Genomic DNA, 57,671 nt, shown 5'->3' with positions numbered 1-57,671 from the left:
TGACCGCGGTGCGGCTGCCGGCGAGATGCCGGGGCACGATCCCCGCGTGCTCGAACGTTTCCCACGCCACCTCGAGAAGCAGGCGCTGCTGCGGGTCCATCGTTTCCGCCTCGCGAGCGCTGATGCCGAAGAATTCCGCATCGAACTGATCGACCTGGTCCAGCAATCCCGTGGTCGGCAGGCCGCCGGCGCGTGCGTTCGACGCGCCGACCGCGTCATGGCCCTCCAGCAGGCGCTGCCAGAATGCGTCGGGATGACTGGCGCCGGGGAAGCGGCATCCCATGCCGACGATGGCGATATCCGCGCGTGTGGCGGCAACGGGCGTGTCGTCCGACGCCGCATGCCCGGCGCCGCAGAAATGGCGCGCCAGCAGGGCAATGCTCGGGAAATCGTAGACGACCGTAGGAGAAACCGGCTGCCCGAGCCAGTCCTGCAACTCGCCCGAGAGCAGGATCGCGTCTTTCGAATCGAGCCCAAAGGTGCTGAACGGCGCGTCGGGGTCGAGCTTGCCGGGCGCGATGCCCGACAGATGCGCGACCCGCTCGATGCACCATTGCACCAGTTCCCGCGTGCCGCGCACCGCGGTGGCCGGGCGTGCGGCCTCCCGGGAGAGCGAACGCCGCCATTCGCCCGCGATCGCGAGCCCCTGTTCATCGAGGAAGGCTTGCCGGATTCGGCTGCGCTGGATTTTTCCACTGGACGTGCGCAGGATCGTCGCGGGTTTCAACAGAATCGCCGCATACAGATCGACATCGTGCACTTCGGCGAGCTGGCGCCGGATCGCCGTGGCGACGGCTTCGGCGTTCAGCGTGTTGAGCGCTTCTCGGCGCACTTCAGCGGCGACGACGACCCGCTCCACGTTATCGACGTTGATCGAGAACGCCGCTGACGCGGCGGGCGCCAGCGCGGGGTGGCTTGCCTCGGCCGATTGCTCGAGATCCTGCGGGTAGTGATTGCGGCCCGCGACGATGATCAGGTCTTTCAGGCGGCCGGTGACGAAGAGGTGCTCGCCATCGACGAAGCCGAGATCGCCCGTGCGCAGGTAGCGCGCGTCATCGCCGTCCAGCCTCGCGCGGAAGGTGCGCTCCGTTTCCTCGGCGCGGTTCCAGTAGCCGACGCCGACGCTCGGGCCCGTCAACCAGATTTCTCCGATTCGGCCGGGCGGGCAGCGCTGACCGGTTTCCGGGTTCACGATCTGCAGGCGATGCCCCGCCCAGGCGCGGCCGCATGAGACCAGCGCGTGGCGCTTGCCGTGCGCGCTTCTCGTCGCCACGCCTTGCGCAAGATCGTCGGCGTCGAAGTCGGCCACGAGCGGCTGCGAGCGCGCCGGCTGGCCGGAGATGAACAAGGTCGCCTCGGCCATGCCGTAAACCGGGCGCATGGTTTCCGCGTGGAAGCCGCGCGATGCAAATGCACGCGAAAAACGCGCCACCGATTCCGCGCGCACCGGTTCCGCGCCGTTGAATGCCACCCGCCAGCTGCTCAGATCCAGCTGTTCGCCGGCTTCGTCCGAAATCTTGCGTGCGCACAGGTCATACGCGAAATCCGGTGCCGCGCAATGCGTGCCGCGATACTTCGTGATGGCTTTCAGCCAGCGGTGCGGCTTCTGCACGAACGCCGCCGGCGCCATCAAAACCGACAGCACGCCGAGATAGATCGGCAACAGCACCTTCCCGAAGAAACCCATGTCGTGAAACACCGGGAGCCAGCTGACGAACACGGCCGACGCATCGGCATCGCTGGCTTCGGCGATGACCGCCATGTTGCTCAGAATGTTCGCATGACTGATCATCACGCCTTTTGGCGTACCGGTGGAGCCCGACGTGTACTGCAGCAGCGCCAGCGTCTGCGGTGTGATGTGCGGCGCGCGCCATTGCCCGGCCGGTGCGTCGAAGCCCTGATCGGTCGCCAGGATCCGCAGTTCCAGCGTGTCGGAATAGCCGTCCGCGCGATGCGCGATGCCGCCGAGCGTGGCTGCGTCGGTCAGCGCGACAACCGGCGCGGCGTCGGCCACGATCGACTTGAGGCGATCGGCGGGGCGATTCCTGCGCGGCGGATAGGCAGGCACGCCGATCAGGCCGGCGTACAGGCATCCCACCCACGCGCAGATGAATTCCAGTCCGGGCGGATAGACCAGCAGGACACGATCGCCCGGTTGCGCAATCTCTTGCAGGCTGGCGGCGATGCCGCGCGCGCGTTTGTCCAGGTCGCCGTACGTGAGTCGAGACAGTTCCGATTCGCCGTTATCGAGAAAAATGAACGCTGTCTTCTCCGGTTCGATCTTGCCGCGAAACTGCAGTATTTCTGTAACAGTCCTGAATTTTGTATCGGGAAGCATACTCAACCTTCGTTGTCTGCCAAACGTTGATCTGAATGCACGTCACTTGTGAATCCGTGCGTTCATTCTGACGGGCAAAGACAGTCCGTCATGCAAGCCCTGTGCCGGGCGCATACCGGGCTCACTGTCGCGTCGCGTGACCTCAGGACCAGTCGCGGCGCGCCCGCCAGCCTTGCTTCTTGAATCGGGTTATATTGAGATTAGAGCATCGCGCCAAACCGGCGTCTGCCCCGTAATTCAAGGACACGGCGGTTCGTGTGCGTATTCAATCGGGCCGGTCATTCATTCGCGCGGTCATGGTTTGCCGACTACCTGGCCGACGGCATTCCCGTGTCGGGGGAGTAGGGGTCCAGCAGCGACACGATCACCTTGCGCTCGCCTTCGAACGGGTTGCGCCCATGCGCGAATCGCATGTTGTCGACGAGCAGGACGTCGCCGCGCTGCCAGGGAAACTGGATCGCGCATTCGCGGTACGCATTGCGGATCTGCTCGATGTCGTCGAGATCGAATGGACTCCCGTCGCCATAGAACGCGTTGCGCGGAACGCGATCCTCGCCGAACAGGCTGACGATCGAACTGGCGAGCGATGCTTCCAGGTTCGAGAGGTGGAACAGGTGGGCCTGGTTGAAGAAAACCCTGTCACGGGTGACCGGATGGTAGGCCACGCCCTGGTTGATCTGTGCGGTGCATAACGTGTCGTCGTCGAGCCATTCGTGCTCGATGCCGTTGTCTGCGCAGAAGGCCGCGACCTGGCTGCGGTCGGTGGTCTGAAAGACGGTTTCCCACGGAATGTCGACGTGCCGCCGGTAGTGCCTGACATAGCGGACCTGCTTCGCCTCGAAGTTCCCCAGGATGCGTGCTCCGATCCGGCGGCTCACCTCCCGCATGTCGGCGATCGGCGTTTCGCCGCCGGCCGTGGGCGCGCAAAGGCAGCAGAATGCGACGCGCAGCGGCCAGCTGCGTTGATACGCGTTTTCGCAATGAAGCGCGATCGTCTCGCTCGGCGGATATTCGGTGGCGGTGAAGATGCCGTTGCCGATCGAGGTGCGCGGCGTGGAACGATAGACGTAGTCGGACTGATGAGCCGACACCGCGTTCGAAAACGCCTCGAATTCGACGACCGATGACACGTCGAAACCGCGAAACAGGAGCGCGCCATGTTCCAGAAGCCGCGATTCGAGTTCAACTCGATTGTCGTTGACCGCCAGCACGAGATCGTGCCCGTTCACTCGCCCGCTCGATGCCGGCTCCAGCAGCAACGGCGAGGCCCCGTCGGCAAGCAGCTTGCGTTCCGTCATGCCCAGCATGGTCAACTATTCCTTATCTAAATGTGGATCGCGACGCACCGCGGACCGACCGGTCTTCACGGTTACGCTGCAGTGTGCCTATGAGCGGCAGGCCGTTTCCACCGCTTGTTCGAAGCGGTTGAGAATCTCGTGGATGTCCGCTTCCGAGACGATCAACGGCGGCAGGAACCTGAGTACCGCGCCATGACGGCCGCCGGTTTCGATCACGAGTCCGTTGCGCAGGCAACTCAGCTTGATGGCTTTCGCGAGCGCCGCATGGGTCGGGCCGGGTTGGCCATCGCGGCCGGGCAGCACGACTTCGACGCCGATCATCAGGCCGCGGCCGCGGATCTGGCCCAGACTGGGGAAGCGTTCGGCAATACGTTCGAGGCCGGCGACCAGCAGCTTGCCGACCGCGTCCGCGTGCGCCGACAGCCCGTCTCGATCGACGATGCGCATGGTCGACAAACCAGCCACCATCGCGATCTGGTTGCCGCGGAAGGTGCCCGCGTGCGAGCCTGGCGGCCAGGTGTCCAGGCGCTTGTCATAGACCACCACCGACAGCGGATAGCCGCCGCCGAACGCCTTCGACAACACCAGGACGTCCGGCCGGATGCCGGAATGCTCGATGGCGAACAGCGCGCCGGTTCGGCCGAGGCCGGTCTGCACTTCATCGACGATCAGCGGGATTTCATGCCGCAGCGTCAGCTCGCGCAACTCGATCAGCCAGGCGTCGGAAGCGGGGATGCAGCCGCCTTCGCCTTGCACGACTTCGACGATGACGGCCGCGGGTTTCGTGATCCCGCTCTCGGGATCGGACAGGACCGTCCGGATATAGTTGATGCTGAGTTGATCGGTTGCCGAGCCGTCGGTGCCGAACGGGCAGCGAAAGGCATAGGGGTAGGGCAGGAAATGAACGTCGCGCCCGTTGCTGCCGGCCGATTTCGGCGTGAGATTGCCCGATGCGGCGAGTGCGCCGGCCGTCATGCCATGGTAGGCGCCGTGAAACGCCATGATCGTCGGGCGGCCCGTATGATGCCGGGCCAGCTTGATCGCCGCTTCGACGCCATCCGCTCCGCTCGGACTACAGAACTGGATCTTGCCGGTATCAGCGATCGCGTTCGGCAGCATCGAGAACAGCTGTTCGACGAACGCGTGCTTGGCCGGCGTCGCCAGGTCGAGCGCCTGTTGCAGTTGACCGGAGGACAGGAACCGCATGACGGCTTCGTTGACTTCCGGGTGATTGTGCCCGAGTGCGAGCGTTCCGGCATTGGACAGGCAGTCGATGTATTCCTGCCCGTCGGAATCGCGCATGCGTACGCCTTCGGCATGGGTAAACAGCCGTGGAAACGACGTCGCGTAGGTTCGCGCATTCGATTCGACATGCTTGAGATAATCGAGTTTTTCCATGCTTGGGGATCCGGCTTGCAGCGCGGATGATGGACACTGGCGAATCAGCATCGCTTCGTGTCGGCCAATGGTGCAACGGCAAGGGTGCAGCGGTACGGCTGATTGAAGCATGGTCTCCGTATTGCGTCTGCCACGGGAAAGCGGGACACCGGCGTGGCGTCAGGCAGGCACGGTCGAGCGGAAATAGTCGATGGTTCGACGCAGCCCCACTTCGAGCCCGATCGTCGGCTTCCAGTCGAGGTGGGTGCGTGCGAGGTTGATATCCGGACAACGTTGCGTCGGATCGTCCTTCGGCAGCGGCCGGAATACGATTCGCGACTTCGAGCCCGTCAGGCGCAAGATGATCTGCGCGAGTTCACTGACCGCGATCTCATGCGGATTGCCGAGATTGATCGGGCCGGTGACGTCCGCGGGCGTGCCCATCATCCGGATCAGGCCGCCGACCATGTCGTCGACATAGCAGAACGCGCGGGTCTGGCTGCCGTCGCCATACAGCGTGATGTCCTCGCCGCGCAGCGCCTGCACGATGAAGTTGGACACGACGCGACCGTCGTTGGGATGCATGCGCGGCCCGTACGTGTTGAAGATCCGTACCACCTTGATTTGCACGTTTTGCTGGCGGTGATAGTCGAAGAACAGGGTCTCCGCGCACCGCTTTCCTTCGTCATAGCACGCACGCGGCCCGAGCGGGTTGACGTTGCCCCGGTACGTCTCCGGTTGCGGATGCACGTCGGGGTCGCCGTATACTTCGCTCGTGGAAGTTTGCAGCACGCGTGCGTGCGTGCGCTTCGCGAGCCCCAGCATGTTGATCGCGCCCATCACGCTGGTCTTGGTGGTCTGCACGGGATCGAACTGATAGTGGATCGGCGATGCCGGACAGGCGAGGTTGTAGATCTCGTCCACCTCCACGTACAGCGGAAAGGTCACGTCGTGGCGCAGCGCCTCGAAGCTCGGGTTGCCGAGCAGCGCAGCCACGTTCTGCTTGGTGCCGGTGAAATAGTTGTCGACGCACAAGACGTCATGACCGAGTTCGACCAGGCGCTCGCACAGATGCGAACCGAGGAAACCCGCGCCACCGGTCACAAGGATCCGCTTTCGATTACGTTGCACAATTGCACTCCAGGTTTGACGCGTAGGTAAGTGGCGATCTGCCCCCGGGCACGTTCGCCGGGACCGCGAGGCGCTTCACTTCGACGATCACGGCACGGCACGCCGATCGCGCGATGCGGATCCCGACGTGTGCGATGCCCGTCATGCTTGCAGGGCGTTCGGTGCAACGTGATCCGCGCGCCGCAGGCGCGTCGCAATGATGTCGGCCATCGCCCGCATTTCGCTCCGGATAAAGAAGTGATCGCCGTTGATGACATGAAATTCGCAGCGCCCGGTCGTCGCGGCATCCCAGCCTGAAACGGAATCGGCAGGGACCTGTTCATCCGCCACGCCCGCGAACGCGGTGATGTCGACTGCCAGCCTGCGTCCGGGCACGGCCCGGTAGTTTTCGATCATCGTGAAATCCGCACGCAGCGCCGGCATCATCAACGCCATCATTTCGCGGTTGTCCAGCACCGCCTTCGGTGTACCGCCCATCTCGTGCAGCGCGTCGATGAACGCACGGTCGTCCAGCGCCTGCATCCGTCGAACGGGGCGCTCCTTGCCCGGTGCAGCGCGCGCGCTCACGAACAGATGCCGGAGGTTCGGTCGCGCATGGGCGGGAAGCCGCAGCGCCAGCTCGACGGCAATCGCCGCGCCCATGCTGTGGCCGAGCAGTGCGAAGGGACGATCGAAGCAACTGCCCAGGTCGTCCAGCAACGCGTCGATCAGCGTTGCCATATCCCGCACGGCTGGCTCCGACAGGCGGCTGCCTCGGCCGGCAAGCTCATGACGGTGCACCTCGATCCCGGGCAATAGCGGTTGCAGGCCACGATAGACGGCGGCCGAGCCGCCCGCGTAAGGAAAACAGATCAGACGCATGTGTGCGGGTACTCGATCGGCGCACTTGCTGCCGGGCTGCCGGAGATCGCGCTGCAGGCATTCACGGGTTCGGCGTTGTTCACGACTAAAGGTCCGGTCATTGTTTTCATGGTGATGCGTCGGCCATCTTCACCTGACGGGAATCGGGCTTGAACACCCGGCGCGGCTTCGCGATGCGCCAGGCGACAGGCCGCTTCCATAGCCGGTTCGTTAGCGCTGTACGCAGGCTGCGAGGCCGCACGCGAGAAGTCGCGGAAGCGTTGATTCGCCTCATGGAAATTCATGGTGCCGCCAGGATTCGGAATGCACCCGACCCGGCTGGGCATGAGTTAAACATGAGGCCGCGTGGATGTATGTCGTAGAAAAACGGGACGTGTGCAGTTCACGCATCGTCATGCGCGCTGCAGAGAAAGGCGGGGTGACCTGCCTGATTTCCTCAGGCCATTTCAAGCTTGGGGAACGGCCTCGGTTGCTTCAGTTGAACAATACTGCTGCTTGAACTCGTCGGGCGTCAGGTATGCCAGACTCGAATGCGGTCGGATAGCATTGTAGTGACGTCGCCACTGCTCGATCACAACCTTCGCTTCCGGGCGCGTTCGAAACCACTCAAGGCTCAGGCATTCGTCCCGGAATTTGCCGTTGAAGCTTTCGTCTGCGCCGTTCTGCCAAGGCTTGCCGGGATCGTTGAGCGCCATCTCCATGCTGTTCTGCGCGGCCCACTTCAGGATGGCCCGCGACACGAACTCCGGGCCATTGTCCGAACGCAAATAGCGCGGCGCGCCATGAACGCTGACCAGGTGGGACAGGACTTCGATGACGCGTCCCGAGCGAATCGATCCAGCCACATCGATCGCCAGACATTCACGCGTGTATTCATCGATCACCGTCAGACACTTCAACTGCTGGCCGTTGGCACATGCATCGAAGACGAAGTCGTACGCCCAGACGTGCCGTGCCGCCGTCGCCGGCTGAGGCCGGGGACGGCGAACCGCCACACGCCTGCGAGGTCGCTTGCGCGGGACCTGCAAGCCGGCAAGACGCCATAGCCGCCACGCCCGGTCCGCGCTCATCGGGTGACCCTGCCGCTCCAGAAAAATCTGGATTCGACGGTAGCCGTAGCGGGGATACTGCGCCGACAGAATGCTCATCGCCGCAAGTACCGGTGCGTCTCGCACGGCGAGCTTCGATTCGTAATGCAATGCAGATCGCGCCACCGACATCAGCGCGCACGCACGTCGCTCCGACAGGCCCCGCACTTTCGCGTACGTGACCTGCTGGCGTCGGGCGAGCGCGCTCACCACTTTTTTGCGTTGATCTCTTTCCTCACGTCCAGTTCGAGATCACGCTCCGCCAGCATCTTCTTCAGTCGCGCGTTCTCCTGCTCGAGCTGCCTGAGCCGCTTCACGTCGGCAGCCTCCAGGCCGCCGAAATGCTGCCGCCAGTTGTAGATCGTCTGTTCGCTAATCCCGTGCTGCTTCGCGACCTCGGCGACCGGCGCCTTTTCCGCCTCACGCAGGATCGTCACCATCTGCTCGTCGGTAAACCGGCTCTTCTTCATGACTTCCTTTCTCCGGCGACAGCGAACGCTACGAAAAAACCTATATCCCGAGTATCGACAGAAAATTTCCGCAGGCATCTCCGAGCAGGTCAATATCTGGCCGAATTCAGAAGACGGACGCTCTGCGAATCAGTTATTGCCTTTCTCTTGCGGGTGATTTTTCGCCTGCATTTGGTTTGTACTCTGATGTTAAATAAAAAGTAGACTCGCCTGACATTGTCGACACTTTTTCTCAATACGCGGACTCTCTCCAGTTCGTAGTCGCAATGCTCGATCGTGAGGTTGATCGAATCTATTTATTTGCGACAGACTATTCCGCAGCGGAAAGAGGGAATGGCTGCCGCCAGTGTGGTATACGTCGGCTCAGGGAGCACACTGGGATATCAGCCGTCACCTGATGCACCGGTACAACTGGATGCGGCCGCATCAGTTCGCCGATGGGCTGGCGCCGGCTGTTGAGGAAGAAAAACTTAACACAGTGTCCGGGATTGGTTGACCACTAAACTGCCAGACTGGTTCATAGATCCTGACAGATCTTGCGCGTGATCTCACGTGGTCCTCACGGAGTTCCACAAGCTCTCACATCATGCGGCCACGCGCGCGAATATGGAAATGAGCGCGTCGAGTCGCGGATTTGATGCAATTTCAACAAATTTATATTTTCAAAAATCACGTGCGTCACGTACTCATCTGATAATCCGCCAAAAAATTCGAGAAATTACTGCAAAGGATAGGGTGAAAATTTCATATTCTCGAAACAGATGTCGAGATTATTTACGAAAATTCCGCTTAAGCCCGAATTCTTTCATCAATATGATGATTTGCTTTCAGTTTACTTGCATTAAAAATTATGTCGCGTAGAATTTGGCCTGTGGTACCCGCTACAAGCATTAATGTCCAATTCTCTGGAGGATATTCATGACTTCAATGTACATTACCGCTGCGCCGATCGGGGCCGTTCCGAAATGGATCAATCCATTGGAGCCAACCTTTATTCCGTCCTATTTGCTCCAATTGATCGATGGTTCGGAGTCGGCCCGCATTCTTGCGCAATTGCAGGCTGATGGCTGGGAGGCTGTTCCGCACGGAGGGATGCTGCTTACACGCGGACACGACAGTTTCATCGCAGATAGTTGGCTCGAGCAACATGCCGATGCGGGCACTGCCAGACAGACGTTGGAATCGGAAGGATGGCTGCGTCGGGATCAAGCGTGGCATGCTCCGCAGACTTCCGCTGCCGAAGCAACGACGTTGCCACGCGAATGGCTGATGGATGTTAAGTCGATGCCATTGGTGCGACAAATCGTTTTGCAATTGACCACGTATGGCTGGGTGGTCTCAGAACGAGGCGATCTCATTTGGGAGCATGCAAAGCTTCATAGCTATTTCCCTCCTGCTTTAATCGATTCAATCCGCGAAAATTGTCAGCCCTTGTTGAGAAAAATGGAGGGATGTGGCTGGCAGGTCTGCGGGGCCGGATACTGGCAACCGGGTAAGGCGCGTTCGCCATTTCTGCCAATTTCTCCGATGGATATTGTTAAGGAATCCATACGATCGTTGGAAGAAGGTGCGGCAGTCGTTCACCTGCATACACGCGAACTCGCTGACCGTCGACAAATCGAGATTCCCGGACTCGGCCAGATCACGGTGGGTTCGCAACGCAATCAGATCGTGCTGGAGCATTACGACCAAATCGTGCCTGCAGTCAAGGCGCGTGACGCATCGGCAATTTTGAATTTGTCAACGAGTGTACGCGGTGATCGCCAAAGTGCTCGCAGTGATTTGCGCCGCGCACATTTGAAATCGTACGGCGACGCGGATGTTCCGGAAATGGCGTCGCTCAGCCCAGCGGCGGTTATCTTTCAGGGTGGTGGTGGTTACGATAATGCGCCAGATTTCCTGGCCGCACAGTTCACGCATTTTTGGCGTACCGGTACCCGCCCGGAAGTTGAGGTATTCAACCACACGATCGTTGACAACGCGACGACATTGTACCGAGAGCACCTCGATGCCGCGGGCAAGCCGGTCCTATTCATGCTGGTGGCAGGCGTGGATCAGTACCGTCGCGACCCCATTACCGGAGAAGTGGAGGACGACTCGCTGATCGAGCCTGCCTGCCGCCAAGAAATCGGCAAACTCTTGTCGATCGGCGACCTCGCCCACAGGGAGCGGGCCGTTTCGATCGCGGCCGAACAGTTGCAACCGGTAGTCGAGAGACTTAGAAATATTTTCCCGACGGGCAAGATTTCAATCCTCTTGCCCGGGCCGATGCAGGTGATGCTGGCCGATGTGGCACTCAGCTTGGGGCTCGATGGGGTTCGAGTTGGGCTCGAGGACGGCTTGAACGTATATGACAGCCGCGCCCCAGGTGGCGTACGGAAAGCTCGAGGCACGTGGGAACAGGTCCGAATGTTGCGCGAGGCGCTCCATGCAAAGGGCATTGCTGTACAAACCTCCGCGCAGGTACGGGATATGCTGAGCATGCCGATCGGTGCGGTGGGGTCGCAGAAGCTGGCTCACCAATGACGTGTTGAGGACGAAATGGCCATCTATCGACTCAGCGATCGCACACCCACGATTCACGACAGTGTATTTGTCGCGGACACGGCAGCGGTCATCGGCAATGTCCACTTGGCAGCCCATTCGAGCGTGTGGTTCGGTGCTGTACTGCGCGGCGATACCGAGCCGCTCAGCATCGGAGAAGGGTGCAACATCCAAGACGGCGCCGTGCTACACACCGAGAAGGGATTCCCGTTGGAGCTTGATTCGCACATCACGGTCGGACATCAAGCCGTACTGCATGGTTGCTCAATCGGTGGAGGCTCTCTGATTGGCATCCAGGCCGTAGTCCTAGACGGAGCCAGGATTGGACGTCAGTCTCTGGTTGGTGCGGGCGCAATCGTGACATCTGGCAAGGAATTTCCGGATCGTGCGCTGATTCTCGGTTCGCCCGCTAAGGTGGTGCGAATGTTGTCGGACGAAGAAGTGATCAAGCTGCAGACGAATATATACTTCTACGCTGAGCAACGACGCCCGCACTTCCGGGAAAAGCTCCTAAGGATCGACTAACTTTGGGGCGTCAATAGGCAGCTCGGGCATTCTGGCTTGTTCGTCAATTTGTAGGCAAGGCATACCATCAGAGCAGAACTCGTGGCTATGCCGATAAATCGACAGCGGAGGGTAGTACTGCAGGCGGCGGTCACGAATGCCGCTGCCTGCTTTATCTCCGAAATATTTTAGAAGCTGTTCCGTCTCTGTTGATTTCCACCGAATCGTGACCCACCGTATTCATCTAAATCTGACCCACCCCGAGACAGCGTAGTACATCTATTCCGATGTGGATGGCTCCTCACTGCCTGTTGCTTTTGCTGCTCTCTTTCTCGTTGCCTTCGCCTTGGCAGAACTGGACTTGAAGCGCCAGGATTCATTGCCCGTTTCGACGATGTGGCAGTGATGGGTGACGCGGTCCAGCAGCGCCGTCGTCATCTTTGCGTCCCCGAACACGGTCGCCCACTCGCCGAAGCTGAGGTTGGTGGTGATCGCGACACTCGTGTGTTCATACAGCTTCGAGAGCAAGTGGAACAGCAATGCGCCACCGGTCTGGCTGAACGGCAGGTAGCCCAGTTCGTCGAGGATCACCAGGTCGACGTACATCAGCTTATGGGCGATCTGGCCTTGTTTGCCGGTGGACTTCTCCTGCTCCAGTGCGTTGGTCAGCTCGACGGTCGAGAGATGGCCTCACTCGTTCGGACAGTTTTCTGAGATTTTTAAGTGGAGCGGCCGAGGCAATCATGCTGCCGATTTGATCGCAGGCAGTGTCGCGAAGTATGCCTCATCCGGCGTCTGATCCGCCAGGCTCGAATGGGGCCTTTTCCGGTTGTACAACTCGATGTAGTCGCCGATGGAGCGCCGGGCATGGCTGACCGACTCGTAGGCCCGCAGGTAAATCTCTTCGTACTTGATGCTGCGCCATACGCGCTCGACGAACACGTTGTCACGCCAAGCCCCTTTGCCGTCCATCGACAGCCGCACGCCTCGACCCAGTACGGCCTCGGTGAACGCGCCCGCCGTGAACTGGCTGCCTTGATCGGTGTTCACGATGTCGGGCAGCCCGTAGCGGGAGAACGCTTCTTCCAGTGCCTCGACGGCATGCGTGGCTTCCAGCGTGATGGCAACCCGGTGCGCGAGAATCTTGCGGCTCGCCCAGTCCACCACCGCCGTCAGGTACACGAAGCCTCGCGCCATCGGAATGTAGGTCGTGTCGAGGGCGAACACCTGGTCGGCCCGCGCGATCTTCATGCCGCGCAGCAAGTACGGCCAGATCTTGTGCTGCACGTTGCGGCGGCTTGTGTTCGGCTTGCAGTACAGCGCCTCCACGCCCATGCGCTTCATCAACGTGTGTACGCGACGGCGGCCGACTTCATGGCCCTCCCGACGCAACAGGCGCGCCAGCATCCGTGCCCCGGCAAACGGGAACTCCATGTGCAGTTCGTCGATTCGCCGCATCAACAACAAATCGGTTTCGCTGACCGGCTGCGGCCGGTAATACGCACTCGATCTCGCGATGCCGACCAGTCGCGTCTGTTGCGAAGCCGGCAGCGCATGCGTACGGTCGATCATCGTTTTGCGCTCAGCAATCCCGCCTTGGTGAGCGCACCTTCTAAAAAATCATTCTCCAGTGTCAGCTGGCCGATCTTGGCGTGCAACGCCTTCAGGTCCACCGGCGGCTCGCTCGACGGCATGCCTGCCGCGCCAAACACGTCCGCCGCACGCTCCTGCGATTGCCGCTTCCATTCGGTAATCTGGTTCGGGTGCACATCGAACTGCTGCGCCAGCTCGGCCAGCGTGCGCTCGCCCTTGACCGCTGCCAGCGCCACCTTCGCATTGAACGCCGCTGAGTGCGTGCGTCGGGTTCTCTTCGTCATTTCCTCGGTTCCTTTGCCAGCATTATCGCTGGCTCAGGCCCCGGCCGATCCACTTATCTGGCTGTCCGAATTTGCGAGGCCACCTCTATCCTCGATGGCGCAGAAACGCAATGAACCCGTTGGGCCCGCCAAATTTGTCGCATCAGCGCCGGATCGTTTCGCAGCTCACCACGACACCGCGCTCGAACAGCAATTCTTCGACATCGCGCAGGCTGAGCTGGAAGCGGAAATACCACCGCACGGCCTGAGCAACGGTGGCCGCAGGAAACCGGCGTCCACGATAGAGCGAGGTCGTTTTCATGTCGTTATCCTACGCAAACGTGACAATGCCGGTGCGTCGTTAAAGGACCGCGTACCTTGAGCGAGGGATTGGGCACGCGGACCGGCATGCTGGACTCCAGCTAAAAATGCCTTGCTAGCATTAACGCTTCGGCGCCACCCCGGTGGGCTTGGTGGCGGCGGTGGCGCTGCGCAACTCGCCCATGGTGGACAGCAGTGAGCCTTGCATATCGTCGCCATCCAATGACCAACTGAACACGCCGCCCAGTTGCTGGGCTTTGACATAGCCCAGCTTGGTGCGGATCACATCCGGTGTGTCATAACTCCAGAACTGCGTGCCGTCATAGCTCCACAGCTGCTTGGTGACGGGATGCACATAACGCGCGCCTGCGCGGCCCCCCAGCACACGATAGTCCTCGTAACCCGCCTCGTAAGTGCCGGGCGCGGGGCCGGTGGCGCTTTGATACAGGCCATTGCCATAAGGGCCGGCGGCCACGCCGGTCCAGCCGCGGCCATAGAAGGGGATGCCCACATTGATGCGGTTGCGGGCCAGTCCAGCACTGACCAGGGCATTCACCGCGTCGTCGATATCATAGAACTTGGCGTCGTTCTGGGCCGGATTGGCCGGATCCGGGTAGAGGTTGGACTGGAAGTTGGTGGGGCCTTGCGCTTCCCAGCCGCCATGGAAGTCATAAGACATCACATTGGCCCAGTCCAGGTAAGCGCCGTAGTTGCTCGGTTCGGTATTGCGGATTTTGTCCACTCCGGCGCCCAGCGCGACGGAAAGGTAATAGCGACGCTTGTTCTGCTGGCCCAACGCATCCAGCTGACGGCGGAACTCCGCCAGCAGCAGGGTGAAGTTTTGCTTGTCCGCCGCGCTGTAATGATTGGTGGGCAGGCCACCGGCCACCGGGTATTCCCAGTCGATGTCAAAGCCGTCAAACACGCCCAGCGCCACACCCTGTCCCCCAGCGTTTTCTTGTTGCGGCAGGTTGCCCTTGATGTAGAGGTTGATGCAGGAGGAAACCAGCGCCTGGCGGCTGGCGTCGTTGGCGGCTACGGTGGAGAAGTTCTTGGACCAGGTCCAGCCGCCCAGGGAGATCAGCACCTTGAGCTGCGGATTTGTCAGTTTCAGCTTACGCAGTTGGTTGAAGTTGCCGCGTAGTGGGGTGTCCCAGCTGTCTGCCTGGCCGTCCACGGACTCCGCCGCGGAGACGGCGCGCTGGTAATCCGCCCAGGCGTCGCCGCCATCGCCATTGCCGCTTTCCGCCACCGTGACCATGCCGCACTGGCCGTTGGCGTAGACATTGCCAAAAGCGTAGTTGAGCACGGTGAGTTTTTTATCGCCTCCGCTGGCCATCAGGTTTTTCACAAAGTACTGGCGCTGATAAATGCCCCATTGGGTGAAATAAGAGCCCACGTTGTAGCCCACGGTGGGCGTGGGTTCCGGCGGCACGCCGCTGCCTGAGCTGCCGCCGCTGATAGGCGCGCATGAGTTGGCGGCGCGCTGCTGCCAAACGGCCCCTTGGCTGGCTGTAGGCGTTTCCCCTCGCGTCCACCATTGCGCTTGCCAGGTTTGGCCGTTGTACAAGGCGTAATCGCCCGCGTTATAGATCTGGCTGGATTGCCAGGCGCTGCAGCTGGGCAGGGCATGGGCCGCAGAGCTGGCCACGATAAGGCTGCTCGCGCCGATCAGGGGCAGGCACAGGCGGTAAATCGAACGTTGCATTACATTCTCCTTTGCTTTATGGCGGATGCCGGTGATAAAGCCTGGTTTACTTTGGTATGTATTTGGTACTAAAGTGGTATCAGTATTGGCCAGGATTTGGGAAATGCAAGGAGAATTTCGGGGCGCTTCAGAAAATCTATGGTCACCCCATTTTTTGCAAGACTGATTTCGATGTCGTTGTTGGCTTGCGTAAATCTATTCGGCGTCGTTTAGGGGAATGACTCCCCGCGCCACGACGAGATTCGCGCCTGGCGGTCCTAAAAACGGAAGCAGTCTGGCATAGGTGCTTGGAAAACGATTATTTCGAAAAATCCATCTTGATCGGCTGCAGATGTCACGGATAATCGATATCCCGAAAAACCGGCGATGACAATGTGATAACTGTTAAGTCAACCTTAATACGCTGTTGAAGCGCATCGTATTCTTGAACATCGGCACGGATATGCATTTAAATACGTAACAATGTCCACGGCGGGGCCCTGCGCGAGATCCGCGCTCGCATCGCTCTCCATACCCGAAGCAGGGCGCGGAGGGCTGCGAGTCTCGTTGAGACGTCACAGCCCGAGCACGCGCTCAAGGGCTGGTTCGACCCCAGCTCATTGTGCGGCTCACGGCCGCCGACGTCGCTACGTGTGCCGATCTGCTCACACTGATTCGCAAGCGGCGTCAGCGCTGGTATCGCGCGGCGCTGTACTTCGGCCCGCCCGGCGCGCACCTGGCAAACCACGGTCCGTGACGGCGTTACGAGGATGGAGTAGGAGGCACCACGGGCATCACCCAGCAATGAGTATCAGCCTCCCGAGCGAGATGGCCGACGGCGTGCGGCAGCAGGTCGCCAGCGGCACCTATGCCACGTCAGAAGTAATGAATCCGCAACGCGCTGCGCTGCGCGGGCTCGCCGGCCACAAGCCGAAGTGACCGACCGCCATTCGATTCGGTCGCGCCGTGGCACACGTCGCGCTCACCGAGCTCGGCGCGCGTCGCGTCGAGGAAGTGCTGTGGAAGCTCTTCTACGGGCTTCCGGCATGAAGTTGTACCGCATCGCCGACACGCGGCACACGATCTGGAGCGGCACCGGCGCGATGCTGGTCGGCGGACGCGTCAACAGCCCGGGCCGTCCGGTCATTTATGCGGCGCTGACGTTCGCGGGCGCCATGCTCGAGGTGCTCGTCCATGCGCGTATCGGCAGGGTGCCAAAGACGCACGCATGCGTCGAGTCGACCGTGTCCGATGACGTGAGCATCGAACGACACACCGCCGAATCGTTGCCCGAAGGGTGGGACGCCCCGGCGCAGCAGATCGCCCGTCGATTCGGTGACGCATGGCTGACGGAAGCGCGCAGCGCGATCCTGGTAGTGCCGTCGGTCGTCGCGCGCGCGGAATACAACGCGCTGGTGAATCCCGCACACCCGGACGCCGTACGGATTGTAGTTGCGGAACCGCGGCCGGTCGTATGGGATGAACGACTGTTTGTCATGCCGGCGGGCGGCGCATCGTAACCCGGCTGCGTGGCACGCGCCGCAGCGCGACGCCGCGCGCGAAATTAGCGATCGGCGACGGCGACGCGGACGTCAGCGTTCGTGACGTTGACTGCAGTCCTCCAATATCAACCAGACCCATAAAAACTTCGCTAGTCAGCATTATGTCAATTTACATTCATCACGGCGATCATGAACCACCGTGTCGCGCGCCGATCGAGCGGCTTCTGCCCGATGGCCGCCACCGTAATCGCCGACGGCGCAGCAACGAGCGCATTTCGAATTTTCCATTCATCGCGCGTCAATCGAAAACCAGGCCCCACAGCCTGGTCAGGCCGCTATCGGTCGATGATCAAAAGGCGACCGCCCCCAAACCGGTCGCCCGTCCCCGCCTTACGCCGCGGCTGCTTCCGCCCACGGTGGCCGGAAATCCAGCCCGAGATGCAGGCTGATCGCAGCGTCGAGCCGCTCGACCGCGTCCCGCTCGATACGCGTAATGCCCGGATGCCAGATATCGACCAGCAGGCAAACCCGCGGCTCGTCGCTGTCGTTCCAGCTCTCATGCTCGAACGTATCGTCGAAAATGATCGCGCGACGGTCCGGCCACTCGCGGGTCTCGTCGCCGACGCGCAGCCGCGAGCCGCGCGGCACGATCAGCGGAAGCTGGCAGGTCAGCTTGAGATTCGTCGTGTCCGAATGCGGCGGAATCCGCGTGCCGCCCTGGATCACCGAAAAGATGAAGGCGCCGCTCGGGCTGAGGAAATCCTGCACCTGCCGCATCAGCGCCGCGGTGCGCGGGCAGCGGCGACAATTCTCCTCGACCTCCGGCTCGCCCTTGCGCCTGAAATAGAACGACCCCCAGTCGTTCCGCCGGATCGACTCGAAACGTCCCGCCACCTGCTCTTCGTACGGCAGCAGCATCGGCGTGGTGACCTGCGCGAGAAACTCCTCGCGCAGCATGTCGACCGACGCCTCGATCGTCGACGTGAACGCCTCGAGCTCCGGATAATCGGACGCCTCGTACCACGGCTTGCCGTCCAGCCCCGGGAAATAGAACAGCAACGGCCGCTGATGTTTCGGCAACGCGGGCAGCGGAACCCGCCCCGTGTTGATGTCGACGAACTCGATCACGCGTCCGAGCTCCGCTATCCCGTACTGCGACACGAGCGCCTCCAGCGTTTCGTGAATCGCGTTGCGCATCTCCTGCTTCATAGTCGCTCTCCTTGGCTATCGTGGGGTGACAAACTAAAAAGGTTGCCGCTACCGCATGGCGCATCACACATGAATCGAACCGGCGCGCCCTGCCCTACACGCGCGCCGCCGCCTTCGCCTCTTCCACCGGGCCGGCGGCCCAGCCGCCGATCGACGCGCCGTATCCGGCCGCCACCGCGACCAGCACGCCGACGCCGCACCACACCGCCTGCACGCCCCACTGGCTGACCAGGTAGCCGAGCACGATCGACGCAATCATGCTGCCGAGCTGGAACACCAGCGAAAAGAACGAGACGGCGCGCGATCGCAGCGCATCGGGCGTCCGGTGATGCAGCACCGCGTTGACCACCGCGCCGGCGATGCCGAGGAACAGCGCGACCCCGCTCAGCACGACACCGAACGCAACCACGTCAAACGCCCAGCGCGTCAGCACGAGGCTCACGGCGAGCCCGGCGAACGGCAGCGTCACGGCGAGCGCCGGCCGTGCGGCGCAATGCTTCATCACGCGATACGACGCCCAGCCGCCCGCGCCCTTGACGACCAGCATCAGCGTGAGGAACAGGCCGAACGCCCAGGTCGCGCCATGCATCGGCACAAGCGTCTTCAGCACCACCGGCCAGTAGCTCTCCAGCACCGACACGACGCCGCCGAGCAGCATGCACAGCACGATCAGCGGCCGCACCGCGCCGCCATGCCACGCGAACCGGACCAATTCGCGAAGATCGTCGAGCATCCTGCCGGCCGGCGCCGCCTCGGGCGGCGCCCGCTCCGCCTCGGCGAAAAACCACGACGTCAGGCCCAGCAGCACGATGAACAGGCCGCACGCGAACGCCAGACCGATCTTGTACGGGTTGTCGAACAGCCGGCTGCCGATCAGGTCCGGGAGCACGCCGCCGACCAGCGACATGCTCGCCAGCCCGAGCGCGGAGGCCAGCTCCGCGCGGCCGAGAAAATACGGAATCCGCTTCGTCTCGCCGTGCTCGCGCAACAGGCCGACATACCACGCGTCGACGGTGCCGGAACTCATCGCGCGCGCGATGCCGAAGCTCGCCGCGGCGAGGTACAGCATCGGCTTCTGGCTGAAGCACAGCATCAGCGCGCAGCCGACGCTGTTCATCAGCAGCGATAAGCGATAGGTCCGGATGCGGCCCACGCGGTCGGCCATCGCGCCGAACGGCAGCTCCAGCGCGATGGTCGACAGGCTGAACAGCGCCGCGTAAAGCCCGATCTCGAACAGCGTGAAATGGTTGTGCAGCAGGAACAGCGTGACGACCGGCAGCACGAGGCCGAAGGTGCCCCACAACGCCGCCTGCTGCAGGCAGTACCGCAGGTGGACGGTCATCGGCCGTCCTTGCCGTCGAACTCGAGCAGCAGGTACTCGCCGTCTTCCGCGCCGCCGGCGCCGATCTCGACGAAGCCGCACGCGGCATAGAACGCCAGCGCCGGCGCGTTGGCGCGCAGACACTTGAGCCGGTAGTGCGTTGCCGGCCAACCCGGCAGTGCGCGCAGCAGCACCCGGCCGATGCCGCGCCGGTGATGCGGCCGGTGCACGTACAGGTGATGGATGAAATGGTCGGGCTCCCAGACCGACACGAAGCCGGCGAGTTGCCCGCCGTCGTCCTCGGCGACCCACAGCCGCTCGCCGTCCGTCTGGGCCTCGAAGTCGGCCAGCTGGAACGCGCCGGCCGGCTGCCAGACGAAGGTCTCCTGGCGCGAGCGCAGGAACAGCTCGCGCAGGGCCGGCATATCGGCGGCCACAGCATCTCGTACGGTAATCCTCATGATTCGCTTACCTCGCAGCGGTCGTGGTTGTCGGGCCAGTGCAGCCTGGCAGGCTCGCCATCACGTCGGCGACGAAACGTTCGGTGTCCCAACTGCGGTCCACCGTCGCGCCCAGCCGTGTGATGACCGCGCGGCAGGACGGCACGATCACCACCAGTTGGTGATTGAAGCCGTCCATCATCATCAGGTCCTCCGGCAGCGACGGAAACCGGCGCGCGCCGTCGACGCTGGCGTTCAGCCACAGGTGCGCGCCGCGCCGGCCGTCGTGCCGCTCGGCCTGCGGCGTCGCCATGAACCGCACCCAGTCCGGATCGACGATGCGCGTGCCGCGCCACACGCCGTGCTGCAGGATCAACTGGCCGAGCTTCGACCAGTCCCGCGCCGACGCCAGCATGTAGCTGCCGCCGACCAGCGTGCCCGACGCGTCGGGCTCCATCATCGCGGTGCGGATGCCGAGCGGCTCGAACAGCCGCGCCCGCGCGAACGGCACGATGTCGAGCGGCCGCGGCGAGACCGCGCGCGCGACGATCTTCGCGACCAGCACGCTGCCGCCGCTCTGGTAGTCCACCTCGCGGCCGGGCGCGACCTTCAGCGGCCGGCTCGCGACGAAGCGCGCCATGTCGGTCGACTGGTACAGCATCTTCGTCGTGTCCGAGCCGGGCAGATAGCCCTCCTGGTAATCCAGCCCGCTCGTCCATTGCAGCAGGTTCCGCAGCTGGATCGCCTGGCGCGGATCGCCGGGCGACGACCAGTCGTCCAGCAGGCGATCCTGCGCGAGCGTCAGCTTGCCGTCGCGGGCCAGCACGCCCGCCAGCAACGCGGTGACGGTCTTGGTCATCGACCAGCCGAGCAACGGGGTGGCGGCCGTGACGCCCGGCGCGTACCGCTCGCCGACGAGCTTGCCGTCCTGCCGCACGACCACGGCCAGCGTGTTGCGCAGCGACCCGGGCGACGGCTCCGCCATCGCGCGCTCCAGCACGTTGCGCAGCGCCGGCGGCGGATCGGACGGCGCGGCATCGTCGGCGTTGTCGGCATCGGCCGCGGCAGGCGGCAGCGCGAGGCCGCGGCCCTGTACGCGCAACGCGTCGATCGCGTCGGCCGGCGCGATCGTGCAGCCGAGGCCCGGCCGGTACAGCGCGACCGTCGCGTGCAGCACGCCGAGCCCGGCGGCCTCGACGGTCTGTCGCGCACGGTCGATCCGGTACGTGACGAGGTTGAACAACGGATTGATCGGCTTCACTTCGCGCGCGAACAGCGCGCCCGGATTGCCGGCGCCGCCGGCGAGCACGCGCACGCACAGGTAATGCGACGCATAGCCGGTCGCGGCGGGCAGCGCCCAATACAGCAGGCCCGCGGCAATCACCAGCAACAGCACGACTGTGACGGCGAGAATCTTGAAGGCGGTAGCGACACGGGACGGATGACGATCCGGCATGGGGGGTGTTTTCCTGGTTCGACGATTCGACGAAACGATGCGGGCGGCCACGCGGCCGCTCGCGCTCAGAGGAGGATTTCCTTCTTCAGGTACAGCCGCTCGGACTGGATGTCGTGCGCGTGGCAGCGGGCGATCAGCTTGTCCGATTCGACGATCGGCAGCGAGGTCGGCGCGTATTCGATGCTGGAGATGAACTTGAGCCACGGCTCCGCGCCCATCGCATACACGAAGACCTGGCGCGGCGCGAAGCACTCGACCAGCGGCCACGCACGCTCGCAGTCGGAGCCGTTCAGGCGGCGGTTCTGGTCGAACTGCCGCCCGAGCGGCTCGTTCAGGAGCGCGCCGTACAGCCAGGACATCGGCGCGCCTTCGCATTCCATGCCGATGAACAGCGTGCCGATCCGGCCGATGCGCTGCGCGATGCGCTGGTACAGCTCCGGCTGCAGGTTGTTCGAGTCGGCTGCGAACAGCATGCTCTTGCCGCCGACCTTCAGCGCGAAGGCCATCTTCGCGGCGATATGCAGATCGCCGTGCTCGCCGAGGAACGGCAGCGCAACGATCTCTCCGCCCGGCACGGGCACGCTGTCCAGCTCGCCGACCTCGACCACCCGCTCGAACCCGCACGCCTCGAGCGCGAGCCGGATCGACGGGTCCTGCAGGAACCCGCCGTGGCTGCGCGGCACCACCAGCGTGCCGATCCGGTGCCGTAGCTGCAGCAGGCTCTCGAGCACGATGTGATCCTGATGGTTGTGGGTCAGCAGCACGTAGTCGATGCGCTCGGGCAGATCCGCGAACGTGAACGGATCGTCGCCCTGCCCGAGCGGATAACCGACGATCGGATCGGTCAGCAGCGAAAATTCCGCGGTTTCGACCAGCACCGTCGCATGGTTGAAGTAGCGCACCCTCACCGGCTGCCCCGCGCGCGCCGACACCGACGGCGGGCGCGGCGGCGGCGCGTCGGTGAACCAGGTTTCGAGCGCCGCGCGCCGCGCGGCACCCCCTTCCGCGTGTACGAGCAGACGGTCGATCAGGTCCGGCGCAGCGCCCGCGTGGCGGGCCGCGAACAGCTCGTCGTACAGCGCGTCGCGGAACGGCAGGCGGATCTGCACCATGTGCTCGTCGGGAAAGCGCGGCGTGCTGAGCATGAAGCTCCGGTCGTCGCTGGTCGCGACGAAGCCGTTCACGCTCTGCAGCGCGTCGAGATAACCGGCGCTGTCGTACAGCAGCCGCTCGAACAGCCGGTACGACGCGTGGCCGCGCAGGTCGTAACCCAGCTCGACGAGCCCCTTCAACGGCTCGGGCACCCGCGCATACAACGGCGACAGCGTATCGCCGCGCCCTTCCCGCGCGAGTAGTTCGTCGAGCTCGCGCAGCGCGTCCGCCAGCGCCAGCAGCGGCGCGGCGCGCGTGCGGGTGTCGCCGATCAGCGCCTCGACCGCCGGCACGAGCTCCCGGCCGCCATTGAGGAACGGCCCGCCGGCCATCTTCGCGGCGGAACGCCGGTGCAGCTCGGGCGCGCGGATGAAGGATTCCATGATGCGCAGGTGCACCTGCTTCATCACCAGCGCGCAGGTCGCCGGCTGCAGCAGGAAAGTCCACGCATACCATTGATTGATCAGCGGTTCGAAGACGGCGTTCGGTTTCAGGTAGATCCGGGTCATGTCAGGAATGGTCGTGTTCGACTACGGGAATGGCGGCGTCGGCGACATGCGCGAGCGCGGCCTCCATGTGCTCGCGCCACTGACGCAGCAACTGTTCGGCGGTGGCGCGCGTGTGCACGGCATCGCTGTAACGGCACTCGAACGCGAGTTCGCCGTCGCCCGCGACGCAGACGAGGTTCAGCAGGTGCGAACGTTCGTCGATCGCCGCGCGGTCCGCGCCCACCGCCTCGGTGGCAGCGGAGAACCACGCGGACGGTCGCGCGGCGGCCGCCGATACGAAATCGACGCTGACCTGCGGTTGCACGCAGCGCCGCCACGCGTCGGGATCGACGCCGGCGGGCGGCGGCACGTCCGCGCCGCCCAGCGCGGCCGGCGGCAGCGCGGCGAGCGTCGCCTCCCACTCGCGCAGCGCTGCGACGCTCGGCACGCCGGCGCGATGCGGCAACAGCAACGGCACGTCGCAGACGAAGCAGCCGACCGCGCGCTCGACCGCCGGCCCGTCGTCGAGCCAGTCGCGGCCGTGCCGGCCGAGATCGGCGACCACCGCGCCGCCCGCCCAATCGGTCAGCGCGCGCGCGGCCGCCGCGATCGCGACGGTGGCGGCTTTCACGCGCAGGCGCTGCGGCACGACGGCCAGCATCTGTCGCGCGGCCTCACCCGTCAGCCGGTCGCGCACGACTTGCTGGCTGGCCTCGGCGTTCTCGCCGTGTGCTGCGTGCCGATCCCGCGGCAGCGCGACGTTGGCCGCCATCGGCGCGAAGTACGCGGCGGTTTCGCCCGCCTGCCGCGCGGCGGCAATGCGTGCGTCCAGCGCGCGAAGATAGGCCGGGTACGCCAGCGTCGGCACGGCCAGTGTCGGCGTCCGGCCGTTCGCATGCGCCGCATACGCATTGGCCAGGTCGTCCAGCAGCACCGCCCAGCCGTGGCTGTCCGCCACCAGCCCGTGCACGACGAGCAGCAGCCGGTCGCCGGCCGCGCCGCACCGGTAGTGCGCGATCCGGATCAGCGGCCCGTGCGCCAGATCGAAGCCCTGCTGCAGCGTCGTGCTGTGCGCGACGATGAAGCGCGCCGCATCGCCTGCCGTGCCGAGGTCGTGGCTGCTGAAGCAGCGCTGCGCGGCGTCCGCGTCCGGCGGCGCGACGCGGCCTAGCAGCGCGTCGCGGTCGAATACGCAGCGCAGCCCCGGGTGCGCGTCGAGCAGCGAACGGAATGCGGCCCGCAGCGCGTCGGCGTCGAGCGGCTGCGCCGCCTGAACGAGCAGCGAGCGGTTCCAGTGGTGCGCGTGCGGACGCTGCAACACGCGCCGCTGATACGGCGTCAACGGAAACCCGGACGTATCGTCCGCCTCCGGCCGCGCCGCCAGCGGCCGCAGGCAATCGGCCAGGTCCGCGATGGTCGGACTCGCGAAGAAGTCCTGCGGATCGACCGTCCAGCCCGCCCGGTTCAGTTGCGCGACGGCCCGCAGCACCAGGATGGAATCGCCGCCCAGCCCGAAGTAGTTGTCGTCCCGGCCGATCTGCGCCAGCCGCAGCACGTCACGCAGCACCGTCAGCAATGCGCGCAGCGGCGGCGTTTCGTCGTCGCCTGCGGCCTCGTCCGGCAGCACCGCCGTCGACACCCATTGGCGGTCGATCTTGTCGCCGGACGTCTTGGGCAGCGACGGCACGATAACCAGCGCATGCGGCACCAGATGCGCCGGCGCGACGCGGCGCAGCGCGCGCAGCCGCTCGCGCGCCGCCTCGCGTGGCGTGTCCGGCGCACCCGACGCGTCCGGACCGACGACGATGAACGCCTCCAGGCGCGGCGCCATCGCGTCGTGCCCGCCCGACAGCCGCACCGCCGCCTCGCGCACGCCGTCCTGTTCGAGCAGCAGCGCCTCCACTTCGGCCAGATCGACGCGCACTCCGCGCATCTTGATCTGGCGATCGCCCCGGCCGAGGTAGACCAGCGCGCCCTGCGCGTCGCGACGCACGAAGTCGCCGGTGCGATACATGCGCGCGCCCGGCTGTCCGGCGAACGGATCGGGCAGGAAGGCCGCGGCCGTCTGCCCGGGCCGGCCCGAATAGCCGCTCGCGAGCGCGCTACCGCCCAGGTAGAGCTCGCCGCGGCACAGCGGCGGTACCGGTTGCAGATGCGCGTCGAGGACATAGGCCGTGGTGCCCGGCAGCGGCGCGCCGATCGGCACGTCGCGTTCGTCCGGGCGCGCGTCGGCCGGCACGTCGTGTACGACGGACGTGATCACGCTTTCCGTCAGCCCGTACGCGTTCATCAGCGCCACGCGGCGGCCCGTCACGGCGCGCCATGCCTGCACCGCCGCGAGCGGCACCGTCTCGCTGCCCGTCACGACCAGACGCAGCCGCGCCGGCAGCACGGCCTCGCCGAGCCGGAGCGCACGCACCCATTCGCGCCAGAACGACGCGGGCAGGTTGAGCACGGTCGCGCGCTGCGCGTCGAGCAGGCCGCTGAACGCGCCGAGCGTCGGCCATGCCGCACGGTCGAGCAGCAGCAGGCAGGCGCCGGCGGACAGCGTGGTGAAGATCTCCTCGATCGACACGTCGAAGACGAGCGACGAGAACTGCACGACCCGGTCGTCGGCCGTCATGCGATACGCGGCGCACAGCGCCTGGATCTTGTGCGCGACCGCCCGATGACTGACGTCGACGCCCTTCGGCACGCCGGTCGAGCCGGACGTGAACAACGTATAGGCGGCCTGTTGCGGATCGATACGCGCGGGCAGCGCGCCGGCGGGCGCGTCGCCAAGCGCGGCGAATGCGATCGCCGCGCATCCGGGCCACGCCGGCGGCGCCGCCGTGGCGTCGTGCACGAGCAGCACCGGCGCCGCTTGCGACAGGATCGCGTGCTGCCGCGCGGCCGGCGCGGCGGGATCGAGCGGCAGGTACGTGGCACCGGCACGCAGCACGCCAAGCAGCGCCACCAATGCGTCGAGCCCCATCGGCAAGCACAACGCGACGCGGTCGCCGGTGCGGACGCCGCGCGTGTGCAGTGCACCCGCGACCCGCTCCACCCGGTCCCGCAGCGCCCCGTAACTGAGCGTCTCGTGCGCGGTGGCAACCGCCGGCGCAGCGTTGCCGGCCGTCAGCGTGCCCGACAGCAGCGACACGAGGTCGGACGCCGCCCACGCGGACGCGTCGGCCGCCCCGGACGCCGCCTGCCAGGCCTGCCGCTGCGCGGCCGACAGCACGCCCGCGTCACCCAGCGGCGCATCGTCCGGCAGCGTCAGCAACAGGTCCAGCGCCGCGTGGAACTGTTCGACCACCTCGTCCGCCTCGCCCCGCTCCAGCGCGCCGTCGCGCGTCAGCAGCACGCCGCCGTAGCCCGCGCCGTCGCGATGCAGGTTCATCGTCAGGTCGTATTCGGTTTCCGTTTCCGGCGTGTCCTCGAACGCGACGTCCAGCGCGCCGATCTGCACGTTGCGAACCGGCGCCTCCTGCATCGAGAACACCACCTGGAACAGCGGCGTCAGCGACGTGTCGCGCGGGCCCGCGTAGCGCTCGACCAGCTTTTCGAACGGATAGTCCTGGTGCGCGTGCGCGGCCATCACGCAGTCACGCACCCGCTCGATCCACGCCCGTGCGCGGCTGGCTGCCGGGAATGCCACGCGCAGCGCGAGCAGGTTGACGAAAAAGCCGACGAGCCCTTCGGTGCGGCTCGACGCGCGGTTGGCGACCGGCGAGCCGACCACCAGGTCGCGCTGCCCGGTGCGCCGCGACAGCATCAGCAGGAACGCCGACAGGAACACGACGTACGGCGTCGTCCGCAAGCGCCGCGCCAGCGCGTCGACCTGCTGTGCGCGCCCGGCGTCCACCGCGACGCGGCCGCTGTGCGCGAGGCGCCCCGGCGTGCGTGCGCGGCGCCGGTCGCCGCCGAGGTCGAGCACCGGCGCGCCGTCCAGATGCGCCCAGAACGCCTCGTGCGCCGCGTAGTGCCCGGCGGCGAACCGCGCCGCCTGCTCCGCGCTGTAGTCCGCGTAATCCCACGCGGGCGGCGCGGCATCCGGCGCGCGCCCCTGGCTCGCCGCGCCGTACAGCGACGCGAGATCCTGTGCGATCAGCCGGAACGACCAGCCATCGACGACGATGTGATGGAACGACATCAGCAGGCACGCGCGGCGTGGCCCGAGTTCGAGCAGCCGCGCGCGAAACAGCGGCGGCCGCGCGAGATCGAACGGCTCCGCCCGCAGCGCGTCGCGATGCTGCGCGATGAACGCGCGCAGTGCGTCGTCCGTGCCGCCTGCGTACGCATGGATCGACAGCGCGACCGCCGCGTCGGCATGCACGTGCTGCTCGCCGCCGCCGTCCGACCCCTCGTGAAACGACGTGCGCAACACCGGATGGCGCGCGACCAGCCCGGCGAGCGCCGCGTGCAGCGCGGCGCGGTCGACGTCGCCGTGCAGATGCAGGCATTGCGGCAGGTGGAAGACCGAACCGCCCATGCCGAGCCGTTCGAGCGTCCACAGCCGACGCTGCTGGAACGACATCGGCGCGCGGCGCGGCCCGGTGGCCGGCAGGGCGGCCGGCTGCGTTGCCGCCCGCACGGCGGGCTGCGCCGGTTCGGCCTGCGCGCGAATCGCGCGGGCCAGCCCATCGATCGTCGGCGCACTGAAGAACGCCTCGAGCGTCAGCTCCGCATTCAGCCGCTCGTGAATCCGCGTGAGCACGCGCCCGGCCAGCAGCGAATCGCCGCCCAGTTCGAAGAAATCGTCGGTCGGCGCGATCTGCTCATGGCCGAGGCACTCCGTCCAGATGCGCGCCAATGCGTGCCGCACGTCGTCGGTTTCGACCGGTGCGGCCGGCGGGGTGTCGACCGCGGCCGGTGCAGCCACCGATGCAACTGTCGGCGCCAGCGCGTCCGGCCGTGCGTGCCCGATGGAGCCGCCCGGCGGTGCCGACAACCAGTGACGCGTCCGCTCGAACGGATAACCCGGCAACGGCAGGCGCTTGCGGCGCTCGCCCGCGTACGCGTCGCGGCGGGTCAGACGCGCGCCCTTCGCCCACAGCCTCCCGTAGCCGGCGAGCAGGGTCGCCATCGTGCGCGGCGTGCGTTCCGTGAAGCTCGCCAGCACCGCGTCGGCCGGCGCGCAGCGATGCGCGCGCACCAGCGCCGCCAGCACGTCGCGCGGGCCGATCTCGACCCACAGCGCGTCGCCCAGCGCCGCCAGCGTCCGCACGCCCGCCGAGAAGCGCACGGCGCCAAGCACGTGCTCGGCCCAGTACGCCGGATCGGTGGCGCGCCGCGCGTCCAGCAGCGTGCCGTCGAGGTTGGAGATCAACGGGATGCGCGGCGCGCGCAGTGTCATCGTCGCGGCATGCGCCTGCACACGCGCGGCCGCGTCCGCCATCATCGGCGAATGGAACGCGTGCGACGACGCAAGCCGCGCATGCGCGACACCCGTGTTGCGCAGGTGCGCCGCGAACAGCTCGACCGCGTCCACCGGGCCGGACACCACGCATTGCAGCGGCCCGTTGATCGCCGCGATGGTGAGCGTCGGCGGCAGTTGCGCGGCCAGCTCGTCCTCCGCGATCGAGACCGACAGCATCGCGCCGGCCGGCTGCGCCTGCATCGCCGCCGCGCGCGCCGCCACGAGGCCGACCGCCTCGTCGAGCGAGAACACGCCCGCGCAGCACGCGGCGACCAGTTCGCCGAGGCTGTGGCCGATCAGGTAGTCCGGCGTCACGCCCAGCGCGGTCCACGCCTGATACAGCGCGTACTCGTACGCGAACAGCAGCGGCTGGACCAGCGCCGTGTCGGTGGTGCTCGCGTCGCCCAGCAGATAAGGTTCGAGCGCCAGCCCGGCCGCGCTCGCGAACCGCCCGCACACGTGGTCGAGCGCGGCGCGGAACACCGGGTTCTCGCGATGCAGGTCGCGCGCCATCCCGGCGGCCTGCGCACCCTGCCCGGTGAACAGGAAAATCACCGGGCGCGCGTGCGGCGCATCGTCGGTGGCCGGCAACACGCCCGCCGCCAGCGCGTCGAGCGCCGTGTCGCGCGACTCGGCGACCACGAACGCGCGGCACGCATGGTCCTGCCGGGCGGCCTGCAGCGTATGCGCGACGTCGGCCAGCGCCCATTCCGGGTGGCGGCGCAGCGCGGCGGCGAGGCCGTCCGCCGCGCGCCGCAGCCCGTCCGGCGTGGCGGCCGACAGCCGCAGGCAATGCGCGGCGGCGGCCGTCGGCGCGTCCGCCTCGGGCGGCGCGGCCTCCAGGATCACGTGCGCATTGGTCCCGCCGATGCCGAACGAACTGACGGCCGCGCGACGCGGCGCGCCGCCGTCCGGCCAGTCGACCGCTTCCGCCGTGATGCGGAAGGCCGCGTCGTCGAGTTCGAGCAGCGGGTTGGGCGTGTCGAAGTGCAGCGTGCCCGGCACCTTGCCGCGTTCGAGCGCAAGCGCCGCCTTGATCACGCCCGCGAGCCCCGCCGCGCTGTCCAGGTGCCCGACGCTCGTCTTGACCGCGCCGAGCATGCGCGGCGCGTGTGCCGGATGCTGTCCGTAGGTCGCCTTCAGCGCAGCCATTTCGATCGGATCGCCAAGCAGCGTGCCGGTGCCGTGCGTCTCGACATAACCGACCGACGCGGCGTCCACGCCCGCGTCCGCCAGCGCGGCGCGGATGACCCGTGCCTGGCCCGCGGGGCTCGGCGCGGTGTAGCCGGCCTTGTCGTGGCCGTCGTTGTTGATCGCGGAGCCCTTGACGACCGCATACACGTGATCGCCGTCGCGGCGCGCGAGATCGAGCCGCTTCAGCACCACCGCGCCCGCGCCGCTGCCCTCGACGGTGCCGCTCGCGGCCGCGTCGAACGCGCGGCAATAGCCGTCCGCGGAAAAGATCCCGCCGGTGCGGTGCAGGTAACCCGGCACGCCGTCGACGCCGATCGACGCCGCGCCCGCGAGCGCGAGTTCGCAGTCGCCCTGCGCGACCGCGCGCGCGGCCATGTGCAGCGCGACCAGCGACGTCGAGCACGCGGTGTTCAGCGTGACCGCGGGGCCGGTGAGGTTCAGCCGGTAGGCAATCTGCGTCGCGGGCTGGTTCAGCACGTTGATCTGGTACAGCCCGAGCGCGTCGACCGCGTCGCGGTTGCCGATCACGTGGTTCGCGAGGTACTGGCTCGCGCCCACGCCGACGTAGACGCCCACGTCGCGCGCGTGCCCGGGCCCGGCGTAACCGGCGTCCTCGAGCGCGCGGTAGCTTTCCTCCATCAGCTTGCGCTGCTGCGGATCCATGATCTCGGCTTCGCGCGGCGTATAACCGAAGAACGCGGCGTCGAAACAGTCAGGATCGCGAATCAACCCGCGTGCGGCGACGAAGCGCGGATTGCCGAGCAGGTCGTCCGGCACGCCGAGCGCGCGCAGCCGCGCGTCGTCGAGCCGCGTGATGCCATCCTCGCCCGCAAGCAGCATCTGCCAGAACTGCTCGACGTCATCCGCGCCCGAGACGGCCGCGCTCATCCCGATGATCGCGACGTCGCGGCTGTCGACATGCGACGCGCTTGCGGCGGCAGCCGCGCCGCCGACGTCGGCCGACGGATCGCCGGACGCGGACAGCCAGCCGGCCAGCGTGCGAATCGTCGTGTAGCGGAACAGGTGATCGATGTCGACGTCGCGGCCGAACTCGCCACGAAGTCGCGCCTGGCACTGGATCAGCGCGAGCGAGTGGCCGCCGGCGTCGAAGAAGTTGGTGTCCGGATCGATCTCGGCGACGCCGAGCACGTCGCGCCAGATCGCCGCGACCGCGGCCTCCGCATCGCCAGGCGTACGCCGCGCGGGGCTGGCAGGGCCGGCGTGGTCGGTGGTGCTCGCCCCGTCGAGCGGCCAGTCGGCCAGCCTGAGGCGATCGATCTTGCCGCTGCCGGTCATCGGCATCGCGTCGAGCACGACGATCCGGTCGGGCACCATGTACGGCGGCAGCGCCTGTTGCGCATGCGCCTTCAGCGCGCCGTCCGGCAGCGCGCCGTCCGGCAGCGCGCCCGCCGCCTGCACGAACGCGTAGAGCACGGCGCCCGCACTGCCCGAACGCGCCAGCACCGCGACTTTGGCGACACCCGGATGGCGGCCCAATACCGACTCGACCTCGCCCGTCTCGATGCGGAAGCCGCGCACCTTGACCTGCTGGTCGTCGCGGCCCACGAATTCGATGTCGCCGTGCCGATCGAAGCGGGCCAGGTCGCCGGTGCGATACAGCACGCGATCCGCATCGCCCGTTGCATACGGGTTCGGCACGAAGCGCTCCGCGCTCAGCTCGGGCCGGTTCAGGTAGCCCGACGCCAGCGCCCGCCCGGACAGGTAAAGCTCGCCGGTCACGCCGATCGGCAGCCGGGCGAGATCGGCCGCGAGGATATGCGTGCCGACGTCGCCCACCGCGCGGCCGATCAGCACCGGGCCGCTCGCGCAGCGCCACACGGTTGCGTAGATGCTGGCCTCGGTCGGGCCGTATGCGTTGAACAGCGGCGCGTGCGGCAGCACGCGCGCCGCCAGCTCGACGGTCGCGGGCAGCAGCGGCTCGCCGGCGGCGAACACCGCGCGCAGCGGGCTCGCCGCGCCGGCGTCGAGCGACTGCAGGAACAGGTGCAGCATCGACGGCACGAAATTGACCACCGTCACGCGATGCTGCTCGATCGCGCGCTGCAGGTAGCGCGGATCGTACTGGCCGTCGGGCCGCGCGATCACGATCGCGGCGCCCTTCATCAACGGCCACAGCATTTCGGTGAGCGACACGTCGAACGATTGCGCGGTCTTCCACAGCACGCGGTCGCCTGCGGCCAGCGAATAGGTGTGTTCGAGCGCATCGAACAACGCGAGGATGCCTTCCTGGCGGCACAGCACACCCTTCGGCGTGCCGGTCGAGCCGGACGTATAGAGAATGTAGGCGGGGTCGCCGGGGCTGACGCGCGGCGCGGCGGCCCACGCGGCCGCGCCCGCTTCCGCCAGCACCGCCTGTTCGACGAAACGCACGCCGCACGCGCGCAGGCACGCGGGCGCGGCGGCATCGCCGACGATCGCCACCGGGCGCGCGTCGTCCACCATGAAGCGATGGCGCGCTTCCGGCAACGCGGGATCGAGCGGCAGATACACGGCGCCGATCCGGAACAGCGCGAGCACGGTCTGCAGCGTCTCCGCCGCGCGGCCCGCGCACACCGCCACGACGTCGCCCCGCCGCACGCCCAGCGCGGTGAGCGCCGCCGCGCGCCGGTCGCACTGTTCGAGCAGCGCCGCATAGGTTATCTCGCCCGCGTCGTCGATCAGCGCGACGGCGTCCGGCGCGGCGGCCGCGCACGCGGCGAGGCGCTCGCCGACGCTCGCGCCGACCGGCAGCCCTGGCTTCGGCGCCGCCCAGTCGTCGAGCCGCGCGAGCGTGGCAGGCAGCAGCCACGGCGCCGCGGGCGCGCCGGCAAGCCGCCGCAGCGCTTCGTGCTGGGCGTGTGCGATGTCTTCGGCGTCGGCACGCCGCAGGCTGTCGGCCCGGTAGCCGACGATGCAGCGCAGCCGCTGGTCGCTCGCGGAGACGGAGAAATCGACCTGCACCGGAAAGCTGTTGACCGCATGGCCGTCGCGGCCCGCCAGCATCCGCACGTCCGCGTCGTCCAGCTCGCGCAGCACGTGGAAGCTCGTGAAATTGAACAGCACCTCGCCCAGCTCGATCCCGCCGTTGTCCTGCCGGATCTGCTGCGACGGATAAAAGCGGTGCCGGAAAATGCCCGACTCGATCTCGAACACCTGCCGCACCTGCGCGACCGGCGACGCTGCGCCGTCGAGCGCCGCGCGCACCGGCACCGAATTCAGGAACAGCCCGACCGCGCGCTCCGCATGCTCGGTCTCGGGCCGCACGTGCGTCACCATCGACGTCAGCACGTCGCGCCGCCCGCTCAGCGCCTGCAGCGCGCGCAGGTGGGCGGCGAGCAGCACGCTCTTGAGCGGCACGTTCGCGTCGCGCGCGAGCGCACGCAGCGCCGCCTCCAGTTCGGCGGAGACCTCGACCTCCAGATACTCCACCCGTTCGTCCGCCGCGTCGCCCGTCAGCGGCGCGCGGCGCAGCGACAGCGCCTGCGCGCCGTCGAGCTGGCCGCGCCAGAAGTCGCGCTGGGCCGGATCGGCGAGCGCGGCCTGTTCGAGTTCGATGAAATCCCGGTAACCGGCCTGCACCGGCTCGTCGTTCTGCAGGTTCTGCAGGCCCGCCAGGCCCGTCGTGTAGAGCCGGATGAATTCGGCGGTCAGCGCGGCCTCGCTCCAGCCGTCGAGCATCGCGTGATGGAAGCTCCACACCAGCTTGAAGCGCTGCGCCGCCAGCTTGAACACGAAGCAGCGAAACAGCGGCGCGGCGGCGATGTCGAACGCGGCGAACCGCTCGCCGTCCATGAACGCGGCGATCCGGGCGGCCTGCGCCGCCGCGTCGAGCGCGGTCAGGTCCGTGACCGCCAGCGGAATGCCCGCCGTGTCGAACACGAGCTGCAGCGGCACGCTGAACCCCTCCATCCGCAGCGCGGTGCGCAACGCCGGATGACGCGCCGACAGCCGCTCGAGCGCGTGCGTGAGGCAGGCTTCGTCGTACGCATACGCAACCTCGTAGCCGATCACGTCGTGGTACAGGCTCGAGTGCTGGTGCCGCAGGCTGTGATAGAGCATCCCCAGTTGCAGGCGGCTGAGCGGATACGCGTCCACGACGCCGGCCGGCAGTCGCGCGCGATCCGCGTCGCTCGTCAGCGGCGGCCGGGGTACGGCGGCCTCGGCCTCGGCCGGCGCACCGGTGCCCACGCCTGCGCCGCACTGCCGCTCGATGTGCTCGCCGAGCGTACGCACGCTCTGGTGGACGAACAGGTCCTGGATCTCGAATTCGAGCCCATGGCGCTGCGCCTGCGCCTTCAGCCGGATCGCCAGCAGCGAATCGCCGCCGAGATCGAAGAAACCGTCGTCGAGGCCGAACCCGCTGCGGCCGAGCACGTCTTCCCACAGTGCGCGCAGCGCGCGCTGCGTATCGGTCAGCAACTCGGGCGCCGTTTCGGCGGCCGCCTGCGTGGGCGCGAGCCGCGCGAGCGCGGCCCGGTCCACCTTGCCGTTCGCCGTCAGCGGAATGTGCGGCACCGCGTGGAAGCGCGCCGGCACGAGATGATCGGGCAGCGACGCCCGCAGCTGCGCGCGCAGGCCGGCTTCGTCCGGCGCGTCCGCGCCTGTGCCCGTGCCCGGGCTGGCGGTCCAGTACGCGACGAGCTGCTTGTCGCCCTGCGGCGTCGCGTCGACCGTCACGACGGCGGCCTGCACGCCCCGGCACGCGGCCAGCGCCGCCTCGATTTCCGCCGGCTCGATCCGGTAGCCGCGCAGCTTCACCTGCCGGTCGCGCCGGCCGAGGTAATGCAGCGCACCGTCATGCGCCCAGTAGCCGACGTCGCCGCTGCGGTACATGCGGGCGCCCGGCTCGCCGCCGTAAGGATCGGGCACGAACGCGGCCGCGGTCAGGTCCGGCCGATTCGCGTAGCCGTGCGCGACGCCGAGCCCCGCGATGTAGATGTCGCCCGCCGCGCCGGCCGGCAGCGGATTCAGGTCGTCGTCGAGCACATACACCGACGTGCCCTGGATCGGCATGCCGATCGGCACCGTGCGCCCTGCCGCCAGCGCGCCGCGCACCGGGTACGCGGTCGCGAACGTCGTGGTCTCGGTCGGCCCGTAGCCGTTGACGACCTGCCCGTGTTCCAGCAGCGCGCGGGCGCGCGCCACATGCGGCAGCGACAGCACGTCGCCGCCGCAGACGAGGTAGCGCAGCCGCCGCAGCGCGTCCGGCGCATGATCGACCATCGCCGAGAACAGGCCGCTCGTCAGCCACAGAATCGTCACGCGTGCGTCGACCAGCAGCGGCCCGAGTTGGTCCAGCGACGCGTCGCGCCCGACCGGCACGACGAGCGACGCGCCGTTCAGCAGCGCGGTCCAGATCTCGAAGGTCGACGCGTCGAACGCGGTCGGCGCGAACTGCAGGAACACGTCGTCCGGCGTCACGTCGAGATAGGCCGGCCGGTACGCGAGCCGCAGGATCGCCTGTTGCGGCACGATGACGCCCTTCGGACGATCGGTGGTGCCCGACGTGTACATCAGGTACGCCGGCATCTGCGCCGGCAGCCCGCTCGCGACGAACGCGCCGTCGCGCGCGGCGATCTCGTCGTCGTGGTCCTCGAGGACGATCAGGTTCAGATAACCGTCGCGCAGCGCGTCGGTGCGCGCCACCACGTCCTCGCGCGTGACGATCACGCTCGCCTGGCTGTCGTCGATCAGGAATCGCAGCCGGTCCGCCGGATAGCGGCTGTCGAGCGGCACATACGCGCAGCCCGCGTTGAGCACCGCCAGCATCGCGACGATCAGCTCCGCGCCCGGCTCGAGACACAGGCCGACGGTCGAGCCCGGCGACACGCCGAGATCGCGCAAGTGATCCGCCAGCCGGTTCGCGCGGGTGTTCAGCGCGTGGTAGTCGAGCGTCGCATCGCCGTGGCGGATCGCCGTGCGGCCCGGATGCTTCCGCGCGAGCGCGTCGATCACCGCGCCGATCGAGTCGGGCAGTGGCTGCCCGAGCGCCCGGCTCTGCCAGCCGCGCAGCGCGTCGAGCGTGGGCGCGTCGCCGCGCGCGAGCGTGCCGAACGGCGCGTCCGGCTGCGCGGTCAGCGCGTCGAGGTAATGCGTATAGGTGCGCGACAGTCGCTCGATATCGGCGGCCTCGAACAGATCGGTGCGGAACACCGTGCAGCAGCGCACGCCGTCGGACGTCAGCTCGGCGAAGAGTGTCAGGTCGAACTGCGCGTAGCGGTACAGGTCGTCGCGCACCGTCATCGCCGGCATCCCGGCCGGTGCCGCCGGCTCGGCGGCGCCGGGCACCGCGCCTTTCGTGTCCTGCAGCACGAAGTTGACCTGGAACAGCGGGCTGCGCGCGGAATCGCGCGCGACGCCGACCTGCTCGACCACGTGGTCGAACGACACCGCCTGATGCCGCAACGCGTCGGCGACGGTGTCGCGCTCGCGCTCGACCAGCGCGGCGAACGTGGCGCAGCCTTGCCGCGCGGTGCGCAACGCGAGCAGGTTCGCGAAGAAGCCGACGATGCGCTCGCTGCCCGGATGCACGCGGTTCGACGCGGTCGTGCCGATGCAGAAGTCGTCCTGGCCGGCGTAGTCGCCGAGCAGGCACCGCCACGCGGCCAGCATCACCGTGAACAGCGTGCCGCCCTGCCGCCGCGCCAGCGCCTCGGCCCGCGCGCGCACGGCGGCGGGAATCGCGAAGAACACCAGTTCGCCGTCGTGCGCGCGCCGCGACGGGCGCGGCAGCGCGAACGGCAATTCGAGCGTCGTCGCGCCCGTCAGCCGGCCCTGCCAGTATGCAAGGCTCGGCGCGCTGTCCGCGGCGCTGCGCGCCTGCTGCCACAGCGCATAGTCCGCGTAGTGCGGCTCGTCGTCTGCCGGCGGCTCGAACGCGCGGCCCGCAAGCCGTGCCGCGTAGGCCGACCACCAGTCGGCCAGCATCAGTTCCAGCGACCACCCGTCGACGATCAAGTGATGGGCGGTCAGCACGAGAATCTGCCGGGCGTCGCCGAGACGATGCAGCGACACGCGCAGCAGCGGCCCGTGTGCGAGATCGAACGGCTGCGCGATTTCGGCCGTGATCGCGCGGGCGATCTCCGCGTCGGTCGCGTCCGCCGCGTGACGGTGCACCGGCAGCGACGGATCGAGCGCGGGGTGCACCCGCTGGTACAGGCTGCCGTCGCGCTCGTCGAACGTCGTGCGCAGCGCCTCGTGCCGCGCGACCACGTCGCGCAGCGCCGCCCGCAATGCCGCTTCGTCGAGCGTGCCCGCGATCTCCAGCACGTGCGGCACGTGGAAATGGCCGGCGCCGCCGCTGATCGCCATCTGCACCCACATCCGCAACTGCTCCGCCGACGCGGGCAGGTCCGCCGGCCGCGCCTGGCGGGTGATCGCGTCGCGGCTGTCCGCGCCACGCTGCCTGCCGAACGCTTCGAGCAATTGGCGACGCTTGTTTTCGGTGGAATCCTTATGCGACATCAAACCAGCTCTCCCGACGATGAAAACACTGTGAGTAGTTCGTCCATGTCGTCCGGCGCGAGGCGATCGAGCAGCGCTTCCAGGCGGTCTTCCCGCTGGGCCTTCTGGCCGAGCGCCACCAGCACCTGCGCGCTGAACCGGTCGAGCTGCGGCGCGCCGAACAGCAGCGGCGGCGACAGCAGCAGCCCGTAGCGGCCATTGAGACGCCCGATCAACTGGATCGCCTGCACGGAGCTGCCGCCGAGCATGAAGAAATGGTCGTCAGGCCCGATGTCGGCGACGTCGAGCACGGCCGACCACTCGGCGGCGATCTCGGCCTGGAACGGCGTCTTCGCGCGCGCATCGGCACCGTGCACGCGCGTCTCGAGCGCCGCGTCGGCGAGCTGGGCCAGGCGCTTGCGGTCGATCTTGCCGGCCGGCAGCAGCGCGATGCGCTCCACCACGTCGATGCGTGACGGACGCATCGCGTCGGGCAGCCGCTCGGCCAGCGCCGCGTGCAGCGCGTCCGCCGTCCAGCCGTCCCATCCCGCGGCCGGCTCGACGAACGCGTGCAGCAGCCGCACGCGCCCCTGCACCCGCACCGGCACCACCGCGCACTGCGCGATGCCCGGCAGCGCCAGCAGGCAAGCCTCGATCTCGCGCAGCTCGATCCGGTTGCCGTTGAGCTTGACCTGCTCGTCGCGCCGGCCGAGGTAATGCAGCTCGCCGTGCTCGCCGAACTTCGCGACGTCGCCGGTGCGGTACATGCGCGCGCCCGGACGGCCCGCGTACGGATCGGGCACGAAGCTCGCCGCGGTGAGGTCCGGGCGGCCGACGTACCCTTGCGCGAGCCCTGCGCCGCCGATGTACAGCTCGCCCGCGCTGCCGGGCGGGCACGGCTCGAGGCACGCGTCCAGCACGTACAGCGACACGTTGTCGATCGGCCGGCCGATCGGCACGCCGGCGCACGCATGGGCGTCGCCCGCCGCGCAATGCCACACGGTCACGTCGATCGCTGCCTCGGTCGGCCCGTACAGGTTGGCGAGCCGCACGCCCGGCAGCAGCCGGTGGAAGCGCTCGGCCTGCTCGGCGAGCAGCGCCTCGCCGCTGCAGACGACCAGCGCGAGATCCGGGAAGCGCTGCCCGGGCACCGCGTCCAGGAACGCGTTCAGCATCGACGGCACGAAGTGCGCGACCGCGATCCGCGCGTCGCGCAGCAGCGCCGCCAGCCCGGCCGGATCCTTGTGTACCTCGGGCGGCGCGATCACCAGCGCATGCCCGCTCTGCAACGTCCACAGGAATTCCCAGACCGACACGTCGAAGAAGTACGGCGTCTTCTGCAGCACACGCACCGGCGCCGCATCGGCGAGCAGCGAACCGTGCCAGTCGAGCCGGTTGACCAGCGCGCGATGCGTGTTGGCGACGCCCTTCGGCGTGCCGGTGGAGCCGGACGTGTAGATCACGTACGCGATCCCGTCCGGGTGAATGCGTTGCTGCGGCAGCGGCTCGGCGGCGAGCCAGATCGCGCGCTCATCCAGCAGATGCCGCGCGGCCGGACCGGCGGGCAGGCGCGCCAGCAGGTGCCGCTGCGTAAGCAGCAGCGCGAGCCCCGCATCGTCGACGATGCGCCGCAGCCGGTCCGGCGGCGCGGCGGGATCGAGCGGCACGTAGGCCGCGCCCGCGCGCATCACCGCGAGGATCGCCAGCACCATCTCCGTCGAGCGCTCGCAGCACAGCCCGACGAGGGCCCCCGGCGTCACGCCGCGCGCGGCGAGAAAGCCCGCCAGCCGGGCCGACAGCGCATCCAGTTCGCGATAGGTCAGTTGCTCCGCGCCGAACTGGACCGCCGGCGCATCCGGCGTCGCGGCGCATTGCGCGGCGAAGCGGGCCGGCCAGTCCGTCGCGTCGAGCGTGCGCGCGGGCCCGTGCCAGTATTGCGCGAGCCGCGCGCGCTGCTCGGGCGCCAGCAGGTCGACCGCGAGCGCAGGCTGCGCATCGTCGTTCAGGTACGCGCGCAGCAGCCGGCCGAAGCGCGCGGCGAACTCCCCGATTCGCGCCGGCGGCAGGCAGCCGGTGTCGTATTCGAGATTCACATACAGGCCGTCGGGCGTCAGCTGATAGGCGAAGTTCAGGTCGAACGGCCGCTCTGCGGCGACCACCGGCAGCAATTCCGCGTGCACGCCGTGGAATGCGAGCGGCGCATCCTGCACGAAGAACGCTTCCGTCACGCCGACGTTGAAGACGGGCGTATCGGCCAGCGAACGCGTGCGCCGCAGCGCCGTCACGAGGTCGGTCAGCGACAGCTGCTGATGGCGCTTGCTGTCGGCACGCTGTGCGGTGGTGCGCGCGACGATGTCGCGGAACGTGTCGCCCTGCCGCAGCGAAAAGCCCATCGGCAGGTTGTTCACGAAGCATCCGCTGGCATCGCGAAAGCCCGGCGAGCGCATGTTGACCGGATAGGTCACGACCAGCTCGCGCACGTCCTGCCAGCGGGCCAGCGCGATCGCGAACAGGCTCGACAGCACGAGAAACGGCGTCGAGCGGCTCGCGCGGGCCCGTGCGCGCAGCCGGCGCATGGTGGCCGCGTCGAAACGCAGCCGGTGGATGCGCCCCTCGCGCGGCTCCGCCGATGCCGCCGCGTCGAACTCGACCCCGAGCGGCGCATGCGCGAGCGCGCCGAGCCAATAGGCCAGATCTTCGTCGTAGCGCGGCGACGCGCGGTACGCGGCTTCGAACGCGAGCTGCTCGCCGAGATCGCGCAACGTGCAGGCGGGCGCCGGGCCCGCGCCGAGCGCGTGGTTGTACAGCGCCGTCAGCCGCTGGTTGATGTACACCGCCGAAAACGCATCGGAGATGATGTGCGGGAAGCTCAGCACGAGCCGGTGCGCATCGGCATCCTCGCGCAGCAACGCGAAGCGGAACAGCGGCGCGTCGTCGAGCGCGAACACGTGCGATGCGCGCGCGGCGATCCACGCGTCTGCCTCGTCGGCGTCCAGCGCCGGCGCCGCCCGCGCGTCGCGGTAGTCGAGCGCGACCGTCACCCGAGCGTGCACGTCTCGCACCGCGCGGGCGTCGTCCATCCGGAACGTGCTGCGGCATCCTTCGTCATGCTCGTGGACGAACGCGTCCAGTGCGCGCCGCAGCGCGTCGCGATCCAGCGGACCCGACAGGCGGTAGACGAGCGCGGTCGTGTAGGCCGACGAGTGCGGATTGAGCTGCCACTCGAGCCAGAAGCGGTACTGATAGGCTGAAAGCGAGGTGGTACGCATGCTAGCCCCTGTCTGGATGCATGAAGGACGTGAAGGACGGCGCGGCAAGTCGATCCCGGCGCGCCGCGCGTCAACGGACGGCGTGGTCCGCGACGTCCGGTTCCGTGAAGTGTTCGGCGATGCAGTGGCGCAGCCGCGGCCCGAACACGGCGGCGATGTCATCGGCCGAGTACGGCGCGATGGCGTCGCCGATGCCGAGCGCACGGTCCACCTCCTGCTGGAGCCGCGTGAAGATCCGCTGCGCGGCGTGCTCGTCGTGCAGGTACGCATTGAGCGCGGCCGCCGTCGCCTGCGCCGCCGCCGCGTCGAGCCCGTGCGCCGAGAACGCGTCGGCCGACCATTCGTCCGCGCCGCGCGGCGCGGCGCGCATCGCGTCGATCTCGGCCAGCAGCGCCGGCCCATCTGCGCCAAGCGTGGCCACGCACATCCGGTCCGCCGCGGCGACGAGCTGGTTCAGCCCGGCCGTCATCTGGCGCAGCACCGTCCCCGCCGGCCATTGCCGCGCGCGTGCGATCTCGGCCTCGTCGCCCTGCAGCAGCATCGCCAGATCCTCGCGGGCGATCTCGTGCGCGAGCGGACTCGTGTGTTCGGTGGACCAGTCCTCGAAGCGCGCCAGCGCGTCGCGGAACGCGCGCGTTCGCGCCTGCCCGGGCACCGCGTCGAGCGCGACGATCAGCGCGCGCAACTGCTGCGCCGCCCGCACCGCGAACAGGTATTTTTCGGCTTCGAGCTTCAGGAACGCCGCCGCATAGCGGTAGAAGCCGGGCTCGGCCGCGCTCGCTTCGGCACCTGCCAGCGGCCCCGGCTCGATCATCGCGCGGTAGGCCTGCTCGACCATGGTCTGCGGCCCCGCGCACACCGAGTTGCGGCCGACGAGCAGGCCCGCCGCCTCGGCGATCAGGTAATACGCGTCGCTGGCGAGGCACGGCGCGGCCGGATCGCCGCCGGACGCCATCCGCTTGATCAGCGAGATATGCACGATCCGGTGCATGCCGAGCGAGATCCGGTAGATGATCGACGGCACGACGGGAATGCCGTCCGGGTCGGCCGGCTGCTCGCGCCGGCGGATCAGGTACGCGGGCAGCAGCTGGCACAGCTTGCTGATGAACCACAGGTCGAGCATCGACACCGCGCCGTCGTGGCCGCGCAGGCGGCAATACCCGTCGCGCAGCGTCGAGATGGTGGGCAGCACCAGGTGCCAGTGGTTCGCGAACTGCCGCAGCGACGAGATGTTCATCGGCAGCGTGTGATGAAACCGGCTGCCCTCGTACTCGCAGCGCGTGGCCTCGATCTCGATGCCGTCGCGCGCGTCGGCCGGCGCGATCTCCTCGCCGAGCGGACGAAAGAAGCTGTCGCGATAGGCGACCATCGAGCCCAGCATCGAGCGCCAGTAGAACTCCGGTTGGTCGAGCGCGCGCGGCCCGTGATAGCCGGTCGCGTACAGCGCATCGATGACGGTGAAATCAAACTCGTTCTGCATCATGGCTTCCTGAAGAGACACGGCCGCCGGCACGGCGGCCCGATAGAACGAACGGCGTGGCGCCGGCGCGTCAGCGCGGCATCGACATCGGCTTGCCGGCCCTGTCGGCCGCGCGGCGCCACCGGCGCGCAAGCGCCTGCCACAGGCTCGCGAGCTCGACCCGGCAGAAGGTCCGCACGGCGCGGGGCGACCACCACCAGTAGTTCACGTTGATCGAATCGCTCAGCGATTCCACGTAGTGCCACCAGCCGGGCGGCAGATACAGCACGTCGCCCGCCTCCAGCACGAAGTCGTGGCGCGGCGCCGACTGCACGCGCGGAAACAGCGCCGGGTCCGGATCGCTCATGTCCACCGGGCTGAAGATCACCGGCAGGTCGCGGCGCTGCCGGTAATACACGTTGGCGGACTGCTCGGGCGCGAACAGCACCCAGCGCTTGCGGCCGTACACCTGCACGTTCAGGTTCTCGTGCCGGTCGAAATGCATCGGCGACGAGATCCCTTCCGGGCCGAGCCAGAAGCCCGGCCGCAACACCAGCCTGCGCCGCAGCCAGTGCGGCATCCAGCCGGGAAAACCGTGCTGCTCGTGCAGCGGCGCGATGTCGTCCTTCAGTTCCGGCGCCGTCGAATAGATCGCCGCGTAGGTGATGTACGCGGTGCGGGCGCTACCCTGCGCCTGCATCGCGCGGATCGTCGCACCGAGGTGCGCGGTTTCGTAGCGGCGCGCGCCCAGGTAGAGGTCCGGCTGCGTCGGCGTGGGCGACAGCTGCGACGTCTCCACCGTGATCTCGTGCTCGCCGTAACGCTCGACGAAGAAATCCGGCGTCCAGCGCGTGCGCGCGGGCCATGTTTCGATGAATCCTTCCAGCACGGCCGGATGCTTCAGTCCGGCCAGAACGTCGCGCATGCTCCGGCTGCCGTCGTAGCGAATCCGCGGCATCGGCACAATCTTGCTGCCAGTCATCGTGGGGCTCCTGTCGACAGGAAGAAAATCAGGACACCTGCCAATCGCCGTCGTGGCGCAGCACGTCGCCGGGCAGCCAGCGGATCACGCGGGTGGCGCCGCCGAGCGCGCCGACGCGCGCGTCGATCTGGTCGAGCGTGTCGGCTTCCGCGGGCTCGCCGTTGATCCAGCCGATATCGCCGATCTCGGTGGCGATGCCGCAGAACCCGTTCGCATACGGCGCGAACGCGCGGGCGCCGGCGCGCGCGCAGAGTTCGCCGATGCCGGACGGACCGAGCGTGATGGACGGGCCGTCGCCCGCTTCCGCGACGTGCGTCAGGCGCTGCAGGTCGGTCATCGGCAGCACCATCCAGAACGTGAACAGGCCCTGCCAGAACGGCGGCTTGCGCAACTCGCGGCAGCAGCTCAGGACCAGGTCGGGCTGGCCGCGCAGGGCAACGGACCGGTCGATCACGTCCATCACCGAGCCCTTCGCGTCCTCGCCGCTGTCGACCAGCAGGATCACCGAGAACTGCGGCGTCGTGACCCGGTAGCAATTGCCCCAGTTGCGCACGTCCTGCGGCGGCACGGCCGCGCCGATGGTCGGCTGCTCACCGTAGAACGGCAGGATGTCGATCTCGATGTCGCCGATCCGCACCGTTTCGCCCCAGCCGGGCGCGAGTACCGTCTGCCCGACGTCGCGCAGCGACTGCTGCATGTCGTCCTGCGCCAGCAGCGACGCGACCGGGATGTGCGGCACGACGACCGGCACCGATCCGTCGCCGCCGTGCCGCAGGATGGTCGGGATGTGCCAGTGGTCGAGATGCCCGTGCGTGACGAGCATGCCGTCGATCTGCTGGCCCAGGTTGGACGGCGCGCGATCGAGATCGGGCAGGCCGACGTTGCCGCCGATCGCGAGGCTGATCGGGTCGGTCAGCAGGCGGGTGGTTTCGGATGCGATCAGCAGCGACGCGTGTTCGAGCCGCTGGATGCCGGGGCCGTCGAACGCCGGCCACGCCAGCGCCGCGTCGCCGTCCGGCCGTTCGCAGCCGAGCAGGCGCGGGTCCGCGTACAGCTCGGACAGCGGCTGCCAGTGGTTGCGCTGCAGCGCGTCGCGCAGCGCGTTCGCGAGCTGCGGCACGTCGTCGGCGGCGGTGTCGAGCACGATCGGATCGCCGTGCTGCGGCGCGAGCGCGAGCGTCCAGCGGTCACGGTGCTGATGCAGATCGTAGAGCAGCGCGCGGCTCGCGATGCAGCCGCCAGCCGCCACCGAATCCGGATCGAACAGCCCGGCCAGGAACGGATAACGCGCAATCGCGTCGCGCAACAGCGCGGCGCAGGCGGCCGGTTCGAATTTCGCTTCCATGAATTGCTGCATGAGCGCGTCCTGCCGCTCGATCAGCAAGCCCAGGTCATGCGCGCGCGAAGCCAGAATGCCTGTATTGAGGAAGACCCCCAGGCGATCATCGACAGACATGGTGTTTATTCCCTCGGATTCTCTCGGCGAAACGCAGCGTGCTCCCGCGCGCGCCGTCACCGGGCCGCGAAATACCGCATCGTTCCTTTATCTTTTCTTGCGCGCTGCGTGGCGCGACGCGTCGACAGTCAGGCCGGCAGCGCGGCCCGCACGCTCAATGGCCGCATGTCGGTCCAGTTGGCGTTGATCCATTCGAGACAGGCGTCCCGGGTTCCCGACGGGCCCGCCGCGCGCCAGCCTTCCGGCACATGCTTGTCGTCCGGCCAGATCGCGTATTGTTCCTCGTGATTGACGACCACCTTGAATACGGCATCGTTTTGCGGCGTTTCGGCTTCCATGTCTCTCTCGTTTCAATAATCGATCACGCGTGTCGCACGCATCAAATAATTCGATATTTCGACAAAAACAGCCCGCCCGTCCGCGCCTGGCAACGATGCAAGTATTTTGAAATCGAAGCCGGCAGACTTTACCATAAGCCATCTAGAATTAATTACATTTCTATTGCATGAAAATTGAATAAATCATAAGCGCCGGCATCCAATAATCCCGATCATTGTTTCATAAATATGCTAACCGACAGAAAGTGATCCGCCTCTTCAGTTAAATTGATAATCGGTTTAATTGTTTGAAATTTTTATAGTCGGTTCTTTAAAGCGGAGTCTCGAAGCATGCCCTTGCTACCCAGTACCCTCACCATTCCGCTCGCGCGCCCGACGGCGCGGCACCGGCTGCTGGTGTTCCATCATGCGTGTGGCGCGGCGGCCAATTACTACCGATGGGGAGCGTCGTTCCCGGACGACATCGAGGTATGGCTGATCGAACTGCCCGGTCGCGGCAGGAGCCTGGGCACGCGCGCGATCGACACGCTGCCCGAACTGATCGACTTCCTGCGGGCCCTCCGGCCGCTGCTGCCGCGCGACTATTCGGTGTTCGGCCACAGCATGGGGGCGCTGATCGCGTACTGTTTCGCGCGGGACATGACGCAACTGGGGCATCCGCCCGTCTGGCTCGGCGCCTCCGGCACCGATGCGCCGTTCTACCCGCATCGCCACGCGCGGCGCGACGGCGCACCGGTTCACCTACGCAATGACGCGGAGATCGTCGACTATGTCGTGTCGCTCGGCGGCACGCCGCGCGAAGTGGTCGAACACGACGCGCTCCGGGCGATGCTGCTGAAGCTGGCCAAGGCGGATTTTCGTGTGGTCGACGAGTTCTTTCCGCTGCCGTCCGCAACGGCGCTGCCCTGCCCCGTCACGGTCTTCTCGGGCCGCGACGACACGTTGCTGAGCCCAGCCGGGCAGCGTGACTGGTTGCGCGCGTCGCGGCACCCGGTCAGCTTCCGCGAGTTCGACGGCGGGCACTTCCATCTATTGGAAAACCCGGCCGGCGTTCAGCACGCGATCGGCCAGGCGTTGGCCGATGCGGGGCGGTGCGACACCGCCGTGAGCGCGATGCCGTCGCTGATGTAGCGGCCGGTGGCGTGGCGGCGGGTTGCGTGGGGAGACGGCGCCCGTTAGCCGCTTCGAGCGTGCCCCACCTTTCGCGCCCTGCCCGGCTCACGGTCAGTGGCCAGCCATCCGATAACGAAAATACTGCTTGTCGACCCACTCGACGCCGTGCCGCCCGTCGCTCAGCATGTCGTTTCGCACCCGCACCGATCCGAACGGTTCGAACCCGAGCCGCAGGTAGAGCCGGTGCGCGGCGGCCGCATTGCCGTTGCTGCGCACGATGACGTCACGGTAGCCGGGCGCGGCCTCCTCGACACAGCGCCGCACCAGCGCTTCGCCGAGCCCGCGTGCGCGCCAGCTCGGCGCGACCGCCAGTTCCGCGATCGACAGCACGGGCCCGTCGCCGAGCGTCGAGCGCAGCGACGCCGGCAATTTGCGGTCGTAGCACGAATCGGCCGACAACAGGAAACCAGCCAGCGCGTCGCCGGTCACCCACAGATGGCAGCGCGCGGCATGCTCGCGGAACAGCCGGTAGATCCAGCCCCGTTCCGCGGCCTCGTCGAGATAGTGCCCGGCGTAGGCCCCGGTCGTGAAAGCCTCCATGTAAAGCGCGAGCACCTGCCGCTCCCATGCGTGGAACAGACCGATCCCGCCCGTGCGCATCTCGCATCCCGTCATCGCGCCCGCCTACCGGTCGAGCTGGTATGCAGTGCTCACCAGCAGCGACGAGCACAACGTGGCCAGCTTCGCGAGCGGCAGCCCGGCTGGATCGAACCCATAGTTCGGATAGAAATACTGGCCGAGCCCCTGCACTTGCCGCTCGATCACGATCACGCGGCGATCGCGCGGCGCCGTCTCGATGATCCGCTCGACGATCTCCGTCTTGTTCTCGATGTGGATCGACAGGATGACGATGTCGCACGCGCCGTAGTCGTAGGCCGCGCCATCCGCGTGGACCATCTCGATCGCGTCGCGGCGATAGCGCGCCGGATGCAGTGCGCACAGATGATCGACGAAACGCTCGCCGGTTCGTAGCGATTCCTCGCTGAGATCCAGCCCGACGATGCGCGCGCCGCTGAACGACTGCATGAACAGGAGCGAAAGCGGCATCCCGCCGGATCCGACCATCGCCACCGTCGAATCCGGGCACATGTCCGACAGGAATATCTCGGTCCGCGCGAGCAGCCGGTAAATCTCCGCGTAGTACTCCTTGATGATCAGGAGCAGCCCCTCGCTCGACGGCCCCGCGCGCAACACGTCGCTCATCTGCCGCTCGAAGCGGACCTCGTTGTCGAGCGACAGCGCCTGAAAGCGCTTCATGTAGTCGCGCACCGTCGCGTCGCGCAGGAAGCATTCCGTCTCGTGCGCATCGAGCACGGGCGACAGCAGGTAGTTGCGGATCAGCAGCGTCTTCGCGAAACAGGCGCGCAGATCGTGCCGGTCCGGCGACACGAACATCTCGTCTATCCAGCGATGAATCTGGGTCTTCACAAAGTCGATACGGCGCTGGGTATCGTTGGCCGCGCAATGCGGCGCGAGCGGCAGGTTGGTCAGCATGTCGGTGTCGATCCAATCTCGGGTTGTGGGGCGCCGGCGGGCCGGCGTCAGATCCATGCCTTCGGCAGCGCGGCGAGGCGTTCGCGCGCCATCGGGCGAGTCTGGCCGAATGGCGGGTGCGCTTTCTTCTGCAATGCGTGCGTGAGCATCGTCGGCATCCGGGCAAACAGGAACACCGGCGTGGCGAGCGCGGCGGGCACGCCGAGTTCGAGCAGGATCGCCGCGGCGGCCGCATCGATGTTCGGCGGCAGGCCGCGCACGTCCTGCATCGTGTCGCACACTGCCCGATACGCGTCGAACGCCGCCCCGCCGACACCCAGCCGCGCCGCGTGGCGCTCGAGCGCGGCGGGCCGCGGGTCGCGCTCGAGCAGCGGGTGGCCGAAACCCGGAATCCGGTCGCCCGCGCACACGCGCTCGGCGACGCAATCGCGAATCTCGGCGGACGTCTTGCCGACGAGGCGCGCGAGAAAGCGCGTCGCGTCGCTGCAGGCGCCCACGTGCGCGGGGCCACTGCCCGTCAAGCCCGCGATCAGGTTCAAGTCCACGCTCGCGTAGGTGCTGGCCGAGAAGCGCGGCAGCGCGATGGTCGGCGCGACGAGGCCGAAGCCGCCGTGCAGTGCAACCAGCAGAACATCGAACAGGCGGGCCTGCGCGTCGCGGGACGCATCGCCGCCCAGGCAGTCCAGCACCGCCGCGCTGAAGCCACGCGCGGCGCCTGTCGCGGGCGTCCGGGCCGCCGTCTCGCGGGACACCTCGCGCCACACCGACAGCAGGCGCGGCAACGCGGCGACGATGCCCAGGCCCGTCGCGATCTCGGCGCCCTGCCCGATGCCGCGCAACGCTTCGGGCAACGCGACCGGCCGCGCGGGCGGCCCGTCGGCGAGCCCGGCCGCGACGGCCGCCGCGAGAAACACCTCGGGTCGGCGCTGGCGGCGCGCCAGCTGCGCGGCAAGCAGGCCATCCTCGGGCGCGCCGTCGTCAGCCAGCCTGGCCGCGAGCGCGCGATCGAGCGCGCGCGCGTCGGCGGCGTCCGGCATCCGGCCCGTGAGCACGTGCAGGATCGCGGCGGTGAAATCGACGGACTCGATCAGTTGCAGCAGATCGACACCCCGCACGGTGAGCCGGTCGGGCGCGATCGACACCGCGTCGATCTCGCATTCGTCGCGCGCGGCGCGCGGCCGGACAGCCTCCCGCGCCGGCAGGTCAGGGGCGAGTCGCATCGGCGGGCCTCGCTTACTGCCGCGCCGGCTTCGCGATCAGCACCTCGAAGCCGATCGCGAGCATCCCCGATCCCTTCGACACTTGCGCATACTCGCCGATACCGGCTTCGCGCAGCTGCTCGATCGACTCCGCAACCGTGAACTTGCCTTCGAGATGGACCGGATGGACGTTCGCGGCCGCGCGCCGCTCGTTGAAGAACGCGAGCGCCTCCGGATCGGGATCGCTGCAGGGCTCGTGAATCAGCGCGAATCCGCCGGGCGCGAGCGTGCGGAAGATCTCGCGGTACGCGCCGACAGGATCGGCCCAGTGATGCACGACCGAGCGGCCGATCACCGCGACGAACGTCGCGTCGTCGAACGGCAGCGCGTGCACGTCGCCCGCGCGGATTTCGATGCGCTCGCCCAGCCCTTCCGCGCGCACGTTCTGCTCGGCGCGCTGCACCATGTCGTCGTAATAGTCGACCCCGACGAAGCCCAGCGGCGCGAGCGACGGGACGCGGGCCAGTTCGATCAGGGTACGCGCGGTGCCGGTGCCGACATCGAGCAACCGGCCCGACGCGATGTGCCGCTGCGCGAGTTCGTGCTCGACGCGTTGCACGAGATTGCGGTTCCATTCGAGCGTGAACGCGTCGACGTAATGATCGTAGGTGTCGGCGTTGACTTCGGCGGGGGTGTTGGTACGCATGCAGGTCTCCAGTCGTGAGGTCGAGGGGTAAGGCAGTCGCGGATTCATCCGACGGCGTGGCGCGCGCCGGCCGGTGCGGCGTCGGGTGCCGCGCCGAGCCTGCGCATGAGCCGCAGGAAGATCGTCAGGTACACCGTCTGGCGCACGACGCTCACGCCCGCCAGCAGCGCGAACAGCTGCGTGAGCGCGAGATGATGCGTGACGCCGAGATAGATCGCGCCCGGGGTGACGATCCAGGAAAAGAACAGGCCGAGCGCCATCGCGCGCGCCGGGCGTTCGAGGATCTGGAAGCAGCCCGTCACGAGGTTCGTCAGCAGATAGCTGAAGACGAACAGCGGCACATAGTCGAGCAGCGCGCTCGCGACGGCGATCACGCCGGCATCGGATGCGAGAAAGCGCAGCGCGAGCGTGCGCAGCAGGAAGAACGCGATGCTGATCGCGGCCGTGAACAGCACACCCAGCAGCATCACCGACTGCAGCGCCGCGCGGGACGGCGCCCGGCTGCGCACGAGATGGCCGATCCGGATCATGAAGACCATGCTCAAGCCCTTGATCAGGATGAAGCCGATTGTCATCAGCTCGAAGCCGATGCCGTAGCCGCCGATCGCGCGCACGCCGTAACGGGCGATCATCGAATAGACGGCCGTGTTCGCAAGGAAGGTCAGCGTCTCGAGCGCGGCCGACGGTACGAAGATCCGCAGCAGCCGGCGCTGCGTCGGCCATTCCACGCCGGGGCGCGGCAACGCGACCTGCTCGCGGCGCAGCCGGGGGCGGATGCACCTGACACACCAGCCGAGGTACAGGCTCTTGGTGATCCACGAAGTCAGCGCGAGGCCGAACAGCTGCAGCGTCGGATGCTGGCCGAACAGCCCGAACACGAGCAGCGGGTCGAGCAGGTTGTTGATCACGCCGCACACGATGCTGATGCGCGCGGGCGACTTGGTGTCGCCATACGTGCGCATCGCCGCCGAAAGCGCGGTGCTGAGCAGCGTGAGCGGGAAGCTGCCGATGACGAGCGCGTAGTAGCCGAACATGCGGTCGCCGTGGAACTGACCGCCGGAAATGAACATCATCAGCGGCGCCCGCGTGCCGATCAACGCCAGCACGACCAGCACGCCGATCCCGCCCGCGAACATCAGGCTTTGCACGAACAACCGGCCCTGGTCCGTACGGGGCGCCTTGGCGAACACCGCGACGAACGATTCCTCGAAGCTCTTGCTGAGGAGGAACATGAAGGTGACGACGCTGCCGTTGACGAGCGCGAGCAGCGCCATGTCCTCGGCCGGCAGGTCGCGGATCCAGCGATAGTCGAACAGCGTCATGCAGTAGCCCGCGATCGACGACAGCACCATCGGATAGAGCATCAGCCAGGTCGCACGCACCTCGGCCGCGAACTGCCGCATGCGTTCGGCCCGCGACGCACCCGACGCGACGGGCGTGGCGGGCGTGGCGGGCGTGGCGGGCGTGGCGGTAGCGCGATCATCGGACATGAGCGTGCCTCTCGTCGATCAGGCGCGGCAGCTTCTGGCGCGCCGAGAAGCGCAACGCATCGCGGCCGACCACGTCGAGGCGGCCCTCGCCCTTGTCGATGCACTCGCGCACGTCCTCGATCTCGAGCAGCGCGCCGGCGAGCCGTGGCGCGAGCGGTGCGAGTTCGTCGTCGGCCAGGTCGACCGCGACCTGCAGGCAATCGCGCCCCTGCGCGTCGGCGCCCAGACGGAACTGGCAATCGAGCGGCCGGCCGGCGCACGCCACGAGCCGATCGGCGAGCAGCGCGACGCTGACGAGATTGCCCGCGAACTTGAAGCGCTGGTCCGCGCGGCCCTGCAGCACGACGACCGACCCTGCCTCACCGCACGCGCAGCGCACCGACGGCCCGATGCGCACGCGATCGCCGATCCGGTAGCGGAGCATCGCGAGGCCCGGGTTCGCGCGGCTCGTCACGAGCAGCTGGCCGTCCTCCTCCTCGAGGAAGAACCAGTCGTCGAGCACGTGGTAATGCCCGTCATCGCAGCGCGGGGTGTGATAGCCGAGAAAGCCCGTTTCGGTGGTGCCGTACAGTCCGAAGAATTCGGCATTGCGCCAGCACCGCCGCACGATCTCGCGCTTGCGCCCGGGGAATGCCTCGCCCGTGTAGAGGATCTTCGTCACGTCGAGGTCGACGCCGTGCGCGTCGAGCAGGCGCAGGCATTGCAGCACGCTCGTCGGCGTGCCGACCAGGACGTTGGGACGGGTGCGGCCGATCAGGTTCAGCATCGCGGGCAGATCGGCGCCGTAGGCGTCCAGCCGCCCGATCGGCAGCACGTTCGCACCGATCGCTTCCAGCAGCCGGTTCACGCCGTCGTACAGCGTGGAAAAGCCGCCGGCGGTGAACAGGTTCGCCACCCGGTCGGTCGGCGCGAACACCCGGCCCGCCAGCGCGTTCGCGAGCGCCCGGCCGTAGGTCGCATCGGGACGCTTGCGCCCTGTCGCGCTGAGCAGCAGCTTGGCTTCGCCGCTCGTGCCCGACGTGGTGTAGAACGTCGCGCCGGCGAGACCGTCGTGATCGAGGCGCTCCAGCACGCGCCGTGTCAGGTCGTCCGCGGTCTCGATCGCGACCTGCGTGCGGAACGCCGCGTAGCTGGCCACGCCCGCCGGCAGCAGGCGCGCATAGTGGGCATCGTACGAAAGCGCTTCGCTCACGGCGGAGGAATCGAAGCGGGTCGTGCGGTCGGACATCGTGGGCTCCAGGTTCAGGCGGCAGTCATGCGCTTTCGCGCAGGAGACGCAATGAGATCTTCCCCGTGCTGGTGACGGGAAGGTCGTCGACGAACCGCACGTCGGCGATACGCGGATACAGCGGAAAGGCGGCCCGGTAGCGGCTCAGGATCCTCGCCGTGAAATCCACGTCCGCACAGGCCGGCGACGGACGGGGCACGACGAACACGGTCAGCGCGCCAGTCTGCGGATCGGCGAGAAAATAGCTTTTCGCGATGTCGTCGAACGCATCGAAGTGCTGGTGCAGCAGGCTGACGTTGATGAGCCGGCCATTGCACTTGACCGTCTCGTCCTTGCGACCGACCCAGAACACGATGCCGTCGTCGCGGCGAAACACGAGGTCGCCGGATTCGAGCGTCGTGAATCGCTGAAGACTGCCGTCGGGCAGCAGATAGCCATGCATCGCGTACGGCGTGCGGTAATGCAGATGGCCGGTCTCGCCGGGCGCGCACGGCCGGCCCTGCGCGTCGACGATCCACAGCTCGATGCGTGGATCGATCGGGCGGCCCGGCGCGACGACGCCCTCGAAGCAGTACGAATCCAGGCGCGGCAGGTCGTCCGGCGTGAGCGGCAGCGCGAAGATCCGCGGCCCGGACTCCGTCTGGCCGAAGTTGTTCCAGACGCACGCGCCGAGCGCGAGCAGGCGGCGCACCTGCGCCGCGTAGATGCGGTCGGAAGCATTCAGCACGACGATTCCGTCGAAACGCATGCCGGGCGTCGCCTCGGCCAGTTCGCACACGCGCTCGGCAATGCTGCGGATCAGCGGCGCGAAGCGGATCCGGCCGCTGCAGAGGTAACCGAGCACCTCGTGCGCGGTCAGCGACGGCCGTTCGAGCCAGACGGTCGCGCCGGCCAGCAAGCCGCTCATCATCGTCGAGAAGCCGTACATGTAGTGCGTCGGGAACATGCACAGCACGCCGTCGCCGGGCTGCACGCCCAGATAGCGGCCGACCGCCAGCGCGTTCTCGACGAGTTGCGCCTCATCGTAGACGACCAGCTTGGGCGCGCTCGTCGTGCCCGACGTCATGAAGACGATCTGCGCGCGCGGCGCGTCGGCGTCGGCGTCGGCCCACGCGGCGGCGTCGCGCCCCGTCTCTTCGGCATCGGCCGCCGCCGGGTCGAGCACGACAACCGGCAGCCCGTCGCAGGCGATCGACCGGGTCGCGACCACCGCGATTGCATCGAGCCGGTATTGGCGCAGCGCGGCGGACAGCATCCTCGGGTCGCACAGGACGATCCGGCAGCCGAGCGTCGACGCGAGCAGCGTGAACAGGAAATAGTCGAACCCCGAGAATCCGACCGCGATCAGACGGCTGCGCCCGCGCAGGTGCGGTTCCAGGTCGCCGAGCGCCCGCCGGGCAGCACGCAGCCGCGCGCGCAGGTCCCCGGCGGTCAGGCGCGCGCCATGCAACACGATCTGCCAGTTCGCATCGCGGGCAAGCAGCGACGCGAACTTCATGCGGCCGCTCCTTCCAGCACGAGCGAGGCGGCGAGCCCGCCCATGCCGAACGAGTTCTTGAGCACGCGCCGCGCGTCGCTCGGCGTCGCCGTGCGCACCACGTTGACGGGACACTCCGGCGCCTGCTCGTCGAGATTGACGGTCGCGGGAATGAAGTGCTCACGCAGCCCGATCACGGTGTTCAGCACCTCCATCGCACCCGCCGTCGCGATCAGGTGGCCGTGCTGCGACTTGTTGGCGGTGACGGGCATCTCGGGCCGCATCGGGAAGATCGCGCGGATCGCCTCGGACTCGTGCTTGTCGTTGAGCACCGTCGACGTGCCGTGCGCGTTGACGTAGTCGATATCGGCCGGCGCGCACCCCGCGTCGTCCAGCGCACGCTGCATCGCGAGCCGCATCTCGAGCGACTGCAGGTGCGGAATCACGATGTGCTCGGCGGCCAGACTCGCACCATAGCCGGCAACGCGCGCGAGCGGCGTGTCGCCGCGGGCGCGCACGGCCGATTCGCGTTCGATCAGGAACAGCACCGCGCCTTCCGCGAGCACGAAGCCCGAGCGACGCACGTCGAACGGCCGCGAACGATGCCGGGGGTCGAGGTTCAGGTCGGTCGAGATCACGTCGAGCGATTCGAGTCTCGCGAGGTTGAGCGGATTGACCTTGCCGGATACGCCGCCGACGATGGCCGCGTCGACACGCCCCTGGCGCAGCGCGAGCATGCCCATCCCGATCGCCTGCAGCGACGCCGAGCACAGGCCTACATGCGCAAGCGCGCATCCGCTGAACGGGATGTGGCGATGGATCGCTCCGAACACGGAGGTCGCGTCGCCGCTCACGAATTCGCTCATGCGCATGTGCGATACGAGCACCTGGATCAGCGCGTCGCGCGATTTGTCGCCGTTGACCTTGTCGACGAGCTCGAGCGCGCTCTGCACGTCGGTAGCCGGCACGTCGACGCCGACCAGGCAGCCGATGCGTTCGGGCGCGTAGTCGCGCGCGACGAACGGTGCCTGCGCGAGCAGGCGCGCGGCGGCGAGATCGCCGTACAGCTGTTCGGCCGAGATCCGCCGCGCCGACGGCCAGCGCACCCGTTCGTTACCTTCCTCGGGTACGCCCGCATGCTGGGTCGTATAGGTCGAGCAATCGAACTTCTCGATCCTGCGAATGCCCGAGCGGCCTTCGCGCAGCGCGGCGTGGAGCGCGTCGTAGCTGCCGCCGAGCGGCGTGACAGCGCCGAATGCGCTGATCACGATTGCGTCCGATCGCGGCTTCATCGCCTCACCCCGCTCAGTTTGCGCACGAGGATCGCGCCGAGGCCCGACGACACGCCGATGCCGTTGACCAGCACGGGCGCGCCGACGGGAATGGCCGGGTCCGCGATCGCCAGGACCAGGTCGATCAGGTTGTTCGCCCGCCCGGTGTAGCCGACGTGCGGCTTGTACGCGTGCATCACGGCATTCGGCCATGCGTTCTGCACGGCGTTGCGCTCGGCCTTGCCCAGCGAGGGTTCGCCGTTCTGGTACAGCACGACGTGCGGCACGCCGAGCGCGGCCTCGCCCGGAAAGCGGGCGAACAGCCTCGACCAGTCGCCGCTCGACACGGACGTATCGGGCTTGTACAGCGAATGGACGTCGAGTACCTGCGCGCAGGGCGCGCGCCCCTCGCGCGGCGCACCTTCGACGACCACGCCGACGGCCCCGAACGCGGGGATGATGCCGACCGGGTGCGACGCGGTGCGCAGCAGGCCCATCTTCTCGAACGCGCCGACGTTGTCGGGCGCCGTCATGTCGCCGACGGCCGCGATGATCGCGCGGTCGATCGCGCCGCCCTCGATCTGCCGGTGCGCCTCCTCGAGCGCGCACAGGCTGGTCAGCGACATCCGCTGCAGCGGATAACCTTCGCCGCGCAGTTCGAACAGCTTCGAGATCTGGTACAGCGCATTGGTGGTCAGCAGGCGCAGCATGTCGAGCGGATTCAGGTGCGCCTTGACCTCGCCGAAGTACCCGCAGCTATCGACACCGCGACGCTCGTGCAACGGCGCGAGCACGGCCATCGTCGCATCCTCGCCCTCGACGCCGGTGAACACCGCGAACCGCTCGCGCTCTTCGGCCGTGTAGGGCCGGACAGCCGACGCCGCGTCGAACGCCTCGGCGGCGACTTGCAGCGCGAGACGCGAACTCGGATTCAGCAGCGAACGGTCCTCGCGCGCCATGCGCTGAACGAGCGGGAACGGCAAGTTGACGCGCGCGTAGTCGCCGGGCTTCGCTGCCGGCGCGAGCGGTTCGCGCTCGGCAAAGTCGACGTCCAGCAGCGACGCGATGTCCGGAAAGGCGGCCGTCGCGATGCCGAGGCCGGTGATGTACGACATGGCAAGTCCCCATTCACGTAAGTCGGGAATCGATCGGGTGCGAGACGCCGCGCGGCGCGGCGCCCCTGCGATGCGGCGGGAACGCGCCGGTCAGCTGAACTGCGCGATGCGGCGCTCGATGTAGTTCACCGAGAAGTGCTCGTAGAGATCCTGCAGGCTGCATTTCTCGTGGCCGTTCCAGCTCATCACGTCGCACACCTGCTGCCAGCCGGCATCGGTCCATTCGGTGCCGGTGTGGCATTGCGGATCGAGCAGCATCCGGTTGAACGGCCACAGGTTTTCGAGGCTGATGCGGTTGTCCACCTTGTCCTTGAGCTCGTAGCACAGGTCGACGTAGTCGATCGAGCTCATGTTCAGCTCGCGAAACAGCGACGCGGAGTCGGCCACCTGCTCGGGACCGCTCAGATAGAGGATTTGCGCGACGATGTTCTTGATGTCTTCCTTCATGATCCACTCTCCTTGAGTCTCTGGGTCAGCCACTGATGTTTTCGCCGTTGCCGAGATCGAGCACGCTTCCGGTCGTTTCGAGCGAGCCGTTCGCGAGCAGAAGCACCGCACGCGCAACCTGGTCGGGCTCGAGGATCTTCCGCATCGGAATCTGGCGATAGAACGCCGCCGCGTCCTGCGACGCGAGAAAACGATCGAACAGGTCCGAGCGCACGAATCCAGGCGCGACCGCGTTGACGCGCACGTTGAAGCGCGCCATCTCGAGCGCGAGCGTTTTCGTGAAACGCTCGATCGCCGCCTTCGACGCGCCGTACGCGCCGTTACCGACCTTCGGCTTGCGCGCGGCGATCGACGACACGTTGACGATCGCCCCGCGCCGGCGTGCCTGCATCCCTTCTCCGAACGCATGGCAGAACGCCATCGTCGCGCCGAGGTTGATCCGTAACGTTTCCCAGTAGCGGGAGAACGAGTTGCCGAGCAGCATCGCGTCGTCGTTGATGCCCGCGTTGTTCACGAGCACGTCGACGGCCGCCTGTGCGTTCACGCGGTCGGCGAACGCCTGTACGGCTGCCCAGTCGCCACCGTCGACGCGAAAGCCCCGCGCGGCGCCGTCGTATGTGCGCTCCAGCGTCCCGGCCAGCTCGGGATTCGATCGATAGGTGAAGTAGACGGCATGGCCGTCGGCGATCAGCGCATCGACGATCGCGCGCCCGATCCCGCGGGTGCCGCCCGTGACAATCGCAAGTTTCGTCATGCGTGGTGCTCCCAGCTGAGAATGCCGTCCATCACGCTTTGGCCGTCCGCATTGCGCAGCTCGACGTGCGCGGTGGTGCGCGCGCCCTCCTGTTGCAGGCTCCGCAGGCGCGCGCTCAGGCGCTCGCCCGGCCGTACCGGGCAGATGAAGCTGACCTTGCGCAGCGTGAGCGGCGGGTGCGGGCGGTCCGCCGCGAAACCGAGCGCGTCGAACAGCATCGCGATCGCGAGGCTCAGGCTGAACGAGCCGGGCAGCACGGGAAATTGCTCGAAGTGCTCGTCGAAGAGCGGTGCGGCACTCGCCACGTCGATCACGCCGAAGTGTTCGCCGGCGATCGTGGGCGCCGGCGTCGCGGTGGCGGCCATCACGGCCGTTCTCCCGGCGCGGCGGACGCGGGCCGGCGAGCCGGCATCAGCGCGACGAACACGGTGCCCGACGCGACGGCCGGATACATGCCGGCGTCGGCGTCGCGCGCCGCTACCTCGACACGATATCCATCGCCGTGTTTCGCGACGGTGCCGGCCAGCGCGAGCCGCGGATAACCGTCGACGTGGCTCAGCGTCAGTTCACGCAGTTGCGCCGGCACCATCAGCGCCGGCTCGCCGTGCATCGCGCGCGCCGCCTTGACCGCGAACTGATGCAGCGCTTCGATGACAAGGAGCGCCGGCCGCGCGCTCGACCAGTCGCGATACCGTCGCGGATCGGCGTCGCCCGCGAAGCGCGCGGGATCGG

At 67.5% G+C, this 57,671-nt stretch carries 39 protein-coding genes and 3 pseudogenes (1 of these 42 running past the window's edge); 7 read left to right on the top strand and 35 right to left on the bottom strand.

Features of this window, described 5'->3' with window-relative positions:
• The 7 genes from VL15_RS08540 to VL15_RS08515 form a co-directional block, all read right to left on the bottom strand.
• A protein-coding gene (locus VL15_RS08540) for a beta-ketoacyl synthase N-terminal-like domain-containing protein (protein ID WP_048244868.1) crosses the window boundary here: on the bottom strand, positions 1-2,338 show its 5' portion. The gene continues 2,060 nt to the left of window position 1, outside the view; 2,338 of the gene's 4,398 nt are visible here — the first part of the coding sequence; it begins with the start codon at positions 2,336-2,338; its stop codon lies off the left edge, out of view.
• 308 nt (positions 2,339-2,646) lie between these two features.
• A complete protein-coding gene (locus tag VL15_RS08535) occupies positions 2,647-3,645 on the bottom strand; it encodes a TauD/TfdA family dioxygenase (protein ID WP_048244866.1) in 999 nt (332 codons plus the stop codon).
• A 78-nt stretch (positions 3,646-3,723) separates the two neighbouring features.
• Positions 3,724-5,034 (bottom strand): diaminobutyrate--2-oxoglutarate transaminase family protein, encoded by a 1,311-nt coding sequence (locus VL15_RS08530; protein ID WP_048244865.1) that lies wholly within the window; start codon positions 5,032-5,034, stop codon positions 3,724-3,726.
• A gap of 159 nt (positions 5,035-5,193) precedes the next feature.
• Positions 5,194-6,144 (bottom strand): UDP-glucuronic acid decarboxylase family protein, encoded by a 951-nt coding sequence (locus tag VL15_RS08525; protein ID WP_048244863.1) that lies wholly within the window; start codon positions 6,142-6,144, stop codon positions 5,194-5,196.
• 141 nt (positions 6,145-6,285) lie between these two features.
• Positions 6,286-7,005 (bottom strand): thioesterase II family protein, encoded by a 720-nt coding sequence (locus VL15_RS08520; protein WP_053077600.1) that lies wholly within the window; start codon positions 7,003-7,005, stop codon positions 6,286-6,288.
• Entirely contained in the window at positions 6,996-7,289 is a 294-nt protein-coding gene (locus tag VL15_RS41810; RefSeq protein WP_155420159.1) for a hypothetical protein, read from the bottom strand. Before VL15_RS41810 ends, VL15_RS08520 begins: the two co-directional genes overlap by 10 nt.
• Positions 7,290-7,451: 162 nt before the next feature.
• Positions 7,452-8,563, bottom strand: a protein-coding gene (locus tag VL15_RS08515) for an IS3 family transposase (protein ID WP_155420158.1) whose coding sequence is annotated in 2 segments (ribosomal slippage) — positions 7,452-8,314 and positions 8,314-8,563 — 1,113 coding nt in all. Because the reading frame shifts where the segments join, the coding sequence is not laid out codon by codon here.
• 304 nt (positions 8,564-8,867) lie between these two features.
• Between VL15_RS08515 and VL15_RS43130 the strand changes: the two are divergent.
• From VL15_RS43130 to VL15_RS08500, 3 genes and pseudogenes are all read left to right on the top strand, one after another.
• Positions 8,868-9,059, top strand: a pseudogene (locus tag VL15_RS43130) (IS3 family transposase); the annotation flags it as partial.
• A 422-nt stretch (positions 9,060-9,481) separates the two neighbouring features.
• A complete protein-coding gene (locus VL15_RS08505; RefSeq protein ID WP_048244856.1) occupies positions 9,482-11,089 on the top strand; it encodes a 3-keto-5-aminohexanoate cleavage protein in 1,608 nt (535 codons plus the stop codon).
• A gap of 15 nt (positions 11,090-11,104) precedes the next feature.
• A complete protein-coding gene (locus VL15_RS08500; protein WP_048244854.1) occupies positions 11,105-11,632 on the top strand; it encodes a gamma carbonic anhydrase family protein in 528 nt (175 codons plus the stop codon).
• Positions 11,633-11,890: 258 nt separating this feature from the next.
• Here the strand turns inward: VL15_RS08500 and VL15_RS08495 are convergent.
• The 4 genes and pseudogenes from VL15_RS08495 to VL15_RS08475 form a co-directional block, all read right to left on the bottom strand.
• Positions 11,891-12,292 (bottom strand): annotated as a pseudogene (locus VL15_RS08495) (ATP-binding protein); the annotation flags it as partial.
• A gap of 60 nt (positions 12,293-12,352) precedes the next feature.
• A protein-coding gene (locus VL15_RS41805) for an IS3 family transposase (protein ID WP_419188655.1) occupies positions 12,353-13,488 on the bottom strand; the annotation gives its coding sequence in 2 pieces (ribosomal slippage) (positions 12,353-13,224 and positions 13,224-13,488; 1,137 coding nt in all).
• A 145-nt stretch (positions 13,489-13,633) separates the two neighbouring features.
• Positions 13,634-13,789: pseudogene (locus VL15_RS08480) on the bottom strand (IS6 family transposase); the annotation flags it as partial.
• Positions 13,790-13,909: 120 nt separating this feature from the next.
• On the bottom strand, positions 13,910-15,496 hold the full coding sequence (locus tag VL15_RS08475) for a glycosyl hydrolase family 18 protein (RefSeq protein ID WP_048244847.1): 1,587 nt from the start codon (positions 15,494-15,496) through the stop codon (positions 13,910-13,912).
• Positions 15,497-16,076: 580 nt separating this feature from the next.
• Between VL15_RS08475 and VL15_RS43750 the strand changes: the two genes are divergently transcribed.
• From VL15_RS43750 to VL15_RS08470, 3 genes are all read left to right on the top strand, one after another.
• Entirely contained in the window at positions 16,077-16,232 is a 156-nt protein-coding gene (locus tag VL15_RS43750) for a phage integrase family protein (RefSeq protein WP_155420175.1), read from the top strand.
• Positions 16,233-16,279: 47 nt separating this feature from the next.
• Positions 16,280-16,414 carry a ribbon-helix-helix domain-containing protein gene (locus VL15_RS43565; protein WP_256249986.1) on the top strand — a complete coding sequence of 45 codons (135 nt, stop codon included), beginning with the start codon at positions 16,280-16,282 and terminating at the stop codon, positions 16,412-16,414.
• 107 nt (positions 16,415-16,521) lie between these two features.
• Positions 16,522-16,995, top strand: coding sequence for an RES family NAD+ phosphorylase (locus VL15_RS08470; protein WP_048244845.1), 474 nt, complete (start codon positions 16,522-16,524; stop codon positions 16,993-16,995).
• Between the two features lie 372 nt (positions 16,996-17,367).
• Here the strand turns inward: VL15_RS08470 and VL15_RS08465 are convergent, their stop codons facing one another.
• The 11 genes from VL15_RS08465 to VL15_RS08415 all read right to left on the bottom strand — a co-directional run bounded on the left by VL15_RS08465 (position 17,368) and on the right by VL15_RS08415 (position 44,585).
• A complete protein-coding gene (locus VL15_RS08465; RefSeq protein ID WP_048244843.1) occupies positions 17,368-18,186 on the bottom strand; it encodes an aspartyl/asparaginyl beta-hydroxylase domain-containing protein in 819 nt (272 codons plus the stop codon).
• A gap of 94 nt (positions 18,187-18,280) precedes the next feature.
• Positions 18,281-19,528: an MFS transporter gene (locus VL15_RS08460; RefSeq protein WP_048244841.1), complete on the bottom strand. Its 1,248-nt coding sequence runs from the start codon at positions 19,526-19,528 to the stop codon at positions 18,281-18,283.
• Positions 19,525-19,968 (bottom strand): GNAT family N-acetyltransferase, encoded by a 444-nt coding sequence (locus VL15_RS08455; RefSeq protein ID WP_048244839.1) that lies wholly within the window; start codon positions 19,966-19,968, stop codon positions 19,525-19,527. The genes VL15_RS08460 and VL15_RS08455 overlap by 4 nt, the downstream gene beginning before the upstream one ends.
• 7 nt (positions 19,969-19,975) lie before the next feature.
• Positions 19,976-21,403 carry a serine hydrolase domain-containing protein gene (locus VL15_RS08450; RefSeq protein ID WP_048244838.1) on the bottom strand — a complete coding sequence of 476 codons (1,428 nt, stop codon included), beginning with the start codon at positions 21,401-21,403 and terminating at the stop codon, positions 19,976-19,978.
• Positions 21,404-21,468: 65 nt separating this feature from the next.
• Positions 21,469-23,064 carry an MBL fold metallo-hydrolase gene (locus tag VL15_RS08445; protein ID WP_048244836.1) on the bottom strand — a complete coding sequence of 532 codons (1,596 nt, stop codon included), beginning with the start codon at positions 23,062-23,064 and terminating at the stop codon, positions 21,469-21,471.
• 1 nt (position 23,065) lies between these two features.
• Positions 23,066-37,102, bottom strand: coding sequence for a hybrid non-ribosomal peptide synthetase/type I polyketide synthase (locus VL15_RS08440; protein ID WP_048244834.1), 14,037 nt, complete (start codon positions 37,100-37,102; stop codon positions 23,066-23,068).
• Positions 37,102-40,350 carry a non-ribosomal peptide synthetase gene (locus VL15_RS08435; RefSeq protein WP_048244832.1) on the bottom strand — a complete coding sequence of 1,083 codons (3,249 nt, stop codon included), beginning with the start codon at positions 40,348-40,350 and terminating at the stop codon, positions 37,102-37,104. The genes VL15_RS08440 and VL15_RS08435 overlap by 1 nt, the downstream gene beginning before the upstream one ends.
• A gap of 70 nt (positions 40,351-40,420) precedes the next feature.
• Positions 40,421-41,830 (bottom strand): hypothetical protein, encoded by a 1,410-nt coding sequence (locus VL15_RS08430; RefSeq protein ID WP_048245066.1) that lies wholly within the window; start codon positions 41,828-41,830, stop codon positions 40,421-40,423.
• Positions 41,831-41,900: 70 nt separating this feature from the next.
• Positions 41,901-42,791 (bottom strand): cupin-like domain-containing protein, encoded by an 891-nt coding sequence (locus VL15_RS08425; protein ID WP_048244830.1) that lies wholly within the window; start codon positions 42,789-42,791, stop codon positions 41,901-41,903.
• 28 nt (positions 42,792-42,819) lie between these two features.
• A complete protein-coding gene (locus tag VL15_RS08420; protein ID WP_048244829.1) occupies positions 42,820-44,247 on the bottom strand; it encodes an MBL fold metallo-hydrolase in 1,428 nt (475 codons plus the stop codon).
• 128 nt (positions 44,248-44,375) lie between these two features.
• Positions 44,376-44,585, bottom strand: a complete 210-nt coding sequence (locus tag VL15_RS08415) for an MbtH family protein (RefSeq protein WP_048244827.1) — start codon at positions 44,583-44,585, stop codon at positions 44,376-44,378.
• A gap of 330 nt (positions 44,586-44,915) precedes the next feature.
• Between VL15_RS08415 and VL15_RS08410 the strand changes: the two genes are divergently transcribed.
• Complete coding sequence (locus VL15_RS08410; protein WP_048244824.1) at positions 44,916-45,716, top strand: thioesterase II family protein; 801 nt, start codon at positions 44,916-44,918, stop codon at positions 45,714-45,716.
• 93 nt (positions 45,717-45,809) lie between these two features.
• On the opposite strand, the gene VL15_RS08405 is transcribed toward VL15_RS08410, so the two are convergent.
• The 13 genes from VL15_RS08405 to VL15_RS42645 all read right to left on the bottom strand — a co-directional run.
• On the bottom strand, positions 45,810-46,373 hold the full coding sequence (locus VL15_RS08405) for a GNAT family N-acetyltransferase (RefSeq protein WP_048244822.1): 564 nt from the start codon (positions 46,371-46,373) through the stop codon (positions 45,810-45,812).
• Positions 46,374-46,382: 9 nt separating this feature from the next.
• A complete protein-coding gene (locus tag VL15_RS08400; RefSeq protein WP_048244820.1) occupies positions 46,383-47,252 on the bottom strand; it encodes a hypothetical protein in 870 nt (289 codons plus the stop codon).
• 47 nt (positions 47,253-47,299) lie between these two features.
• Positions 47,300-48,472, bottom strand: a complete 1,173-nt coding sequence (locus VL15_RS08395) for a citrate/2-methylcitrate synthase (RefSeq protein WP_048244818.1) — start codon at positions 48,470-48,472, stop codon at positions 47,300-47,302.
• 13 nt (positions 48,473-48,485) lie between these two features.
• Positions 48,486-49,157 (bottom strand): class I SAM-dependent methyltransferase, encoded by a 672-nt coding sequence (locus tag VL15_RS08390; protein WP_048244816.1) that lies wholly within the window; start codon positions 49,155-49,157, stop codon positions 48,486-48,488.
• A 44-nt stretch (positions 49,158-49,201) separates the two neighbouring features.
• On the bottom strand, positions 49,202-50,647 hold the full coding sequence (locus VL15_RS08385; protein ID WP_048244814.1) for an MATE family efflux transporter: 1,446 nt from the start codon (positions 50,645-50,647) through the stop codon (positions 49,202-49,204).
• Positions 50,637-51,875, bottom strand: a complete 1,239-nt coding sequence (locus tag VL15_RS08380; protein ID WP_048244812.1) for a hypothetical protein — start codon at positions 51,873-51,875, stop codon at positions 50,637-50,639. Before VL15_RS08380 ends, VL15_RS08385 begins: the two co-directional genes overlap by 11 nt.
• Positions 51,876-51,900: 25 nt before the next feature.
• Positions 51,901-53,373 carry an AMP-binding protein gene (locus VL15_RS08375; protein WP_048244810.1) on the bottom strand — a complete coding sequence of 491 codons (1,473 nt, stop codon included), beginning with the start codon at positions 53,371-53,373 and terminating at the stop codon, positions 51,901-51,903.
• The gene (locus tag VL15_RS08370; protein ID WP_048244808.1) at positions 53,370-54,644 is read right to left on the bottom strand and encodes a beta-ketoacyl-[acyl-carrier-protein] synthase family protein; all 1,275 of its coding nucleotides are present in this window, start codon (positions 54,642-54,644) and stop codon (positions 53,370-53,372) included. The genes VL15_RS08375 and VL15_RS08370 overlap by 4 nt, the downstream gene beginning before the upstream one ends.
• Positions 54,641-55,738 (bottom strand): beta-ketoacyl synthase N-terminal-like domain-containing protein, encoded by a 1,098-nt coding sequence (locus VL15_RS08365; protein WP_048244806.1) that lies wholly within the window; start codon positions 55,736-55,738, stop codon positions 54,641-54,643. Before VL15_RS08365 ends, VL15_RS08370 begins: the two co-directional genes overlap by 4 nt.
• A 90-nt stretch (positions 55,739-55,828) precedes the next feature.
• Positions 55,829-56,185: an acyl carrier protein gene (locus VL15_RS08360; RefSeq protein WP_048244804.1), complete on the bottom strand. Its 357-nt coding sequence runs from the start codon at positions 56,183-56,185 to the stop codon at positions 55,829-55,831.
• Between the two features lie 25 nt (positions 56,186-56,210).
• On the bottom strand, positions 56,211-56,939 hold the full coding sequence (locus VL15_RS08355) for an SDR family NAD(P)-dependent oxidoreductase (RefSeq protein WP_048244802.1): 729 nt from the start codon (positions 56,937-56,939) through the stop codon (positions 56,211-56,213).
• Positions 56,936-57,304, bottom strand: coding sequence for a hotdog fold domain-containing protein (locus VL15_RS08350; RefSeq protein ID WP_230684405.1), 369 nt, complete (start codon positions 57,302-57,304; stop codon positions 56,936-56,938). The genes VL15_RS08355 and VL15_RS08350 overlap by 4 nt, the downstream gene beginning before the upstream one ends.
• Positions 57,304-57,671: hypothetical protein (locus VL15_RS42645; protein ID WP_048244799.1), on the bottom strand; the 368-nt coding region annotated here is incomplete at its 5' end. The genes VL15_RS42645 and VL15_RS08350, both read right to left, overlap by 1 nt.

Source organism: Burkholderia cepacia (assembly GCF_001039005.1).
Classification (GTDB): domain Bacteria; phylum Pseudomonadota; class Gammaproteobacteria; order Burkholderiales; family Burkholderiaceae; genus Burkholderia; species Burkholderia theae.
The sequence above is the reverse complement of the archived record's forward strand: the minus strand, read 5'-3'. Positions and strand labels throughout refer to the sequence as shown.

Excerpts from the sequence above, each read along its gene's own strand:
- VL15_RS08350 (WP_230684405.1), bottom strand. The coding sequence starts at position 57,304 with ATGGCCGCCACCGCGACGCCGGCGCCCACGATCGCCGGCGAACACTTC.
- VL15_RS08380 (WP_048244812.1), bottom strand. The coding sequence starts at position 51,875 with ATGTCCGACCGCACGACCCGCTTCGATTCCTCCGCCGTGAGCGAAGCG.
- VL15_RS08425 (WP_048244830.1), bottom strand. The coding sequence starts at position 42,791 with ATGACTGGCAGCAAGATTGTGCCGATGCCGCGGATTCGCTACGACGGC.
- VL15_RS08395 (WP_048244818.1), bottom strand. The coding sequence starts at position 48,472 with ATGCGACTCGCCCCTGACCTGCCGGCGCGGGAGGCTGTCCGGCCGCGC.
- VL15_RS08475 (WP_048244847.1), bottom strand. The coding sequence starts at position 15,496 with ATGCAACGTTCGATTTACCGCCTGTGCCTGCCCCTGATCGGCGCGAGC.
- VL15_RS08430 (WP_048245066.1), bottom strand. The coding sequence starts at position 41,830 with ATGCAGAACGAGTTTGATTTCACCGTCATCGATGCGCTGTACGCGACC.
- VL15_RS08470 (WP_048244845.1), top strand. The coding sequence starts at position 16,522 with ATGAAGTTGTACCGCATCGCCGACACGCGGCACACGATCTGGAGCGGC.
- VL15_RS08445 (WP_048244836.1), bottom strand. The coding sequence starts at position 23,064 with ATGACCCGGATCTACCTGAAACCGAACGCCGTCTTCGAACCGCTGATC.
- VL15_RS08410 (WP_048244824.1), top strand. The coding sequence starts at position 44,916 with ATGCCCTTGCTACCCAGTACCCTCACCATTCCGCTCGCGCGCCCGACG.
- VL15_RS43565 (WP_256249986.1), top strand. The coding sequence starts at position 16,280 with ATGAGTATCAGCCTCCCGAGCGAGATGGCCGACGGCGTGCGGCAGCAG.
- VL15_RS08535 (WP_048244866.1), bottom strand. The coding sequence starts at position 3,645 with ATGCTGGGCATGACGGAACGCAAGCTGCTTGCCGACGGGGCCTCGCCG.
- VL15_RS08455 (WP_048244839.1), bottom strand. The coding sequence starts at position 19,968 with ATGAGGATTACCGTACGAGATGCTGTGGCCGCCGATATGCCGGCCCTG.
- VL15_RS08450 (WP_048244838.1), bottom strand. The coding sequence starts at position 21,403 with ATGCCGGATCGTCATCCGTCCCGTGTCGCTACCGCCTTCAAGATTCTC.
- VL15_RS08385 (WP_048244814.1), bottom strand. The coding sequence starts at position 50,647 with ATGTCCGATGATCGCGCTACCGCCACGCCCGCCACGCCCGCCACGCCC.
- VL15_RS08355 (WP_048244802.1), bottom strand. The coding sequence starts at position 56,939 with ATGACGAAACTTGCGATTGTCACGGGCGGCACCCGCGGGATCGGGCGC.
- VL15_RS08370 (WP_048244808.1), bottom strand. The coding sequence starts at position 54,644 with ATGAAGCCGCGATCGGACGCAATCGTGATCAGCGCATTCGGCGCTGTC.
- VL15_RS08465 (WP_048244843.1), bottom strand. The coding sequence starts at position 18,186 with ATGAAGCAGGAGATGCGCAACGCGATTCACGAAACGCTGGAGGCGCTC.
- VL15_RS08400 (WP_048244820.1), bottom strand. The coding sequence starts at position 47,252 with ATGCTGACCAACCTGCCGCTCGCGCCGCATTGCGCGGCCAACGATACC.
- VL15_RS08375 (WP_048244810.1), bottom strand. The coding sequence starts at position 53,373 with ATGAAGTTCGCGTCGCTGCTTGCCCGCGATGCGAACTGGCAGATCGTG.
- VL15_RS08435 (WP_048244832.1), bottom strand. The coding sequence starts at position 40,350 with ATGCGTACCACCTCGCTTTCAGCCTATCAGTACCGCTTCTGGCTCGAG.
- VL15_RS08405 (WP_048244822.1), bottom strand. The coding sequence starts at position 46,373 with ATGACGGGATGCGAGATGCGCACGGGCGGGATCGGTCTGTTCCACGCA.
- VL15_RS08530 (WP_048244865.1), bottom strand. The coding sequence starts at position 5,034 with ATGGAAAAACTCGATTATCTCAAGCATGTCGAATCGAATGCGCGAACC.
- VL15_RS08365 (WP_048244806.1), bottom strand. The coding sequence starts at position 55,738 with ATGTCGTACATCACCGGCCTCGGCATCGCGACGGCCGCCTTTCCGGAC.
- VL15_RS08360 (WP_048244804.1), bottom strand. The coding sequence starts at position 56,185 with ATGAAGGAAGACATCAAGAACATCGTCGCGCAAATCCTCTATCTGAGC.
- VL15_RS08440 (WP_048244834.1), bottom strand. The coding sequence starts at position 37,102 with ATGTCGCATAAGGATTCCACCGAAAACAAGCGTCGCCAATTGCTCGAA.
- VL15_RS08420 (WP_048244829.1), bottom strand. The coding sequence starts at position 44,247 with ATGTCTGTCGATGATCGCCTGGGGGTCTTCCTCAATACAGGCATTCTG.
- VL15_RS08520 (WP_053077600.1), bottom strand. The coding sequence starts at position 7,005 with ATGCGTCTGATCTGTTTTCCTTACGCGGGCGGCTCGGCCGCCGTCTAT.
- VL15_RS08505 (WP_048244856.1), top strand. The coding sequence starts at position 9,482 with ATGACTTCAATGTACATTACCGCTGCGCCGATCGGGGCCGTTCCGAAA.
- VL15_RS08415 (WP_048244827.1), bottom strand. The coding sequence starts at position 44,585 with ATGGAAGCCGAAACGCCGCAAAACGATGCCGTATTCAAGGTGGTCGTC.
- VL15_RS41810 (WP_155420159.1), bottom strand. The coding sequence starts at position 7,289 with ATGAATTTCCATGAGGCGAATCAACGCTTCCGCGACTTCTCGCGTGCG.
- VL15_RS08500 (WP_048244854.1), top strand. The coding sequence starts at position 11,105 with ATGGCCATCTATCGACTCAGCGATCGCACACCCACGATTCACGACAGT.
- VL15_RS08460 (WP_048244841.1), bottom strand. The coding sequence starts at position 19,528 with ATGACCGTCCACCTGCGGTACTGCCTGCAGCAGGCGGCGTTGTGGGGC.
- VL15_RS08390 (WP_048244816.1), bottom strand. The coding sequence starts at position 49,157 with ATGCGTACCAACACCCCCGCCGAAGTCAACGCCGACACCTACGATCAT.